At 57.2% G+C, this 55515-nt stretch carries 57 protein-coding genes, 1 tRNA gene and 5 pseudogenes (1 of these 63 only partly in view); 31 read left to right on the top strand and 32 right to left on the bottom strand.

The window, feature by feature from the left end:
• A pseudogene (locus AC1D1M_RS04350) lies at window positions 1-739 on the top strand (RHS repeat-associated core domain-containing protein); its annotated part reaches 2420 nt to the left of the window's first position; the annotation flags it as partial.
• Window positions 740-820: 81 nt separating this feature from the next.
• On the opposite strand, the gene AC1D1M_RS04345 reads toward AC1D1M_RS04350, so the two are convergent.
• From AC1D1M_RS04345 to AC1D1M_RS04320, 6 genes are all read right to left on the bottom strand, one after another.
• Window positions 821-1003, bottom strand: coding sequence for a hypothetical protein (locus tag AC1D1M_RS04345; RefSeq protein ID WP_477774703.1), 183 nt, complete (start codon window positions 1001-1003; stop codon window positions 821-823).
• A gap of 16 nt (window positions 1004-1019) precedes the next feature.
• On the bottom strand, window positions 1020-1487 hold the full coding sequence (locus tag AC1D1M_RS04340; protein WP_477774702.1) for a hypothetical protein: 468 nt from the start codon (window positions 1485-1487) through the stop codon (window positions 1020-1022).
• A 113-nt stretch (window positions 1488-1600) separates the two neighbouring features.
• Window positions 1601-1969, bottom strand: a complete 369-nt coding sequence (locus tag AC1D1M_RS04335) for a hypothetical protein (protein WP_007988063.1) — start codon at window positions 1967-1969, stop codon at window positions 1601-1603.
• 311 nt (window positions 1970-2280) lie between these two features.
• On the bottom strand, window positions 2281-2469 hold the full coding sequence (locus AC1D1M_RS04330; RefSeq protein WP_032829518.1) for a hypothetical protein: 189 nt from the start codon (window positions 2467-2469) through the stop codon (window positions 2281-2283).
• Between the two features lie 146 nt (window positions 2470-2615).
• Window positions 2616-2936: a YbjQ family protein gene (locus tag AC1D1M_RS04325; protein WP_477774701.1), complete on the bottom strand. Its 321-nt coding sequence runs from the start codon at window positions 2934-2936 to the stop codon at window positions 2616-2618.
• Window positions 2933-4210, bottom strand: coding sequence for a serine hydrolase domain-containing protein (locus AC1D1M_RS04320; RefSeq protein ID WP_477774700.1), 1278 nt, complete (start codon window positions 4208-4210; stop codon window positions 2933-2935). The genes AC1D1M_RS04325 and AC1D1M_RS04320 overlap by 4 nt, the downstream gene beginning before the upstream one ends.
• A 349-nt stretch (window positions 4211-4559) precedes the next feature.
• On the opposite strand from AC1D1M_RS04320, the gene AC1D1M_RS04315 reads away from it, so the two are divergent.
• The 3 genes and pseudogenes from AC1D1M_RS04315 to phaR all read left to right on the top strand — a co-directional run bounded on the left by AC1D1M_RS04315 (window position 4560) and on the right by phaR (window position 6282).
• Complete coding sequence (locus AC1D1M_RS04315) at window positions 4560-5141, top strand: hypothetical protein (protein ID WP_477774699.1); 582 nt, start codon at window positions 4560-4562, stop codon at window positions 5139-5141.
• Window positions 5142-5526: 385 nt separating this feature from the next.
• Window positions 5527-5701, top strand: a pseudogene (locus AC1D1M_RS04310) (helix-turn-helix domain-containing protein); the annotation flags it as partial.
• A gap of 59 nt (window positions 5702-5760) precedes the next feature.
• Window positions 5761-6282, top strand: coding sequence for a polyhydroxyalkanoate synthesis repressor PhaR (phaR, locus tag AC1D1M_RS04305; RefSeq protein ID WP_477774698.1), 522 nt, complete (start codon window positions 5761-5763; stop codon window positions 6280-6282).
• Window positions 6283-6317: 35 nt separating this feature from the next.
• Here phaR and phaP read toward each other — a convergent pair whose 3' ends face one another.
• Window positions 6318-6881, bottom strand: a complete 564-nt coding sequence (gene phaP, locus AC1D1M_RS04300) for a TIGR01841 family phasin (RefSeq protein ID WP_477774697.1) — start codon at window positions 6879-6881, stop codon at window positions 6318-6320.
• A gap of 250 nt (window positions 6882-7131) precedes the next feature.
• Here phaP and AC1D1M_RS04295 point away from each other — a divergent pair, with 250 nt between their 5' ends.
• Window positions 7132-9555, top strand: coding sequence for a DUF3141 domain-containing protein (locus AC1D1M_RS04295; RefSeq protein WP_477774696.1), 2424 nt, complete (start codon window positions 7132-7134; stop codon window positions 9553-9555).
• Between the two features lie 14 nt (window positions 9556-9569).
• Here the strand turns inward: AC1D1M_RS04295 and AC1D1M_RS04290 are convergent, their stop codons facing one another.
• Window positions 9570-10685 (bottom strand): AraC family transcriptional regulator, encoded by a 1116-nt coding sequence (locus AC1D1M_RS04290; RefSeq protein WP_477774695.1) that lies wholly within the window; start codon window positions 10683-10685, stop codon window positions 9570-9572.
• Window positions 10686-10956: 271 nt separating this feature from the next.
• On the opposite strand from AC1D1M_RS04290, the gene phbB reads away from it, so the two are divergent.
• The 10 genes and pseudogenes from phbB (at window position 10957) to AC1D1M_RS04240 (ending at window position 19694) form a co-directional block, all read left to right on the top strand.
• The gene (gene phbB, locus AC1D1M_RS04285) at window positions 10957-11703 is read left to right on the top strand and encodes an acetoacetyl-CoA reductase (RefSeq protein WP_007988010.1); all 747 of its coding nucleotides are present in this window, start codon (window positions 10957-10959) and stop codon (window positions 11701-11703) included.
• Window positions 11704-11767: 64 nt separating this feature from the next.
• On the top strand, window positions 11768-12946 hold the full coding sequence (locus AC1D1M_RS04280; protein ID WP_477774694.1) for an acetyl-CoA C-acetyltransferase: 1179 nt from the start codon (window positions 11768-11770) through the stop codon (window positions 12944-12946).
• Window positions 12947-13107: 161 nt separating this feature from the next.
• On the top strand, window positions 13108-14811 hold the full coding sequence (gene phaC, locus AC1D1M_RS04275; protein WP_477774693.1) for a class I poly(R)-hydroxyalkanoic acid synthase: 1704 nt from the start codon (window positions 13108-13110) through the stop codon (window positions 14809-14811).
• A gap of 107 nt (window positions 14812-14918) precedes the next feature.
• Window positions 14919-15038, top strand: a pseudogene (locus tag AC1D1M_RS04270) (AAA family ATPase); the annotation flags it as partial.
• A 147-nt stretch (window positions 15039-15185) separates the two neighbouring features.
• The gene (locus AC1D1M_RS04265) at window positions 15186-15452 is read left to right on the top strand and encodes a hypothetical protein (RefSeq protein WP_223459047.1); all 267 of its coding nucleotides are present in this window, start codon (window positions 15186-15188) and stop codon (window positions 15450-15452) included.
• Between the two features lie 68 nt (window positions 15453-15520).
• Window positions 15521-15760 carry a hypothetical protein gene (locus AC1D1M_RS04260; protein ID WP_477774692.1) on the top strand — a complete coding sequence of 80 codons (240 nt, stop codon included), beginning with the start codon at window positions 15521-15523 and terminating at the stop codon, window positions 15758-15760.
• A gap of 137 nt (window positions 15761-15897) precedes the next feature.
• On the top strand, window positions 15898-17376 hold the full coding sequence (locus AC1D1M_RS04255; RefSeq protein WP_477774691.1) for a tyrosine-type recombinase/integrase: 1479 nt from the start codon (window positions 15898-15900) through the stop codon (window positions 17374-17376).
• A gap of 487 nt (window positions 17377-17863) precedes the next feature.
• Window positions 17864-18187 carry a hypothetical protein gene (locus tag AC1D1M_RS04250; protein ID WP_477774690.1) on the top strand — a complete coding sequence of 108 codons (324 nt, stop codon included), beginning with the start codon at window positions 17864-17866 and terminating at the stop codon, window positions 18185-18187.
• Between the two features lie 198 nt (window positions 18188-18385).
• On the top strand, window positions 18386-18619 hold the full coding sequence (locus AC1D1M_RS04245) for a hypothetical protein (protein WP_477774689.1): 234 nt from the start codon (window positions 18386-18388) through the stop codon (window positions 18617-18619).
• A 208-nt stretch (window positions 18620-18827) separates the two neighbouring features.
• Window positions 18828-19694, top strand: coding sequence for a helix-turn-helix domain-containing protein (locus AC1D1M_RS04240; protein WP_477774688.1), 867 nt, complete (start codon window positions 18828-18830; stop codon window positions 19692-19694).
• A 705-nt stretch (window positions 19695-20399) separates the two neighbouring features.
• Here AC1D1M_RS04240 and AC1D1M_RS04235 read toward each other — a convergent pair.
• Window positions 20400-20708 carry a hypothetical protein gene (locus AC1D1M_RS04235; protein WP_477774687.1) on the bottom strand — a complete coding sequence of 103 codons (309 nt, stop codon included), beginning with the start codon at window positions 20706-20708 and terminating at the stop codon, window positions 20400-20402.
• A 124-nt stretch (window positions 20709-20832) separates the two neighbouring features.
• On the opposite strand from AC1D1M_RS04235, the gene AC1D1M_RS04230 reads away from it, so the two are divergent.
• The 3 genes from AC1D1M_RS04230 (at window position 20833) to AC1D1M_RS04220 (ending at window position 22146) form a co-directional block, all read left to right on the top strand.
• Window positions 20833-21099, top strand: a complete 267-nt coding sequence (locus tag AC1D1M_RS04230; protein ID WP_477774686.1) for a helix-turn-helix domain-containing protein — start codon at window positions 20833-20835, stop codon at window positions 21097-21099.
• Window positions 21100-21170: 71 nt separating this feature from the next.
• The gene (locus AC1D1M_RS04225; RefSeq protein ID WP_477774685.1) at window positions 21171-21386 is read left to right on the top strand and encodes a hypothetical protein; all 216 of its coding nucleotides are present in this window, start codon (window positions 21171-21173) and stop codon (window positions 21384-21386) included.
• 133 nt (window positions 21387-21519) lie between these two features.
• Window positions 21520-22146 (top strand): recombinase family protein, encoded by a 627-nt coding sequence (locus AC1D1M_RS04220; RefSeq protein ID WP_477774684.1) that lies wholly within the window; start codon window positions 21520-21522, stop codon window positions 22144-22146.
• 214 nt (window positions 22147-22360) lie between these two features.
• Here AC1D1M_RS04220 and AC1D1M_RS04215 read toward each other — a convergent pair whose 3' ends face one another.
• The 3 genes from AC1D1M_RS04215 to AC1D1M_RS04205 form a co-directional block, all read right to left on the bottom strand.
• A complete protein-coding gene (locus tag AC1D1M_RS04215) occupies window positions 22361-24127 on the bottom strand; it encodes a DNA-processing protein DprA (RefSeq protein WP_477774683.1) in 1767 nt (588 codons plus the stop codon).
• Window positions 24124-25380 (bottom strand): HAD hydrolase-like protein, encoded by a 1257-nt coding sequence (locus AC1D1M_RS04210; protein ID WP_477774682.1) that lies wholly within the window; start codon window positions 25378-25380, stop codon window positions 24124-24126. Before AC1D1M_RS04210 ends, AC1D1M_RS04215 begins: the two co-directional genes overlap by 4 nt.
• Window positions 25381-25692: 312 nt before the next feature.
• Window positions 25693-25782 (bottom strand) — tRNA-Ser (locus AC1D1M_RS04205).
• Between the two features lie 308 nt (window positions 25783-26090).
• Between AC1D1M_RS04205 and AC1D1M_RS04200 the strand changes: the two genes are divergently transcribed.
• The 3 genes from AC1D1M_RS04200 to AC1D1M_RS04190 all read left to right on the top strand — a co-directional run bounded on the left by AC1D1M_RS04200 (window position 26091) and on the right by AC1D1M_RS04190 (window position 28849).
• A complete protein-coding gene (locus tag AC1D1M_RS04200) occupies window positions 26091-26780 on the top strand; it encodes a crotonase/enoyl-CoA hydratase family protein (protein WP_477774681.1) in 690 nt (229 codons plus the stop codon).
• Window positions 26781-26993: 213 nt separating this feature from the next.
• Window positions 26994-27716 (top strand): lysophospholipid acyltransferase family protein, encoded by a 723-nt coding sequence (locus AC1D1M_RS04195; protein WP_477774680.1) that lies wholly within the window; start codon window positions 26994-26996, stop codon window positions 27714-27716.
• Window positions 27717-27877: 161 nt separating this feature from the next.
• Complete coding sequence (locus tag AC1D1M_RS04190; protein WP_477774679.1) at window positions 27878-28849, top strand: magnesium and cobalt transport protein CorA; 972 nt, start codon at window positions 27878-27880, stop codon at window positions 28847-28849.
• A gap of 100 nt (window positions 28850-28949) precedes the next feature.
• Here the strand turns inward: AC1D1M_RS04190 and AC1D1M_RS04185 are convergent, their stop codons facing one another.
• The 3 genes from AC1D1M_RS04185 to AC1D1M_RS04175 form a co-directional block, all read right to left on the bottom strand.
• The gene (locus tag AC1D1M_RS04185) at window positions 28950-29678 is read right to left on the bottom strand and encodes an amidotransferase (RefSeq protein ID WP_477774678.1); all 729 of its coding nucleotides are present in this window, start codon (window positions 29676-29678) and stop codon (window positions 28950-28952) included.
• 95 nt (window positions 29679-29773) lie between these two features.
• Window positions 29774-31918 (bottom strand): 3-hydroxyacyl-CoA dehydrogenase NAD-binding domain-containing protein, encoded by a 2145-nt coding sequence (locus tag AC1D1M_RS04180; protein ID WP_477774677.1) that lies wholly within the window; start codon window positions 31916-31918, stop codon window positions 29774-29776.
• Between the two features lie 24 nt (window positions 31919-31942).
• Entirely contained in the window at window positions 31943-33148 is a 1206-nt protein-coding gene (locus AC1D1M_RS04175; protein WP_477774676.1) for an acetyl-CoA C-acetyltransferase, read from the bottom strand.
• A 603-nt stretch (window positions 33149-33751) separates the two neighbouring features.
• Here AC1D1M_RS04175 and AC1D1M_RS04170 point away from each other — a divergent pair.
• A pseudogene (locus tag AC1D1M_RS04170) lies at window positions 33752-34519 on the top strand (c-type cytochrome); the annotation flags it as partial.
• A 71-nt stretch (window positions 34520-34590) separates the two neighbouring features.
• On the opposite strand, the gene AC1D1M_RS04165 reads toward AC1D1M_RS04170, so the two are convergent.
• From AC1D1M_RS04165 to AC1D1M_RS04120, 10 genes are all read right to left on the bottom strand, one after another.
• The gene (locus AC1D1M_RS04165; protein ID WP_477774675.1) at window positions 34591-35400 is read right to left on the bottom strand and encodes a transglutaminase family protein; all 810 of its coding nucleotides are present in this window, start codon (window positions 35398-35400) and stop codon (window positions 34591-34593) included.
• Window positions 35397-36347, bottom strand: a complete 951-nt coding sequence (locus AC1D1M_RS04160; protein ID WP_477774674.1) for an alpha-E domain-containing protein — start codon at window positions 36345-36347, stop codon at window positions 35397-35399. The genes AC1D1M_RS04165 and AC1D1M_RS04160 overlap by 4 nt, the downstream gene beginning before the upstream one ends.
• 12 nt (window positions 36348-36359) lie before the next feature.
• Entirely contained in the window at window positions 36360-37769 is a 1410-nt protein-coding gene (locus AC1D1M_RS04155) for a circularly permuted type 2 ATP-grasp protein (protein WP_477754167.1), read from the bottom strand.
• Window positions 37770-38137: 368 nt separating this feature from the next.
• Window positions 38138-38482 (bottom strand): ribonuclease E inhibitor RraB, encoded by a 345-nt coding sequence (locus AC1D1M_RS04150; RefSeq protein ID WP_477774673.1) that lies wholly within the window; start codon window positions 38480-38482, stop codon window positions 38138-38140.
• Between the two features lie 210 nt (window positions 38483-38692).
• Entirely contained in the window at window positions 38693-38926 is a 234-nt protein-coding gene (locus tag AC1D1M_RS04145) for a hypothetical protein (RefSeq protein ID WP_477774672.1), read from the bottom strand.
• Window positions 38927-39077: 151 nt separating this feature from the next.
• A complete protein-coding gene (gene speE / locus AC1D1M_RS04140; RefSeq protein ID WP_477774671.1) occupies window positions 39078-39953 on the bottom strand; it encodes a polyamine aminopropyltransferase in 876 nt (291 codons plus the stop codon).
• 236 nt (window positions 39954-40189) lie between these two features.
• Window positions 40190-40381: a PLD nuclease N-terminal domain-containing protein gene (locus tag AC1D1M_RS04135; RefSeq protein ID WP_007993066.1), complete on the bottom strand. Its 192-nt coding sequence runs from the start codon at window positions 40379-40381 to the stop codon at window positions 40190-40192.
• An 82-nt stretch (window positions 40382-40463) separates the two neighbouring features.
• Window positions 40464-40994, bottom strand: a complete 531-nt coding sequence (locus AC1D1M_RS04130; protein WP_477774670.1) for a hypothetical protein — start codon at window positions 40992-40994, stop codon at window positions 40464-40466.
• 81 nt (window positions 40995-41075) lie between these two features.
• Entirely contained in the window at window positions 41076-41594 is a 519-nt protein-coding gene (locus AC1D1M_RS04125) for an ankyrin repeat domain-containing protein (protein WP_477774669.1), read from the bottom strand.
• Between the two features lie 97 nt (window positions 41595-41691).
• The gene (locus AC1D1M_RS04120) at window positions 41692-43530 is read right to left on the bottom strand and encodes a long-chain-acyl-CoA synthetase (RefSeq protein ID WP_477774668.1); all 1839 of its coding nucleotides are present in this window, start codon (window positions 43528-43530) and stop codon (window positions 41692-41694) included.
• A gap of 36 nt (window positions 43531-43566) precedes the next feature.
• Here AC1D1M_RS04120 and AC1D1M_RS04115 point away from each other — a divergent pair, with 36 nt between their 5' ends.
• Together AC1D1M_RS04115 and AC1D1M_RS04110 are read left to right on the top strand one after the other, a co-directional pair.
• Window positions 43567-43821, top strand: a complete 255-nt coding sequence (locus tag AC1D1M_RS04115) for a hypothetical protein (protein WP_477774667.1) — start codon at window positions 43567-43569, stop codon at window positions 43819-43821.
• Window positions 43822-43885: 64 nt separating this feature from the next.
• Window positions 43886-44164 carry a DUF3509 domain-containing protein gene (locus tag AC1D1M_RS04110; protein WP_477774666.1) on the top strand — a complete coding sequence of 93 codons (279 nt, stop codon included), beginning with the start codon at window positions 43886-43888 and terminating at the stop codon, window positions 44162-44164.
• Window positions 44165-44302: 138 nt separating this feature from the next.
• Here AC1D1M_RS04110 and mtnC read toward each other — a convergent pair whose 3' ends face one another.
• From mtnC to aroC, 5 genes are read right to left on the bottom strand one after another with little or no spacing between them, the layout of a single operon-like run.
• On the bottom strand, window positions 44303-44986 hold the full coding sequence (mtnC, locus tag AC1D1M_RS04105; protein WP_477774665.1) for an acireductone synthase: 684 nt from the start codon (window positions 44984-44986) through the stop codon (window positions 44303-44305).
• Between the two features lie 4 nt (window positions 44987-44990).
• Window positions 44991-45536 carry a 1,2-dihydroxy-3-keto-5-methylthiopentene dioxygenase gene (locus tag AC1D1M_RS04100; protein ID WP_477774664.1) on the bottom strand — a complete coding sequence of 182 codons (546 nt, stop codon included), beginning with the start codon at window positions 45534-45536 and terminating at the stop codon, window positions 44991-44993.
• Between the two features lie 20 nt (window positions 45537-45556).
• The gene (locus AC1D1M_RS04095; protein ID WP_477774663.1) at window positions 45557-46177 is read right to left on the bottom strand and encodes a methylthioribulose 1-phosphate dehydratase; all 621 of its coding nucleotides are present in this window, start codon (window positions 46175-46177) and stop codon (window positions 45557-45559) included.
• Entirely contained in the window at window positions 46174-47325 is a 1152-nt protein-coding gene (locus tag AC1D1M_RS04090) for an MFS transporter (protein ID WP_477774662.1), read from the bottom strand. Before AC1D1M_RS04090 ends, AC1D1M_RS04095 begins: the two co-directional genes overlap by 4 nt.
• A 28-nt stretch (window positions 47326-47353) precedes the next feature.
• Window positions 47354-48445, bottom strand: coding sequence for a chorismate synthase (aroC, locus tag AC1D1M_RS04085; protein WP_085716874.1), 1092 nt, complete (start codon window positions 48443-48445; stop codon window positions 47354-47356).
• Between the two features lie 83 nt (window positions 48446-48528).
• Here aroC and AC1D1M_RS04080 point away from each other — a divergent pair, with 83 nt between their 5' ends.
• Complete coding sequence (locus AC1D1M_RS04080) at window positions 48529-49527, top strand: alpha/beta hydrolase (protein ID WP_477774661.1); 999 nt, start codon at window positions 48529-48531, stop codon at window positions 49525-49527.
• A gap of 99 nt (window positions 49528-49626) precedes the next feature.
• Window positions 49627-50385: pseudogene (locus tag AC1D1M_RS04075) on the top strand (hypothetical protein); the annotation flags it as partial.
• Window positions 50386-50443: 58 nt separating this feature from the next.
• Here AC1D1M_RS04075 and prmB read toward each other — a convergent pair.
• Window positions 50444-51352, bottom strand: a complete 909-nt coding sequence (gene prmB, locus AC1D1M_RS04070) for a 50S ribosomal protein L3 N(5)-glutamine methyltransferase (protein ID WP_477774660.1) — start codon at window positions 51350-51352, stop codon at window positions 50444-50446.
• Between the two features lie 238 nt (window positions 51353-51590).
• Between prmB and AC1D1M_RS04065 the strand changes: the two genes are divergently transcribed.
• The 5 genes from AC1D1M_RS04065 (at window position 51591) to AC1D1M_RS04045 (ending at window position 54368) form a co-directional block, all read left to right on the top strand.
• Window positions 51591-52181: a cysteine hydrolase family protein gene (locus tag AC1D1M_RS04065; RefSeq protein ID WP_477774659.1), complete on the top strand. Its 591-nt coding sequence runs from the start codon at window positions 51591-51593 to the stop codon at window positions 52179-52181.
• A 131-nt stretch (window positions 52182-52312) separates the two neighbouring features.
• Window positions 52313-52633: a hypothetical protein gene (locus AC1D1M_RS04060; RefSeq protein WP_477774658.1), complete on the top strand. Its 321-nt coding sequence runs from the start codon at window positions 52313-52315 to the stop codon at window positions 52631-52633.
• A 78-nt stretch (window positions 52634-52711) separates the two neighbouring features.
• Entirely contained in the window at window positions 52712-53269 is a 558-nt protein-coding gene (locus AC1D1M_RS04055) for a Smr/MutS family protein (protein WP_477774657.1), read from the top strand.
• A gap of 77 nt (window positions 53270-53346) precedes the next feature.
• Window positions 53347-53892 (top strand): GTP cyclohydrolase I FolE, encoded by a 546-nt coding sequence (gene folE / locus AC1D1M_RS04050; protein ID WP_007988130.1) that lies wholly within the window; start codon window positions 53347-53349, stop codon window positions 53890-53892.
• Between the two features lie 104 nt (window positions 53893-53996).
• Window positions 53997-54368 (top strand): glutathione S-transferase N-terminal domain-containing protein, encoded by a 372-nt coding sequence (locus tag AC1D1M_RS04045; RefSeq protein WP_150724597.1) that lies wholly within the window; start codon window positions 53997-53999, stop codon window positions 54366-54368.
• Between the two features lie 66 nt (window positions 54369-54434).
• Here the strand turns inward: AC1D1M_RS04045 and AC1D1M_RS04040 are convergent.
• A partial coding sequence (locus AC1D1M_RS04040) for an aminotransferase-like domain-containing protein (protein ID WP_477774656.1) occupies window positions 54435-55515 on the bottom strand: 1081 nt, incomplete at its 5' end.

The following is a 55515-nucleotide window of genomic DNA, read 5'->3' as shown; positions in this document are numbered from 1 at the left end:
CCGCGAACGTCGCGGTACGCCGACCCAGGTCACTGAATACACCTACGACAGCCAGCACCGCCTGATCGGCGTCAGCACTCAGGACGGTAAAAGTGTCAGCTACCGCTACGACGCCTTCGGCCGGCGCATCGGCAAAACCGTCGACGGCCAGACCACGCAATTCTTCTGGCAAGGCAACCAGCTCATCGCCGAAAGCGGCCCCCGGCACTACCGCAGCTACGTCTACGAACCCGGCAGCTTCCGCCCGCTGGCGCTGCTCGACGGCAAAGGCCGGGCAAACGCCTGCCCGCTCTACTACCAACTCGACCACCTCGGCACCCCGCAGGAACTGACCAGCTACGGCGGCGCCATCGTCTGGTCGGCCAAATACACCGCCCACGGCAAACTCCGTGAACTGAGCCACGGCGACGGCGAACGACTCGAACAGCCGCTAAGGTTTCAGGGGCAATACTTCGACGCAGAGACTGGCCTGCACTACAACCGGTATCGCTACTATCATCCGGACATCGGTCGTTATCTGACGCCGAATCCGGTCAAGTTGGCCGGTGGGTTGAACCCGTATCGGTATTCCAGGAACCCGACGGAGTGGGTGGATCCGTTGGGGTTGAGCGGGAGCTGTCCACTGGCGAATAAGGCAGGGGGCTCGGCGCCAGATGGGGTAGGTGAGGCAAAGGTTGATGAGGGTGAGCCCAATGTGCCCTCTCCAAAACCTCCAAACCAATATTTACATCGCGCAGACTCAGGCCACGAAATATCGGGGACTGGGCGTTGGACGCGTTCGGTCAGCTAGACAACCGGTCAATTCGGCAACACGGCTCGATCAATCTTCGTCCTCTTCCTCATCGTCAAAATCAATATTCCCCACATCGCCCGCATCATCAGCGTCGTTAAGCGGCACCGTCGCATCATCCATCAGCGATCCCGGATCTTCATTGCCGGGATCGTTGATAGAGGGCAGTCCGCTCGGGCCCTTTTCTTCCTTGCCTTCGCTTTTCGCAGTCATGGGATGCCTCGCTCAACTAGTGATGCTTTTTGTGGTGCTTGTTCGAGTGTTTATAACCGTTACCGGAATGGGAATGACCGCTGTCACTCCCCAGATCATTGCCGACCGCACCGCCGGCTGCTCCGCCAAGACCGGCACCGATGGCCGATCCGGTCGAACCGCCGAGACTGTTGCCGACCACCGATCCACCCGCCGCGCCCAAACCACCGCCTACCGCCGCCTCGGTGCGACTGTGCTTGGGCGCGGCAATGGCACTACCGGCCGCTCCGCCGACACCCGCGCCAATCGCTGCCCCCGTGCTGCCACCCACCTGGCCACCAACCACATTGCCCAACACCCCACCAAGACCACCGCCCACGGCGGCATCTCCATTACCTCCAGCCAGCGCGATCTGTGAGACCAGCAATCCAAAAACAATCGCAGGCACCATCAATAGTCGAGCATTCAGGCTTCCGTTTTTTTTGCCGTTGGTTTTCGGGTTCATGGCACGCCTCGCATTCTTCCAGAGTATGGAAGATTTGAGCTGCTGCAGCGTGAAACGTTCATAAATGAAAAAGCCCGGCATCAAGCCGGGCTTTTTTCAAATCTGAATCAGGATCAGTGACGCTTGTGACCATTGGCCAGGTTGCTGCCTACGCCGCCGCCCAATGCGCCGCCCAGGCCTGCACCGATGGTGGCACCGGACTTGCCACCGAGGCTGTTACCGATCACCGAACCACCGGCCGCGCCGACACCGCCACCGATAGCAGCGCTGGTGCGATGACCTTTTTTGGCGGCAACTGCGCTGCCCGCCGCGCCAGCCACGCCCGCACCAATCGCTGCGCCAGTGCTGCCGCCCATTTTCTGGCCGACCACGTTACCCAACGCGCCGCCCAAGCCACCGCCCAGCGCGGCAGTGCCGTCACCAGCCATTGCACCTTGAGCAACCAGAAGCCCCAGAACCAGAGCAGGCAGTGTTAAACGCATGACAAAAACCTCAAAAAATAGGGGTAAACAAAAAGGGGGGCGAGATTGAATGCTTTTGCGCGGATAAAGTCCAGCACGCCGGTCCAACTTCGCGATTGGCGACGGTTGGACAGCATTTTTGAAAAAGGTTTTATGACGGACAAAAAAAAGCCCGCTGGGGAAACGGGCCAGGTGTTGCTTTCTAACGGATGAGTCGAGATTACGGAGGGTGCTGTGAAAAGTTTGTGAAAGATCAGCATCTTTAAAAAATTGTCATAAAACTTTTCAGACATGAAAAACCCCGCTCTATACGGGGTCTGCCTAACGTTCGGTTACTTCCTGACCGGTGCCGTCACCTTGGGTAAAAATTTGCCCTTCAATACCCGGCACGCCCTGGTCTTGATCTTGTCGACCTCAGTCTGGTCCTCGCCGAAACTGGCCACATACTGGGTCTGACCACACCGCACGGAGTTGTTGATCGGAAATTCTGCGCCATCGTCCTCGATATACGGATCAGCCATCTCTTCACACCTTTCAAAAAGCGCGATCGACATCGGCAAGCCCTTTGCCTGAAGTAATATCGATCGCCAAGGTTTTTGAGACTAGCCGGTCACTAATGGACCTGCCGTTCGGTTTTCTCCGTGACCGACGAATGGCGTTTCACCTTTCATCTCAACTTGACCGCAGTCCCGGTCACAAACACCACGACCATCCCGCCCTTCCCCGCCGGCATACTGATCTCATAATCAAGCCCGACCACCGCGTCCGCCTCAAGCGCCTGCGCCCGCTCCCTGATCTCATCGGTGGCCTGAATGCGCGCTTCTTTCAACGCTCGCTCCAGTGTCTGGGAGCGCCCGCCGAAAAAATCGCGCATCCCGGCAAACACATCACGGACGACGTTGATCCCTTGCACCGACTCGGCGCTGACGATGTCCAGATAGGCGGTAATTTGCCGGCCTTCGATGGAGTGGGTCGTGGTGATGATCATGGGTGCTCCTTCTTGTTCAGATATTCAGCCAACGCATCAAATGCCGGCAACGTCACGGGATCGTTAGCCGAGTTGCTAGCCACTGGATGGGATGCGTAGCGGACGATGACCATCTCGGCCTTCGGGTCGACATAAATACGTTGCCCATGAACCCCTCGTGCCATGAACGCCCCGCCCTCCTTGTCCGTCACCCACCACATCGACCGGTAACTCCAACCTTTGAGCAACGGATAATCAGCCTTGGCAAACGCGTTTCTATCACCGCCCCGCCGAATATCGTCGACCACCGCTTTGGGCACAATTTGCTGACCGTCGAACTGACCGTCATTGCGCAACATCTCGCCAAACCGAGCCAGGTCCCGCAACCCCGCATTCAAGCCACCACCGGCGAACGGCGTGCCGATGGAGTCAACGGTGAACCAGGCGTCCTGTTCGGCACCCAACCGGCTCCAGATTTTCTCCGATAGCAGTTGCGCAACATTGCGACCGGTGGCGCGGGCAATGACCCAGCCCAACACGTCGGTGTTGACGGTTTTGTAGGCAAACGCTTTACCGTGCTCGCCTTGCGGTTGCACCGTCTGCAAAAACTCGTAGTAGCTGCGAGGGCCCTCATAACCCTTGGGTTTGGGCAACGGATTGCCTGCCTGGGCATGCGCCCAGACCTCGGCGTTCGGGTTCGCGTAGTCTTCGCTGTACTTGAGGCCCGTGGTCATGTCGAGCACCTGCCGTACCGTGGCGCTACCAAATGCAGAGTCCGTCAGTTCCGGTACATATTCGGCAACCCGCTTGCCTGCATCGATGCGCCCCTGCGCCACCAACATGGCGCCCAGCGTGCCGACCACGGACTTGGTCACCGACATCGCGGCGTGCTGGCCGTCCGGCTTCAACACGCCGAAGTAACGTTCGTAGACAACTTTCCCGCGGTGCATTACCACAATGCCATCGGTGTAAGTGGCCGCCAGGGATTGCTCCCAGGTCATCGGTGCCTTGGCGCCGAGCGGGACGAAACTGATCCCGTCGATATCTTTGCGTAGCGCTATCTCCAGTGGAACCGGAGCACCCAGGCCGCGTGAAACATTGATCGTCGGCATCAGTTGCCGGAAGTTCGAGACACTCCAGCGCATTGCCGGAAACTGGAAATAGCTGCCGTCTTCGAAACGCACGATGCGATCAGCAGGGGGTGGGGAGCCGACCATCCAGCCCAGCCTGGCGGGGTCGCTGGCCTCAGCGTCGGGAAAGGTTGCAGGGGCGGAAGCGAGAGCCCCTGAGGACATGGCAACAATTGACGCAGCCGCGATAAGCTTGGCTGTACCACGAAAGCTGGCGCGGGGATGGAGCATAATGTCGATTCCATTCGAAGAGATTGGGCAGTCTAACAGCCGGATCGGCTCGGTGACTGCTTGCGCGGTAGGAGCCTCTCGTTTGCCCTGCCTCAAATTCAAGCGCCAAAAACACAAAACCCCTGGCATCTTTCGAAACCAAGGGTTTTGTTTACATCGAATATGGCGGTGAAGCTCTCAGGCGCCCTCCTACCTGTAACAATCCCTCCCGCGCCAATGCCAGAGTGCCAAGCTTCCACTGCTATGCTCATAACATCTGTTTCCTACACTAGAGACGAGCAGCATGGCAGCAGAAGGCAAGCATTCCCCGTTCACTTTCAAGGCTATGGCCTACTTGGCTGGAGGCTTCCTTGTCGCTTGGGCTGCCATAAAGCTGCTCGACACTTACTTCGACCTGACGTTGTGGGCAGATACCAAGGGCTGGCTGCTACGTGCGTGGACCTGGTTTCTGTTAGAAACGCCAATACCGAATTGGTCGCTGCTGATAATTATCGCGGCTTTAATCAGCACTCTGTCTGTAGCGATTTACTACTACCGCACCACTGACGGAGCTTACGGCGAACTACATGAGATAGAGCGAAAAGTTTACAAAAACAACAACCCTCAGTTTCCACAGTTGACAGATAACCAAACGCTGCTGATGGAAGCTTTAGCCTATCATGCAAACTTCAGAAAAATTGCAAATTTAGATTCAGTTTGCAAACTTGTCTCACTCAGAAAGTTGGAAGTTGAAGAAGGTCTAAAGCAACTCCAAGTTAAACGTCTTGTGAAGCAAAAAGTGACACGGGGCACGTTTGGCTCCACCACTTTTGAACTTACCTTGGCAGGTAAGGACTATGCGTTAGAGCGACTTGAGCTAACGTAGTAAAGACACACGGGACGGCGAAGAGATTAGATCGGAGTGACAAAAGGCGCGGCAACAGATCAGCGTTGAACTCGGGCATAACCGGATCGATGTGATGTCGGCCTACATTGGAGGTAGAGCGTGACCAGGCCCTTCGATATGGCGCTGTTCCTGAGCGGCGTACTGACCGGTTCGTAGGTCACGCAGCAACGCCACCTACACCAAGCCCGAATCATGCAAAAAGACTACTGGCGATTGGTTCTGAGCATAGTCACGCCGAGCGGCAACTCAAAGTGCGTAAAGTCACCGTCGATCGGGATGTCGCCTGTGCTGGGGGTGCCATTCCTACCACGACCGAAAGGACGAACGAAGGCGATGGTGTTTGGCCAGACATCAGCAATCAGCCCAGATCTCAGAACCTGTGGTGTTCAAATGGCGAAAGCGCTATCCGGTGGCGGGTCTTGAGGGATTGATCGACCCTGCCTCGAAGTGGCCAGCCTCGCAAGTTCAGCACTCAAAAGATGAAGAAAGTTCTTACGCTGACCACCCAGCACGTGCCGCGTGAGGCGACGCGTTGGAGTGGCAGTGGTCAGAGTAGGATAAGATGCCTGCAAATCAGGCTTGCTGTGAGTAGCCCCGCATGACAGATAACAGTCGGAACACCACCCGTCTGATCAAGAAGTACCCGAATCGCCGTCTGTATGACACGCACACCAGCAGTCATTTGACCCTTGCGGATATACGCCAATTGGTCGTCGACAAAATTCCGTTCGAGGTGGTCGACGCCAAGACTGGCGAGGATCTGACCCGAAGTATTTTGCTGCAGGTCATTCTGGAAGCCGAAAGTGGCGGTGAGCCGATATTCTCCAGCGAGATGCTCATGGGGATTATCCAGTTCTACGGTCCCTACCAGAGCGTCCTCGGCAGCTACCTGGATAAAAGCATCCAGACGGTCATCGACATCCAGTCCCAGACCGGCGCTCAGTCCTCTGAAGCCTGGAGCGAGTTCATGCACCAGCAAGCACCGGTCATGCAGGATTTGATGCGCCAGTATGTCGACCAGTCAAAAGCCCTCTACCTGAACACTCAGAACCTCTTCGGCCTGTTCGGCGGCATGCCAGGTGCCGGCGGCGGGCCGAAAAAAAATGGCGATGGGGAGTAAACCCATCGCCATCAGTGTAACCGCTCTAATGTGACTTACTTGTTACCACTTGTAGCCTTGGCACCAGGAGCGGTTTTGCTGGCTGCGGCGGTCGCTGCGTCAAAACCGCTCTGGGCAACGTCAGCAGCCTGTTTTACGGCGTTCTGTGCGCTTTCAAAAACGGTACCGGCATTCGCCAGCGACGACTTGAACGCGGCCACAACAGGCTCGGAGCCAGCCGGTGCATTCTTGCTGATCACTTCAACGAACTCTTGCACCTGCTGGGTGCCCGCCTCGACCTGACGCGAGGTCAGTTTGGCGATTTCCGAGTGAGTGCCGACAATCAACGCTTGCACTTGGCGATTGAACTCAGCCAGGCGTTCGGCTTGCACATTTGGCTGGGTGAAAGAAGCCTGGAGCTCAGCGAACCCCTGTGGATCACGAACTGCAAGCAGTTTGCGCAAGCCGTCGAACTGCTCCTCGGTGGAGGCCTGCAGAGTCTTGAACTGCAATTGGGTGAGCTGTTCAACGCTGGCGAAGACTTTGCCACTGATTTGCTGCAGGAGGTCGAGGTTGGCTTTCTGAGCGTCTTGCAATTTTTCCGAGTTGAAAAAAGACATGCTTGAATCTCCTGATTCTGAAAAGCCGACATGGGCCTGAGGACGCGATAGCGATCCTGCCGGTCATCGCGTTAGCCTTAATATTGCAGCGCACAAATCCGTTTAGCAATGATTTTTTGTGCGGCGCACAAAAATCTTTCTTCTCATGCCTCTATTCGCTATAGACTCCTAGCATCGAACAGCCAGCCAAGCCTTCTTTATAAAAGAGGCGCAGGCAGCTGCTTCTCACGCATAACGCCAGGAGATCACCATGGGCCAGGAAGATATTATTGCATCGCAATATGAAAAACCCTCCTCTCAACGCGGCCTGTTCGAACACCTGAGTCATCTGCAGCACCTCAACACCCTGAACGTCCTTGATGCTTTGCGCCAACGCCAGGAAAAAACCCTCGCGCCCCTGAAGCAGGGTCAACTCAGACAACCCACGCCCACTGACTGGCAGGAATACTTCACCGACCTCGGCCAACGCAGCCTGCTGTTCTGGGACACCCTGCGCCAGCGCGGCGACAATACGCTGGCCCATGAACGCGCCGGGTATCCTCTGCTGCTCAAGTTCGATCATGAAACCCTGGTCGCAGGCTCCGATCTCCCACGCCCGGTCAACTATTCACTGTTGCGAATCCTCCCCGGACCAGAGCAAAGAATCGACAGCAATGGCCAGCCGGTGATCATCATTGACCCACGCGGCGGCCACGGCTCCGGAATCGGCGGCTTCAAACAGGATTCGGTATTAGGTGAAAGCCTCAGAGCCGGCCACCCCACCTATTTCATCTCTTTCAGTCACTCGCCACAGCCTGGGCAAACCCTGGCCGATATCGTCGAAGCCCAGGCCCGGTTCATCGAAGTCGTCAGCGCCCTTCACCCGACCAACAGCGAGCCGATCATCATCGGTAACTGCCAGGCGGGCTGGGCGTTGATGGGACTGGCTGCAACACGGCCGGAACTGCCGGGATTGATCATTATCAATGGTGCCCCCTTGTCATACTGGGCCGGTGTCAATGGACGCAATCCGATGCGCTATACCGGAGGCCTGCTGGGTGGCGGCTGGATGGCTCGCCTGGGCAGCGACTTGGGCAATGGCCGCTTTGACGGTACTTGGCTGGTCAGCAATTTCGAAAACCTGGACCCGGCCAACACCTATTGGGCCAAGTACTACCAGTTGTTCAGCCAGGTCGACAGCGAGGCTACGCGCTTCCTCGACTTCGAACGCTGGTGGGGCAGCCCGACCCTGCTCAATGGCGAAGAGATTGAGATGATTGTCGATGACCTTTTCATCGGCAACCAATTGTCCGGCGGTCTCGGCCGCAAGAGCAGCAGCATTGACCTGAAACGGATCGAAGTACCGGTGGTGGTGTTCTGTTCCTACGGAGACAACATCACCCCTCCCCAGCAGGCATTGAACTGGATCGCCGATGTTTATCCCAGCGATCTCGCTTTGCATGACGCAGGACGTACCATCGTCTACCTGCGACACGCCAGCATCGGCCATTTGGGTATTTTTGTTTCCGGCAAAGTGGCGCGGCGCGAACACCGTGGGATGCTCGGCGCGGTCGAAACCATCAAGGCGCTGCCGGCGGGACTGTATGAAATGCTGATTGACGATCTGCCAACCTCCTCAGGCAGCGATGACATGCAATACCGAGTGCGTTTCGAATCAAGGCGAATCGCCGATATCCATGATGACGTCGAGCCGGCCCGTGATGACGATCGCGAATTCTCTCTGGTGGAGCGCGCCTCTGAAATCAACAGCGCGTTTTACGACGGGTTCATACGTCCGTGGCTGCGTCAGATCGTCAACGAGCCAATTGCCGAAGTGTTGCGCAGGGCGCACCCCTTCCATCAGCAGCAAGTGCTATGGAGCAGCCTGAATCCGGCGCTGTGGTGGTTAGCCGGGACCGCCTCCCAAGTGAGCAGTGATCGTCAACCTGCACGCAAAGACAACCCGTTGCTGGCCTGGCAAGCGTTGTTTTCCAACCAGATGCAAGACGCCCTGAATGCTTATCGCGATGTGCGTGACGCCACTCAGGAGCTGTGTTTTTACGGTATTTACGGCGCACTGAGTGCCCTCACCAGCAACAAGCCTGTGCGAAATCTCCAGGCACATGCCGACCAGCTGGACCAGGCCCTGATCGAACGCCTGCAGGATGCGCTGCCTCATGGCGGCCCCCTGGAAGCATTGGTGCGGATTCTGTTTTTGCTGGGCCGCGACAGCGACAAGGCGGGCAAGGAAAGCATCGAGAAGCTGATCCAGCAGGTGCACCTGCTGGTCCAGGACTACAGCAATGAGCCCACTGCCCTGCGCGAAGCCATCCGATTGCAGAACCTGCTGGTTTTCGCCCACCCGCAAGAAAGCTTGCGCAGCCTGCCTTTGTTGCTACCAGAGGCAAAGGAACGCCAACAGGTCCTGACAGCCGTTGGGCAATTGATGCCTGAACTGCTGGCGACCGTTGGAGCTGAAGGCGAATTCTGGCGTGAACTGCACGCACTGCTCGAAGTCCCCCTGCCGGGCTTCAGCCTGACCCAACCACCCAGTGAAACAGTTGTCATCCCGCAGGAGCCCCCTTCGGAGCCATCTCCGTCGCCGCAGGTCACACCACTGCCCGCTCCCGCCATCGTAGTTAAAGCCCCGAAGCGCAAAGCGAGCAAAGGTACAAGAGGCCCCAAGCCTCAATGACACTTTACAAGGGATTAGCGGTGCGTCCGTTCGGCGAAGCCTGCGACCTTATGATCTCTGTAAAGACCGATGGGGTTCATGGATCGGACCCGCGCGACTTTTTCGATCACAGGCGACAACTCGTCGGTTCGATACTGACCGGGGGTCATACCGAACCAACGGATGCATGCCTTATGGAAGCTGCTGTGATCATGGAAGCCGAGCAGGCTAGTCACATGCTTCATGTTGAAATGAGAATGGCGCAAATAGAAGTCAGCCATCTGCCGGCGCACATCGTTCAGGACGTCCTTGAATTGCGTGCCATCCTTCTCAAGGCCTCGTTGAAGCGTTCGCTTGCTGATATTCAGTGCCGCCGCAATCGATTCCATATCACATTGCCCTTGGCCTTGCCCCTGGCTCAAGCGCTCGGTAATCAGCGCGCGAATCCTGCCAACGATAAAGTAGCCGGACAACAGGTCCAATTGAGCCTCGGCAAAACTGTCATGGAGTGTGGCCAACGCCTCGTTGGCCATGCACAACGGACTCAGAAGCTCCTGGCCATCGAACAAGATGCTGTCATATGCCGCCCCGAAACTCAGCGGACAGCCAAAAAGCCGCTGATGCTCCGACGTGTCTTCGGGCTCGGGATAAGTGAACTCCACACTCAACGGTTGCGGTGACTTGCCACCTGCCAGCCAATGGCAGAAACCCAGCAGCGAAGCCAAGGCTGCATCCGTGTATTGCCGGGGTTTGACCGAGCCATGTTGCTGATGATCGAGACTGGCCAATCGGTAATGCTGCTGCTCCTGGACAAGGAAAAGGCTGAATCCGGTACCAATCAACGGGCTGAAACGAACCAGACGCTCAAGCGCCCTTTTCAGATTCGAACTGGACATCATCGTGTAGCCCACGATCTGAAAACTACTGGGATGGAATTCCCCGTAGGCTTTCAAACCGATATTCAGATCATCCGAAGCCTGAGCAGCCAGGTCCCAAAGACGATAGATAACGCTTCGCTCGCAGAATGCTCCTGGTTTACTCACGAACTCGACATCCAGTCCCGCCTCCTGGCACAGACCGCCAAGGTCCAGTCCTTGGGCCAAAAACGTACTCGCCAGCATGCTGGCATAACCTGAACTCATTCTATACATGGCGTCCTCAATGACCAATGGAACCGAACGTCCTGTCCGGAGCCGATACTGACATGCGCTGAACATATTTCAACAGTGTTTCAGTAATATTAACTATCCATTGAGTTTTAAGAGTTGATCCAAGTATGGGTACTCCTCATTTTTTTGCCAGCAGGCCAAAACACCCGCGTGGCACCGATGGACAGGAGAACGTCACCTTCAAACACTTCCGCACGGCCCGTCGATATCGAACAATCTACTCTCCTGCAGCGCAAAAAAATGGAGTAGATGTATGGAATCGCGTAGTCGCATTGCTTTGGTAACGGGTGGTATGGGCGGTATCGGTACGGCAATCAGCCAACGTCTATACAAGGAAGGATTCAAGGTAATCGTCGGCTGCAGCTCTGATTCCAGCCGCAAGAACGACTGGCGTGCCAGCCAACTGGAAGCGGGTTATGAGTTCGAGTTCATCTATGGTGACGTCACCGATTGGGAGTCAACCCGCAAGGCTTTCGAGATGGCTCGTGAACAATTCGGCCCGATCGATGTGCTGGTCAACAACGCCGGCATCACCCGCGACGCGTCTTTTCGCAAGCTCACCCCGGAAGACTGGAACAGCGTGATCGGGACCAACCTGACGGGCTTGTTCAACACCACCAAGCAGGTCATTGAAGGCATGTTGTCCAAAGGCTGGGGGCGGATCATCAATATCTCCTCCATCAACGGTCAGCGTGGCCAGTTCGGCCAGACCAACTACTCCGCCGCCAAGGCTGGCATTCATGGTTTCACCATGGCACTGGCCCGGGAAGTCTCCGGCAAGGGCGTGACCGTCAATACCGTATCCCCAGGCTATATCCAGACCTCTATGACTGCGGCAATTCGCCCGGACATTCTCGAAGGCATGATCGCTGCAACTCCGGTCGGTCGCCTTGGCCAACCCGAAGAGATCGCCTCAATCGTGGCCTGGCTGGCCTCCGATGAATCCGCCTACAGCACCGGTGCCGATTTCTCGGTAAACGGCGGCATGAACATGCAATAACCCCGATCAGGGCAGGAATGCCCTGGTTTGCTCGACGAATTTTGTCTTTTCGATGAGGTCACGCATGAACGAAGTCGTAATCGTTGCCGCTACTCGTACCGCCATTGGCAGTTTCCAGGGTGCTTTGTCTGCAATTCCCGCGACCGAACTGGGTGCCGCAGTGATTCGCCGCTTGCTGGAGCAGACGGGTATCGATGCTGCTCAAATTGATGAAGTGATACTCGGCCAGGTACTCACTGCCGGCGCTGGGCAGAACCCGGCACGCCAGACTGCGATCAAGGCTGGCTTGCCACACACCACCCCTGCCCTGACCTTGAACAAGGTCTGCGGCTCCGGTCTCAAGGCGGTCCATCTCGCCGTCCAGGCAATCCGTTGCGGCGACGCGGAACTGGTAATCGCTGGCGGTCAGGAAAACATGAGTCTGGCCCCCTATGTTCTGCCCAAGGCACGCACCGGTCTGCGTATGGGGCATGCACAACTGCAAGACAGCATGATCCAGGATGGCCTGTGGGACGCCTTCAACGACTATCACATGGGTATCACCGCCGAGAATCTGGCGCAGAAGTACGAGATCTCTCGTGAAGCACAGGATGCCTTCTCTGCCACCTCGCAACAGAAGGCCGCCGCAGCCATTGAGGGCGGGCGTTTCCAGAGCGAAATCACCCCGATCCTGATTCCCCAGCGCAAGGGCGAACCGCTGGTCTTCGACACCGACGAACAGCCGCGTATCGACAGCACTGCGCAAGCGTTGGCGAAACTCAAACCGGCATTCCAGAAAGACGGCAGCGTGACCGCCGGCAACTCCTCGACCCTCAACGACGGTGCTGCCGTGCTGTTGCTGGCCAGCGCCGCTAAAGCACAAGCGCTGGGCCTCCCGGTTCTGGCACGGATCAAAGCCTATGCCAGCGCCGGTGTAGACCCGTCGATCATGGGCATCGGCCCAGTCCCGGCTACACGTCTGACCCTGCAAAAGGCCGGCTGGAGCGTCGAGGACCTGGACCTGATCGAAGCCAATGAAGCCTTCGCCGCCCAGTCGCTGGCGGTTGGTAAAGAGTTGGGTTGGGACTCCAGCAAAGTCAACGTCAACGGCGGCGCAATCGCCCTTGGCCATCCGATCGGCGCGTCAGGGGCTCGGATCCTGGTGTCGCTGGTGCACGAGCTGATCCGTCGCGACGGCAAGAAGGGACTGGCCACTTTGTGCATCGGTGGCGGACAAGGCGTCGGCGTGGCTATCGAGCGCTAACCAACGGCATCTGAGTAGCCCATGCGCGGACTTGGGACCCTTGTTCCGCGCATCAGATTGGCGTCAGACAACGCTGCCCGCATTCCTGCCGTCGCTACGCCGGATTCCGGCAACGCGCGGCTTTTTTTCTGCCCGGCTCATCTGTATGGGCAAGGATCTTTATGGACAACAACGCGCATACATTCAAAACCTATTGGTCAGGCCAGGTTCCGTTCATCGCTTCCTTTGCAGTGCAACAATTACGTCTATGGGTCAGCACTAATCCGTGGTTTTCCGGGCATGAGCACGGCGCCTGGTTCGAGTTACCTCGCGAAACCCTGGACGGCCTTCAAGCGGACTACCAGCTTCAATGGGGCCAACTGGGCCAAAAACTGCTGACCGGCCAACCCTTCAGCTTCGACGATCGACGTTTCGCCAGCGGCAACTGGAGCGAGCCACTGTTCGGCTCCCTCGCTGCGTTTTACCTGCTCAACGCAAGCTTTCTCCTGAAACTGCTCGACAAGCTGCTGATCAAAGAAAAAAAACCGCGCCAACGCCTGCGCTATCTGGTGGAGCAAGCCATTGCCGCCAGTGCGCCAAGCAATTTTCTGGTCAGCAACCCTGATGCGCTCCAGCGTGCGGTTGAGACTCAAGGTGCCAGCCTGATGACAGGTTTGGCGCATATGGCCAGCGACATGAACGAAGGCAAAATGCGCCAGTGCGATAGCGGTGCCTTCAAGGTTGGCGTCGACCTGGCCAACACCCCAGGCGAAGTGGTCTTTGAGAATCACCTCTTCCAGCTCATTCAGTACTACCCGCAAAGCGACACCCAGTACCGACACCCGGTATTCGTCGTACCGCCATCGATCAACAAGTACTACATCCTTGATCTGCGCCCGGACAACTCGATGGTCCGCCACCTGCTGGAACAGGGACATCCCGTTTTCCTGATGTCCTGGCGCAACTTTGATCAGGAACACGCTGGCACCACCTGGGATGACCTGATTGAGCACGGGGTGATCAACGCGCTGCAAGTGACCCGCGAGATCAGTGGCGAGCAGCGACTCAATTGCGTGGGCTTCTGCATCGGCGGCACCCTGCTGAGCACGGCGCTGGCAGTACTTGCTGCACGCGGCGACAGGGAGATCGCCAGCGTGAGCCTGTTCACCACGTTCCTTGACTACCTGGATACCGGTCCCATCGACATATTCGTCGACGAAGAACTGGTGGCCTATCGAGAGCGCACCATCGGCGGCATGAATGGCCCCATCGGTCTGTTTCGTGGTGAGGACATGGGCAATACCTTTTCCCTGCTGCGCCCGAACGAGCTGTGGTGGAACTACAACGTCGACAAATACCTCAAGGGGCAGAAGCCGATTCCGCTTGATCTGCTGTTCTGGAACAACGACAGCACTAACCTTCCGGGGCCGATGTACTGCTGGTATCTGCGCCACACCTATCTGCAGAACGATTTGAAATCAGGCGAGCTGGAGTGCTGTGGGGTCAAGCTTGATTTGCGTGCAATTGACGCTCCCGCTTACATCCTCGCCACCCATGACGATCACATCGTGCCCTGGAAAAGCGCCTACGCCAGCACCAACCTGCTCTCCGGGGCCAAGCGTTTTGTATTAGGAGCTTCAGGGCATATCGCCGGCGTCATCAATCCACCGGCCAAGCAGAAGCGCCATTACTGGACCAATAATCGGGTCACGAAAAACCCGGAGACCTGGTTCAAGAATGCTGAGCAGCAACCCGGTAGCTGGTGGAATGATTGGTTCAACTGGCTGGCGGGACACTCCGGCGAGCGCCAACCAGCAGTTCCGCACGCAGGGAATGAGAAATTCCCGCCTCTGGAGCCGGCGCCAGGCAGTTACGTAAAGCAATGAAAAACTGCTGTAGGTCAGAGCGCGACACTTTCTGGTACGTGACGCTCGACTTCCTGGATGACGGCAGCGTCGAGATATTGTGAGTTGTGCCGAAGTAGGATTGATCGGATACGGGCAACGAGTCGTACCGCCTGCAACCCAGCAGTTTGATTGCACAGACGAAGATCAAATCACGCAAACGTAAGCGCAAGGACGAGGTTGATACGGAGGAAGACGAGCTATTTTGACTGTTGTTGTGGAAATGCCTTGCTGCATGACTGCATGCAGCAGGTCTCCGCGGCTCAACGTGTAACCCGCCTCCCTACTAATAAACAGCCGACCGGTAAGCCCAACCGATGGCACATCATTTGTTTGGGTACAAGGAGAGACGACCCATGAGCACCCCGTTGCGCATCAACGAAGCACTTTTGATTGCCGGCCACGCATTCGAACCTTTTCAATGCGTCGCCTGGGCTCCGCAAGACGGTAATGGCGAACTGAGCCTGACCGTCATGGACCGGGCCAACACTCATATTTGTCGCAAACAGGTTCCAAGCAGTGCCTATTCCGACCCGGCGCAGCTGGAAAGCCTGCTGGAAGAGGTGCGCGCCGAGTTGAGCCAGGAGGGCTACAAGCTACAATCCTGGACAATGCCAGAGTAAGCATTCTCGCGGATCGCTACCGGTGATCCGCCTAATACTCCACTCTCAAGATCATCGAAGGCAGCCTCATGCACCTGGTGTTGGAATCAGCCAGTCGTGCAGAGGGCTATGCCTTGGGCTTACGCGATGCGGGGATCATCACTGAATACAGTGCGTCGAATGATGTACACCGCTTAGAAACTGTCGAAAAATCAGCCTTTGGTCGCAAAGCACTGAGCCGTCCAGGGTTTGGGCCAAAGTATGGGCTGAATTTTTTTCAGAACCGCAGAAACGAAAAAGCCCCGAATAATCAGGGCTCTAACGTTTAAATGTGGCGGTGAAGGAGAGATTTTAATTTAACACCATTTTCGACCAACAAGGCCCGTATTCCGGGGCTTTCAGCGTGCATAGTAGTACAATTGAGTAGTACAATCCGCTGTATCACTACCCTCTCCACGGCGCCCCAATGGCAGACAATCTGATTCAGAAGAAAGGCGAGTCCACGTGGTATGTGCGACTGGCCGTCCCTGCCGATGTACAGAAAGCCGTTGGCTCCAAGGTGCTGGTTCAGTCGCTGAAGACCGGACTTCGCAAGGAAGCAATGAACGCACGCCTTCCGATCCTCGCCAACTGGAAAGCTCAGTTTCAAGCAGCACGGGATAAACGCACCAACCGTGGAGATGCTTGGAAGGAACGCCTTGCAGGGGACGCTCACGACTTCAGCAAAATCATCCGCCAACTCAAGACCGATGTGGCCCTAGGTGAGTCGAAACCAACACAACTCGACATTGATCCAGCAGACCTTGAAGAGTTTCGGCAATTCGTTTTCAGCGATACCGAGAGCGGACAACGGCGCCGGGCAGAAGCTGATGTGGTGTTTGCCAAGCAGGGATTGGAAGGCGAGCTTGCTGTCCACGACTTGGCTCATAAACTGCTGCTCGAAACCTTTGGCGAACTGATTGCTTACGCCAACGACTTCTCGACGCCAGAAACTGAAGAGATGCAAGTCATCCTGACTAACCCTGCCGCCTACAAACCAAAATCACCAATTACCACAGCCCGCCTGAAGACCTATCGAGAATTCAGGGAGAGTCGTGGTGGCGCGGCAAAGCACGTCGATCAGCAAGTGGGCAAGATGGAGCGACTGTCAGAGTTCCTCAAGAAAGAGGGACTGCCACTCAACTTCGATACGGTGGATAACTGGCTCAAGTCGTTGGACCGGGCACCCAAGACCCTTAGCCAATACCTAATGGCTGGCACAGCGTTCTGGAAGTGGGCGATGAAGTACGACGCGGCTTGGCGTGAAGAATACAAGGACAAGGTAAACCCATTCGTAGGCCATGAACTGCCACAGGGCGGAGGCTCGGAGACAGCAGGCAAGGACAGAGAAATCTATACGCGGGCCGATACCCTCAAGTTGCATCAAGCCGCACTGGATAACGGGGATAAACCGCTTGCAGACCTTATCGCACTGGGTTGGTACACCGGGGCCAGGATCGAAGAGCTTTGCCGACTCAACAAAGACAACGTGGTCACTGTTGACGGCATCAAGTGCTTCGACTTTCCGAAGAGCAAGAGCAAGGCGAGCAAACGCGTAGTGCCGATTCACCCAAGCTTGTTGCTGACAATTGACCGACTGTGCGAGGACACCACCGACACTTTCCTCATCCCCACCAGCTCACACGACCACTACGGCAAACGATCACACGCGATATCCAAGGCGTTTGGCAGATTGCGTACAGCAGCAGGCTTCAGCAGGCTCCACGTCTTCCATAGCTTCCGTCATACCGTAGTTACTGAGCTGATCAGGGCAGACGTACCAGACGCCTTGGCAAAAGAACTGGTTGGGCATGAAACAGGTTCAGTGACCCACGACGTGTATTCAAAAGGTGCGAGTGCGGTACAGAAGCTGGCGGCAATCTCCAAACTTCCCACTCTTGCTTGAACCAAGCATCAACCACTTAAGTTTCGAGGCTGCGTTAACCGCGACAGAAAACTCATCGAAACCACAGAAAAACGCCAGCAAAACCTGCATCAGTTTCGTCTTGCTCCAATCACCAAGTTCCGTTCTGCCCAGTGTTTACGGGCTTACATGGGTGGCTGGACTAAGCAGGACGCTTTCTCTCCCGCTCGAAACTGGTTTTGTAAATAACGGATGACAAAAATACTAGTTGACTCAGCACCCATAAGTCCGTATATTGCGGGCTCTCTTGAGCAAGCAACTCAGGAACATCCGGTGGGGGATATCCCACACGTCTAGCCTCAGTCGGGCTGATGATCAAGACCGCGATAGTCTGACAGCAAGTACTCACTGCCCTCCGCAATAATATGGAGAACTGGCACTGAGATTTCGTGCTGCCTGCGATTTACCAAATAAATCAGGCACAACCCGAGAGGACGCCCTTTTAATGAACTGAACAAGGAGAAATAACATGCACGTATTTAATTTCGCTACACCTGAGGTAAACACCACCGCCGAGCTGATCGCTTATTTCCGCACCAGTGGCGATCACCATATCGCCGATAATCTCCTCATTCAAAGTGGCTCATTGGAGCTCTGCTCTGATCAAAGCTATCACCACTCAGATGAACGCCCCTCCGTCTCCGAGATGGAAAAAGAGTTGGCATTTGTTCGCCAGCATATGATCGCGTTAAAGACTCATCCCGAGAAGGTCACGCCAGAACGCTCAGATGCTGTTATTCGAGCTCTTTATGCTCTGGCATACGATGCCCTGGAACAACTGGCTGACCGCTAGCAATTCCCAGTAAAAGCCTATCGACTTTAGTTGTCGAGTCGTACAGGCACGCTTGAAGTAATAAAATCTTAGAACGCTGATCATCCTAGCGGAGTACTCCGCTGGGTGTGATTCGTCATACCCCGGCAATAACGCCAACGGCACAACCAATACTTAGAGGTGAACGCCAACCAAAAACAACACAAGGAGAAATATAAAATGTCGAACTACATCGTCATACATAAAGAATCGAATCTGATCATCACGGTGATCGCCTCAAGCATCAAGCTGAGAGAAACTGCAAAGTATCGAATGGTACGTGTGTCCGATGCCATTTTGGCTAAGTACGACAAACGGGTCAGGCTGAAGTCCCGAAACGGCACACTGATAGACGCCGGGGAATTAGCAAACGTGAGCCCTGCGTTCTTTGAGCTGTTACAGGTTCGCAGCTAACGCCACTGTTTACTGACGCAAATCCATGTAAAAGAGCCTACCCCTACCTACCCTATGGGCTGGGTGTTTTTACATGGGTTTCAGTCAGCATATACGGGGGTGTAATTACCGATATCAGGCAAAGCACACCCTCAGCAAAATCGAAATTAATAAATCGGCAATACCAGAGGTAACGCCTATGAAATGAACTTGAACAGGAGAAATATCCATGCGGCACGCATTCGCCTTGAAATTGATTACCGACCCAACTAACAACAGCAAGACCCCTGCCACTCCTGAACTGCTCTCCCCGGCAGAACTGGAAGCCCTGAACACACGATTTGCCGCTAACGCCAAGAAGTGGCTGATCGAAAATGCACCCGCTCCCAAGACTGTATCGCAACGGAATCTGAAAAATGCCAGCGGACGAAAGCCGAAGGCGATTGAAAATCCGTTCTACATGTACATCGGCTGTATGACTGACTGGGGGCGCTATCCAGTTTTTGCACTGGACATCATTGAAGGTATTGCCCGTCTGGACTGGCATGGACGCGCTATCGGCGTCGGAGGGAAGTCTACGCCATTGTCGGTGCGTCGCCTCGCAGTAATCTTGGAGAGTCTTCCCGTCGTCACCACAGATTCGGTGATGGATTTGCTGCCATTGGAAACAAGACATGCCAGCCGTTACGTTAAGGCGATGGAGTTGATCATTCCTCGGATGATGGAGTGCCGCCCCGAGACTCTCCGCAACGAGATGGAAGGCATCGAGCCGGAGCCCAAACCATGCGAATGGGAAGACCTGGACACGTTGTCTGCTCCCAGTGCTGAAGAGTTGGCAAAACTGCATTACGACCTTCGCACCCTGACCCAGTTCAAGAGTGCGGAAGAGTACGAGCGGGATCACGAAGATGAGCTGTCAGGTGCTCGCTTCACCAAACTGATTGCGTTCTCAGTTCGCAAGCAGCACCCAAAGAGGCATGAAGTGATGGGCATGCTGGCACAGGGATTGTCACAGTCGGAGATCGAACGGTTGACAGGCGTACAACGGAAGACCGTTCGGAAGTGGCAAGCTGAAACACTAGCACTGACAGCGTAGCAAGGGGTGGGTCATATTTCGGACGCATGTATCTATAGAGCACTGGAGCGATAGCGAACAGTGTAAGTTGAGACGGGACGTCTCGATGTATGACTCTGCTCGGCAGGGCCGAGAGCTGGAGCACGGGTGAAATGGTAGCTTTCTAAAATGGTAAAGGGGTCACTAATGAACGTCAGTGAAGACCCCAATGAAAGAAGGATATTATCGCAAGAGTATTATTATCATAATGTATTACCATCTGACCTTCGGTCAACGGTTAGCACAAGTCAAGGCGTAAGCCTGATGGTAATAATTCTTATAATTTGTTTTTGAAAAAATAATTAAATATTCTTAGAAAATTATATTTTTACTAACTCAAGATGGATCAACTTCAAAATGGATCAGTCCACAGTTCACGCTGTTCTGTGCTAAAATGTGACTGTAAGTCACAGCTTGGATAACATCCACAAGCCAGCTTGTGAGCAATACCTTCTTAAGTACGGGATTCACTAACGTTCATTAGTTCCCGTAATAAATTTCAGTGTAATCAGACTTCAGTGTGAATCACTTCAGTTGTAATCCTACTGAAAGCTACCGCTTTCCTGATGATGCTTCGTTGACCTTCAGTCCTGCTGCTTGAGTACTAGTCAGTGCGTAGGGGGAGCAATCCTAAAAGGCTTCTTAGGAAAGGTCCCCTCCCAATCATCGTGCATCGCACCGAATTATCTACCGCAGGTAGAAGTAAAGGAACACGACAACCAGAACGACAAAAATCACTCGACCTTGGATTACGTCAGAATTCGCCTTGTCCACCTTGATCTGCTTGTAGGTGTCGGCGTCGCTCAAACCCTGCTCCTTGTACTTCAATACATGGTTGATTTGCTTGTCGAGCGTCTTGTTGTGGCTGTTTTTGTTCGATGTGACGATCAGCCAAACGATCAACCATAGACCCCCTGTCAGAATGGTCATGATCAGATGCAAGACGTGGTTCGTGTTCTTCTTCTGGCTGGTCAATACAAACAGTTTTTCGTTCATGGTTCATCCTTGCGACATGGCTGGTGGTTTGGGTGGTGCCGCTTGGGGATTGAATTTATCCCAAATTCAGATATCTGAAAACCAGATATAGGTTGGAAGGCTTTCCACTCGTAGCCAGTCAGCCATGTCCAAGACGATCTATAGACCCGAACACACTGTGCTTTTGTCACTGCTGAAGGAGCACAGGAAAGCGGCTGGTCTGACTCAAGTCCAGTGCTCAAAGGCTCTGGAGCGTCCACAGTCCTTTATGAGTGACGTTGAAAGTGGGACACGTCGCTTGGACATCGTCCAGCTTCGCGATTTGTGCAAAGTCCTGGGAATTGGTTTGCAAGACTTGATCGCAGAGTTTGAGAAGTCATTGTCGTCAGATGAAGCCACGACAGTTCAATGATTTGTTGAAGTGAGTCACCCGGTCATCCATGTGCTGGACTACGATCCTTGCACCACTCAAGGACGACCGCCATGCCAGACAACACAGATGCCCACATAGCCACAGCAGACGTATTGACCCTCCTGCTCCACAACCAGCACGCCTTGGCTGCTGCAATCGAAGAAGTAGCCCTGTGGGCTAAAGCCAGCGGCTCAACGGAAGCCCATGGGAACGCCGTCACTGCATTGGAAACTCTCGATGCGAACGCATCCGCCATCACCGCTGGAATTCTCAAACTCCGGCAATAATCGCTATCAAAGAAGTAGACGTAACTGGTAGTCCGATAGCCGCTCGCCAAAAGCTATCAAATATCTATTGAAGATAGCCATATGATTCATTTATCATTTGCCTATCGAAACGAATGATAAAGGATAGTAAGCCATGAACGCCCACCTCTACCTCCGAGCATCGACCAAAGACCAAGACGCCAACCGTGCAAAAGTTGCCCTGGAGTTGTTCGCTGTCGAGAAGGGGTTGAGCATCGTTGACGTGTATGCCGAGAACATCAGCGGAACCAAGCTCAACCGTCCTGAACTGCTTGCTCTGCTCAATGCTGCCAATAGTGGGGACGTGCTATTGGTGGAGTCCGTAGACCGCCTGAGTCGTCTCTCGCAGGCTGATTGGGACACTCTCAAGACCACGATCAAGGCAAAGGGGTTGCGTCTGGTTGTAGCTGATCTGCCTACCAGTCACATGCTGGTTGAAGCGAAGGGCATCACCGGTCAAATCATGGATGTGATCAACAACATGTTGATTGACCTCATGGCAACCATGGCACGACTGGATCAAGAAAAGCGTGTGGAACGCATCAAACAGGGCTTGGAGAACAAGAAGGCTGCTGACCCTGATTGGAAGCCGTCTGGAAAAGGAAGGAACGCTGCCAAGTGGGCAGAGGTACAGGCGCTGATGCGGAAACATCCAACCATGTCCGCTGATGAAATTGCCAAGCTGGCTGACTGTGGCGTTGCCACCGTTTACCGGATCAAGCGAGAAACAGCGGCAGCCTGATGTTGTTTCTGGTCTAACTCTGCGGAGCTGCTGCCCCCAACTTATTTTAGAAAAGCTCCGGTTTTCATTTGCTCCGCTCGAACTTGGCTTAGCACCTCGGTCAAAAACGCCAGAATTATTTTCCAAGCTCGAAAGCCAAACGACTATCGAAGTGCATTGGAAATTTTGGCGGCGACAGGGATTTTTCCAGCATGGCTCCCCATGCTCAATACACTCAATCTCCCGACAAAGACGTAGGCTCCTCTATCAGTGAAATGCTGTACTCGCCGTAGGTCAGTGTTTGATGCAATTCGATTTCAGCAGTTGCAACCCATTCGCTCCAGATTTGGTCGATGTCGTCGGAACATTGCCGCATGAAGTCGATGGTTAGAAATCCTTCCCACTCGCCTCGAAGATCGAAATCGTCATAGTTAGTCCCCGGTTGGAAGTCCACCGTTTCATCTACCTCGATGGTGCCCGGCTTGCCGTGTGCAATGGTGTCACGGAAGTTCTTCAACTCCTTGATGGAGGAGTATGGTCGCACTGAAAAGTCAGGTTCCAGCCCCAGCGCCTTCAACACGATCTCAACTTTCTTGTCGAACCACCGCCGTTCCTTAAAATCCGCCACCTTCTGTTCGCCAATGAAGTTAAGGCGCGATTCAAAGGTGAACGCCAACATGACAAGACAGGCAGTGATGTCGAGAGCCATCCCGTGCCGGTTCCCCGCCGCCTCCATTTCTTCGATACGAGTCTTGAGGTGGTGAGCCGTGTTGGAGATGTCGTTGTGTATGTGAATGTTCTTCTTGGCGGTTTTTTGCACCCGGAGTTTTGTCATATCACGCCCTTGATGCCGTGACTGTGTCTGCAGGAGACTGTTCTGATGAGTTAGTGGCTCAGAACTAGACTCACCACCACTTTCCTGACCTGAGTCTTTACCATCACAATCGTTGGCAGGCTTCTCTTTGACTTTATCGGTTTCCGACATCTTCGCTTGTAGCATCTCACCCAGCAACGGAGGTTTGTCACCTACACTCAACGTTTCCTGCGACGATGTACCAGGTAGCAAATGAGAAAGCATACTTGGATAATCATCTTTCGTCCGTAGTAGCAATATATTGCTAAGCCTTTCTCGCTTGCACTTTAGCAAGTTTGCCTTATCAACCCACTCACCTTCGGCAATTAGCAAATTCGCCATCACCTTCGGCTCTTCATTGTTTCTGTCCACCGAAGTTGGCAACGGCACCGCAAGCCATCGATCGTAGTCAAGGGCAGCACGTGAAGCATGCAAGCTCCCCCCCTTTATATCGGACTGGATCAYCACGACACCCTGAGCCATACCGGCCTGAGTGCGATCCCGCTTGACGAACTGTTGCGGAAAAACTTTTTGGCCAAAAGGGTACTCTGAAATCAATGCCCCTCCACTTTCAAGAATATCCTCAGCAAGTTTTTTATGCTGACTTGGAGCAATCATCTGCAGGCCATGCGCCAATACAGCAACGGTGTGCCCCCCCGAGTCAAGCGCGGCTTTGTGTGCCAAACCATCACACCCAAGAGCCAATCCACTTACAATACTCCATTGATTCTCAACGAAATATTCCGTTACTCGACGCGCAATAACTTCACCATGCGGAGTAGGCTCTCTAGTACCAATTATGGCAACAGATCGCAGGGCACAAGTATGAAGTTTCCCACGAACATACAGAATGAATGGATCATCTTTCGTTGCCGCAAGTAATGCCGGATAACTAGCATCTAGAGGGCTGATAATTCTGGTCTCATGCTTTTCAGCAAAAGCCACCTGCACCTCCGCTTGTTCAGATGCCACAGACCAAGCATCCGGAGAAGAAAGTGCCTTTTTCAAAGAGCTGTTTATCCGAGCAAGAGCCTCAATTGATAAGTCTTCGAAACCTTGTACGCTCGCAACTTTTTTCAGTGTCGCCGGCCCAACACCCGGGAGCATTGATAGCGTCAAAAGCTTTTTTGTTGCGATAGAAACCTTCATCCGTTACCTACATTTTTTGTCAGCGCGAGCAATGTTACACCAGAAGCACCCGCTGCTCGCAGACACATTTCAGCATAGATCAGAGAGGCTCCAGAGGTAACCACGTCGTCAATTACTACAACGTGCTTCCCGGAAAAACCTGAGGCTGGGATCGCCCTAAGGTGGTCACGGACGTTTACAAAACGCTGCTCTCTATTGAGCCCGCCATTGCCGTGATGCGAAAGGGCCCCCGGCAGATATCCCAGAACGCTAGGAATGAATTCGATATTCCCGCCAGTGATTGCGAGCTCCGCGTGCGAGGCAGCAAGCTGAGCCAACATCGCCTCCAGACGTTGCACCCGACCCGGCTTAGCTGGAACGACAGTGATTACCAACGCCCCCTGGCCAAAAGCGATCATTAGATTGCGACCTACGACAACGCTTCGAATGAATTTACGCATCGCCCGTATCCAATAATCTGGCACTGTCAGCAAATCTTTCATTCGGTGAATGTCATTAGTCACAGCATGCCAAACCACCCTTCTTTGAGCATCCCGAGAAAAGTGCCGACCAAGGGAATGAATTTGAGTTGGTCTCCCACCCTGCACTAGCGGGTTGAAATAACCTGCTTTCTCGAATCGGAAGGCCACACCCCCAGTCGCCGCACCGTTGAGCACTTGTAACCGCTCTGCTACTGGCAAAAACTCTGGTGGACTTTCAAGCACGCCCTGCAAGTCGTCGGGGGACCGGATAATTGCATCAGGCATACGCTCCAACGCTTTCCAGTCTTCACTGCGGCGTGCATTAGGCCAAGTGGTTTGATCCAGCACACACCAGCACCCTGCGTCGTAAGCTGCCTGTACGTCGGACTTTCCATCACCGACCAACCAAACGTTTTGAGGTAATACCACCTCTGCCACCCGCATCGCAAGCAACACGCCCTCACCACTTGGTTTTGTGTGCGTTACGTCCTCGAAACCAACCAATGTCACCCACTCGACATTGGGGTATGCGAGAGTCAAAAGAGTCTCTGCATAGTGCCTAGGCGACCTAGTAAACACCCCGAGCTGGGCTCCCGCGTGTTGCTGCTGCAACGCCAGAAGCAGAGTCTCGGTATAAACGATTCGATTTGGCAACATACCGAATTGAGCTGTAAGTCTCTGAACGTATGCCGGAGACTGCCTGTTCAGAAACTCACGCCCTCGGAAACCCTCAAGGTCACCGGTGCGAAGAAGGGTATCGTCAAGATCAAACAGAATCAGTTCGACTGGCATCGCTCGTCCTTGATGGAATGCAAAATTGGCATACCGAAGCTATCAAAAAGCCACCGGTATCAGCAAGCTTCAGCGACGAGGCCCTATCCCTATATAGCTGTGAGCCAAGACCGCCAGTGCAGCAGCCACCGACTTAGAATCGGACTAACGGTAGCTATCGAGGGGATTTGCGAGTGAAGCGAAGAAAACGGGACAGCGAAGGGATTGGATCGGAGTGACTGAAGGTGGGATGTGACGAGTAGTACAATTGAGTAGTACAACTGAAAAAGAAAAACCCCCGTAACTCGTTGAATTACAGGGGTTTTCTGAATGTGGCGGTGAAGGAGAGATTCGAACTCTCGATACAGTTTCCTGTATACACACTTTCCAGGCGTGCTCCTTAAGCCACTCGGACACTTCACCGTATCTCTTCAAACAAGTTCTGTCTGTCGAGGCGCGCTAATGTAGTCGAAAGCTTTTCCGATGGCAAACATTTTTTTCAGAATTTTCATGCGGTTAACGCGATTCAGCGTTTCCGGTCGCTCGGGGCCATGGCAAACCGGCCAATCTCCGGCTTCGTACCCGCATCTATATAGAGGGGAATGCGCGGCAGGCACGGCGGGCTACGCTTGGCGGGCAGGCAAAGGGTGACTGGCGGGTCAGTCACGGCGCTTTACCTGGCCTGCGGTGGTGGGTAACGTCTGCCCAACTTTATTGAAAGGAATAGCGTCATGAGTGAGTTGATTTCCTACCATCTCGAAGACGGTATCGCGACCCTGACCTTGAGCAATGGTAAGGTCAATGCCATCTCCCCGGATGTGATTGCCGCGTTCAACGCTGCGCTGGATCAGGCGGTGACTGATCGTGCGGTGGTGATCATTACCGGCCAGCCGGGCATTCTCTCTGGCGGTTACGACCTGAAGGTGATGACGGCCGGTCCTAGAGAAGCCGTGGCACTGGTGACCTCCGGTTCGACCCTGGCCCGCCGCCTGCTGTCGCACCCCTTCCCGGTGATCGTGGCATGCCCGGGGCATGCGGTGGCCAAGGGCGCGTTTCTGCTGTTGTCGGCCGACTATCGCATCGGCGTAGAAGGCGCGTTCAGCATTGGCCTGAACGAAGTGCAGATCGGCATGACCATGCACCACGCGGGCATCGAGATTGCCCGTGACCGCCTGAACAAAGTGGCGCTGCAACGTTCCGTGGTCAACGGCGAGATGTTCACTCCACAAGGCGCCGTGGCTGCCGGTTTCCTCGATGTCGTGGTCTCGCCTGAAGAACTGCAGGGCGCGGCACTGGCGGCGGCTCGTCAATTGAAGAAGATCAACATGACCGCACACAAGAACACCAAATTGAAAGTGCGCAAAGCGCTGCTGGAGGCCCTGGACAACGCGATCATCCAGGACCAGGAACATTTGGGTTAACCCCGGATCTGCTGCAACGAAAGCCCGACCAACGTGTCGGGCTTTTTCATATGTGTCTGTGTTAAACGTCTGTAACCGCTCTAGACCGCATCTGACCGATTAGTCGGAAACATCAGCTCAAACATCGGCTATCTCCCACTTCCCTGGCCGCAATTGCCGAAAACAGTGCACATCCGTACACTGCGCCACCTTTTGTCCCGGCGGGGCCTGTAAATGCTGTTTTTGTTCCGTATGTCCTTGATGGGCCTGCACTTTATTGTGGCGGGTGTGCTGGGTGTGATTCTCGGCCTGTGCCGGCCATTCAATCCGGACAACAGCCGTCTGTGCGCACGCCTGTACGCTTGGCCGGCCATGTGTATTTTGCGTTTACGGGTGAAGGCCGAAGTCGGGCCGTTGATGGATAAACCTGACAGCTGCGTGATCATCGCCAATCACCAGTCCAACTACGACCTGTTTGTGTTTGGCAACGTGGTGCCCCGCCGTACCGTGTGCATCGGCAAAAAGAGCCTGAAATGGGTGCCGCTGTTCGGGCAGTTGTTCTGGCTGGCCGGCAATGTGCTGATCGACCGCGGCAATGCGCACAAGGCGCGCAACTCGATGTTGACCACCACCCACACCCTGCAAAACAAAGACACCTCGATCTGGGTTTTCCCGGAAGGCACGCGCAACCTGGGTGAGGACTTGCTGCCCTTCAAGAAAGGCGCCTTTCAGATGGCCATTGCCGCCGGGGTGCCGATCGTCCCGGTGTGTGTCAGCAGTTACGTCAAACACATGCGATTGAACCGCTGGCGCAGCGGGAAAATTCTGATTCGTTCGTTGCCGGCGATTCCCACCGCCGGATTGAGCCTGGATGACATGCCGATGCTGATCGCCCAGTGCCGCGAGCAAATGCGTGAATGCATCGAATCGATGGACCGGCAACTGCAAGCCGCCTGAATAAGAAAACCCGCCTGATGCGGGTTTTCTTTTGCCTGCAAGTCTTTACCGGCGAACCCGGCAGATTTAACTGACTCTCAAACACTGCGAGGCTAAGCTGATCAACACTGCCATTGCATTTGCTGCCAATTAAAAGCTGCCAAAAGAAGTGAACCACCACCATGGGTAGAGTTGTTGCTGCTGCGGTTTATAGCGCCGGTAAAAGAGTCACCAATATCACCCTCGACGAAGGCGCCGCCTGGGCTGCCAAGCCCGGGCACTTTGTCTGGATCGGCCTCGAAGAGCCGAACGCCGAGGAACTCTACAACCTGCAGCGCCAGTTCAACCTGCACGAACTGGCGATCGAAGACGCCCTGGAAAAGCACAGTCGGCCGAAGCTGGAAACCTTCGGCGATGCGCTGTTCATCGTGACGTATTCCCCCATCCGTCATGAAGGCAAACTCGAGTTCATCGAGACGCATATCTTTGCCGGTAATGGCTACATCATTACTGCGCGCAACGGTCACTCGGCTTCCTACGCCCATGTCCGACAACGCTGTGAGGCACGTCCGCTGTTGCTTGAGCACGGGGAAGATTTCGTACTCTATGCCATCCTCGATTTCGTCATTGAAAACTACCAGCCGATGGGCGAAGCCATTCACGCGGAAATCGATGAGCTGGAACGCAACGTGTTATGCGGCGTGTTGAATGACTACGACATCCAGAAGCTGCATGGCCTGCGTCGTGATGTTTTGCGCTTGCGTCGTTATGTGGCACCGATGATTGAGATCGGGGAGGAATTGCAGAGGCTGAGCTTTCCGTTCATCGACAAGAACATGCGGCCGTATTTTCGCGATGTGCAGATTCATGTGACACGGCAGATGGAAGACCTGACGACCCTGGCGGATATTGCCAGCCAGACGATTGAAGTCGGGGTGCTGCTGGAGGCCTCACGCCAGAGCGTGGTGCAACGCAAGTTTGCGGCCTGGGCGGCGATTCTGGCCTTCCCGACAGCAGTGGCGGGGATTTACGGGATGAATTTCCAGAACATGCCGGAGTTGAACTGGCATTACGGGTATTTCGGGGTGCTGGGGTTTATTACGGTGGGTTGTCTGGGGTTGTGGGCGAGTTTCAAGAAGTCGGGGTGGCTTTAAATCCTAGGCGAGTGCTTCGCACTCGATCGCGGCGGTGCGGCGATCCGACAAGCCACGCTCCCACAGGTCTGCGGTACACCTGAGGGAGCGGGCTCCAGCCTTAAACAGCTTCTGATTTCGGCTTGTGCGCGACAAACCGCATCATCCACTCGGCAACCGTGGTGCCATGGTGTTCCTGCTCCAGGCTCGCAATACCTTTGGAGTAGACCTGCTCGCCCAGCGCCTGCTGGCGAATCTCCAACAGGGCGCGGGAGTAGTCGTGGATGAATTCCGGATGCCCCTGGAAGCACAGCACCTGATCGTTGATGTGGTAAGCGGCATACGGACAGAAATCGCTGGATGCGATGACCGTGGCGTTCTCCGGCAGCGATGTGACCTGATCCTGGTGGCTGATCAGCAACGTCAGCTCTTCGCGCACCGGACTCATCCATGGCGCCTTGGCGGCCAATTTGTATTTGTGCGTGCCGACGCCCCAGCCTTGGGTTGCACGCTCGCTCTTGCCGCCAAGCAGCAGTGCCAGCAACTGATGACCGAAGCAGACGCCCAGCAATTTGTCGCCGCGCTCGTAGCGGGTCAGCAGATATTTCTTGAGGGTTTCGATCCACGGGTCGGTGCCGAAGGAGTCGGCCTTGCTGCCCGTCACCAGGTAGGCGTCGAACGTCAGGTCGTCGCTTGGGTATTCACCCTGCACCACGTTGTAGACGGTGAACTCGGCGGCAATCGGCTGCTGCGAAAACAGGTGTTTGAACATCTGCCCGTAGCCCTGATATTGGTCAACCAATTCCGGACGCAGGTGGTCGGTTTCCAGAATGCAGATGCGTAACGACATAAAAAATACCTGACACGTGATGGGAATAATGCACACCCCAGAGCCTGCCTTGAAACACCGTGACAAGGCAAGCCCCGAAATGCGTCATCGCGCCCTTAGAAGATCTCCCCTTTTGCCGCTTTTTCCAACAGCAGTGCAGGCGGCGCGAACCGCTCGCCATATTGCTTGGCCAGGTACTGGGCGCGGGCGACAAAATCCTGCACGCCGTATTGGTTGATGAACTGCAGCGCACCGCCGGTCCATGGGGCGAACCCGATACCGAATATCGAGCCAACGTTGGCATCCGCCGTCGAGGTCAGCACGCCCTCCTCCACACAGCGCACGGTTTCGATGGCTTGCACGAACAGCAAGCGATCACGCACGTCCTTCGGCGAAATCTGTCCGTCGGCTTTCTCGAAGCGGGTTTTCAACTCTGGCCACAGGTGTTTCTGGCCGCCCGCCGGATACTCGTAGAAACCGCCACCAGCCGCCTTGCCCGGACGCTTGAACTCAGTGAGCAGCAAGTCAATCACGGCGAACGCCGGATGCTCTATCAGCGGTTTGCCTTCTGCTTGCAGGTCTTTGACGGTTTGCAGACGGATATGGTTCATCAGGCTGAGGGACACTTCGTCAGAGATCGCCAGCGGTCCTACCGGCATGCCGGCCTTGCGCGCCTCAGTCTCGATCATCGACGCGTTGACGCCTTCGCCCAGCATGGCAATACCTTCGTTGGTGAAGGTGCCGAACACCCGCGACGTGAAGAAACCGCGACTGTCATTGACCACAATCGGGGTTTTCTTGATTTGCAGGACGTAATCGAAGCCGCGGGCCAGGGTTTCGTCGCTGGTATTGGCGCCCTTGATGATTTCCACCAGCGGCATTTTTTCCACGGGGCTGAAAAAATGCAGGCCGATGAACTTGCTCTGATCGGGCACGGCACACGCCAGGCCGCTGATCGGCAAGGTCGAGGTGTTGGAGGCGATCACCGCGTCCGCGCCGACGACTTTCTGCGCCGCCAACGAAACCTTGGCCTTCAATTCACGATCCTCGAACACGGCCTCGATGATCAGGTCGCAACCGGCCAGGTCGGCATCGCTTTCGCTGGTTTGTATGCGTGCCAGAACGGTGTCGCGTTGCTCGATGCTCATTTGTCCGCGAGCGACTTTCTTGTCCAGCAGCGCCGCCGAATGCGCCTTGCCCTTGTCGGCCGCGGCGAGACTGATGTCCTTGAGCACCACCTCGATACCCGCCGACGCGCTGACAAACGCGATACCGGCACCCATCATCCCGGCGCCGAGCACGCCGACTTTGCGGGTGACATACGGTTCAAAACCTTGAGGCCGCGAGCCTCCGGCATTGATTTCGTTGAGCTGGAACCAGAACGTGCCAATCAGGTTTTTCGAGACCTGGCCGGTGGTCAGTTCGGTGAAATAGCGGGTTTCGATCAGGTGCGCCGTGTCGAAATCCACCTGCGCACCCTCGACCGCCGCACAGAGGATTTTCTCCGGCGCGGGCATCGTGCCCTGGGTTTTGCTGCGCAGGATCGACGGCGCAATCGCCAGCATCTGCGCGACTTTCGGGTTTGACGGTGTGCCGCCCGGTATCTGGTAGCCCTTCACGTCCCAGCGCTGCACCGCCGCCGGATTGGCGAGCACCCACGCCCGCGCCTTGGCCAACAGGTCTTCGTGATCGCTCGCCAGCGCATCGATCAATCCTGCCTGCAACGCCTGTTGCGGTCGCAGCCTCTTGCCTTCAAGCAGATACGGCAGAGCTTTTTCCAGGCCGAGCATACGCACCATGCGCACCACGCCACCGCCGCCCGGCAGCAGGCCGAGGGTGACTTCCGGCAGGCCGAGTTGCACCGATGGATTGTCCAGCGCCACACGATGATGGCAGGCCAGGCAGATTTCCCAGCCGCCGCCGAGTGCCGCCCCGTTGATCGCCGCGACCACCGGTTTGCCGAGGGTTTCCAGGGTGCGCAACTGGCCCTTGAGGGTCAGCACCATGTCGTAGAAGGCTTTGGCTTCGGGCTTGCCGACCTTGATCAGCTCATTGAGGTCGCCGCCGGCAAAGAAGGTTTTCTTGGCCGAGGTGATGATCACTCCGGCGATGTTGTCTTTATCGGCCACCAGGCGCGCAACACAGTCAGCCATGGCCTCGCGGTACACCGCGTTCATGGTGTTGGCGCTCTGGCCCGGCATATCGATGGTCAGGACGACGATCTGGTCCTGGCCTTTTTCGTAACGAATGGCTTCGTTCATAACTAGGTTCCTTGAAGTCCGGGCTCAGAGGCGTTCGATGATGGTGGCAATGCCCATGCCGCCGCCGACACACAGGGTCGCGAGGCCATAACGCAGGCGTCGGGCTTCCAGTTCATCCAGCAGCGTGCCGAGAATGGCGCAGCCGGTGGCACCCAGCGGGTGGCCCATGGCGATGGAACCGCCGTTGACATTGATCTTGTCCGGATCGATGGCCATGTCCTTGATGAATTTCAACACCACTGAGGCGAACGCCTCGTTGACCTCGAACAGATCGATGTCTTCGACCCGCAGCCCGGCCTTGGCCAACGCCTTGCGGGTCGCCGGCGCGGGGCCGGTGAGCATGATGGTCGGATCGGTGCTGGTGACCGCCGTGGCGACAATCCGCGCCCGTGGCTGCAAGCCCAGCGCCCGGCCCTTGGCTTCGGAGCCGATGAGCATCAGCGCCGCGCCATCGACAATCCCGGAACTGTTGCCGGGGGTGTGCACATGGTTGATCCGCTCGACATGGCTGTAGACCCGCAGCGCGGTGGCATCGAAGCCCATCTGCCCCATCATCTCGAAACTTGGCTTGAGCTTGCCCAGGCCTTCCAGGGTCGATTCGGCGCGGATGAACTCATCGTGATCGAGCAGGATGATGCCGTTCTGGTCTTGCACCGGCACCAGCGACTTGTTGAAGGAGCCGTCGGCCCGCGCCCGCGCAGCCTTTTGCTGGGAATGCAACGCGTAGGCGTCGACGTCCTGACGGCTGAAGCCTTCGAGGGTGGCGATCAGGTCGGCGCCCACGCCCTGTGGCGTGAAGTGACTGTGCAGGTTGGTCGCCGGGTCCAGCGCCCAGGCCCCGCCATCGCTGCCCATTGGCACTCGGGACATCGACTCGACGCCGCCGACCACCACCAGGTCTTCGAAGCCGGAGCGCACCTTCATCGCACCGAGGTTGACCGCCTCCAGCCCGGAAGCGCAGAAGCGGTTGATCTGCACCCCCGCCACACTGACATCCCAATCGGCCACCTGAGCGGCGGTCTTGGCGATGTCAGAACCTTGATCGCCAATCGGTGTCACGCAACCGAGCACCACATCATCGACCTGGCTGGTGTCCAGCGCCGTGCGCTGTTGCAGCGCGGTGAGCAAACCGGCAACCAGATTCACCGGTTTGACACTGTGCAAGGCGCCATCGGCCTTGCCTTTGCCACGGGGCGTGCGTAACGCGTCGAAAATCAATGCTTGGGTCATGACGTCCTCGAACCGCAGTGCAGTTGGGTAAATACCGAGTGCCCACTCTTGGCCCGAGCCGCGTTTGATTCAATGACCGCAGCGCTCACAGACATTGACGCTCACGCTCAGACGGACGGTAGTCAGCTACCGGATTAACCGATTCAGGACACCAAGCTGTCTAGCCAACGGGCGCCAAAGAAGCTGGCAATAGGCCTCATGCCTTTTTTAAAGCGAATTGCAACGACACCATACGAAATGGATCTAAACCAAGCGCAGCGCGGGCTCTAAGGTGAACTTGTACGAAGTTGTCGTCGGGTTTTGCCGAGGCGCTCGTCACTACAGGAAGTGCAACGCGCTGCCAACATGGAGATATGCAGGCAGGCATCAGGAAATAACAAAAAAGGCGGTCAAGCCATGTTCAAACAATCGAAAGTACGTCAAGCCGGGCTCATTCTTTTCGCCACCACGCTGTTGTTGATATTGCCGAACCTGACCAAGGTGATCGGCTAGTCGCGTCTAAAAGATACGGCGTCACAGTTTTTGAATTGCCACTATCAAAATGTGACTGGCCCGCTACCCGGGCCAGCGTGGCTGTGCCAATCTTTGCGGCACTTCCACGACATGGACGGCGATCACTTGAAAATGCTCATTCTGCTCGGGGCCCTGCTGTTCGGCACGCCCTTGTATGCCGCACAGCTGAACCTGGAGCTGGGCGCGAACAGTCGCACCTGGCAGACCGAGGAATTGCTCAAGCATCCTCAGGTTCAAACCATCAACATCAGCAACGACGTTTCCTACAAACGGGACATGAGCTACCGCGCCGTGCCTCTGTCCGCACTGCTGACCGGCATCAAGCCTGAGGACCACCTGCAAGCCGTGGCCCTGGATGGCTTTGCCGCCGAAATGACCGCGGCGCCGTTACTCAATACCCAGGGTGCACAGGCGTGGCTGGCAATTGAAGACCCGGCCAAACCCTGGCCACCGCTATCGGAAGGCAAGCCGGGCGCCGGGCCGTTCTATCTGGTCTGGAGCAACCCACAGGCCGGCAACATCAGCCCCGAGCAATGGCCGTTCCAGGTAGCGAGCATCAAACGCCTGGCACCCGTGGCCGAGCGCTTTCCCGCCCTGCTGCCCGATCCGGCGTTGAAGGCGGATGATCCGGTGAACAAGGGTTTTGCGTTGTTCCAGAAGAACTGCCTGGCGTGCCATCGACTCAATGGCGCCGGGGACGCGCAGTTCGGGCCGGACCTGAATATTCCGTACAACCCGACCGAGTACTTCGGCGCGGACTTCCTCAAGCGCTACATTCGCGATCCACAGAGTTTGCGCCAGTGGCCGCAGGCGAAGATGCCCGGGTTCTCGACCGAGGTGTTGCCGGATGGGGATCTGCTGCTTCGCTTTTTTACTAAAGATCAAAAGATCGCAGCCTGCGGCAGCTCCTACAAGGGTGATCCATCAGATTATTGCTGCTGCACTGAAATCACCGGCGCTGGCGTCGGTGAAACCAGCACCTTGGCGTGCATCTGCTCACACCCGCCGCCCCGACGCATCCCGCGCACCGGGCAGGCATCCAGGTAGTCCAGACCCACTGCCAGCTTCAGGTGACGCTCCGGCCGGGCCAGTTCATTGGTCACGTCGAAGCTGTACCAGGCGTCATCCAGCCAGGCTTCGGCCCAGGCATGGCTGGCCAGGTGTTCGCTATTTTCGCTGTACAGATAGCCCGACACATAACGCGCAGGAATGCCCAGGCTGCGGGTGCAGGCAAGAAACGCATGGGTATGGTCCTGACACACGCCGGAGCGCCCGGCAAAGGCCTGGGCCGCGCTGGTGTCCACTTCCGTGGAGCCCGGCGTGTAGGTCATATGCTGGTTGAGGCCATGCATCAGATCGATCAGCGCCGTGCGATCGCGGCGTTGCTTGCACTCCTTCTCGGCGAACGCGCGCAGCGCAGCGTCGGCTTCAGTCAAACGGGTGAAACGCAGAAACGGCAGTGCCGACTGGCTCTCGTGTTCGGCCTCACGCAACTCGTCGATATCGACCTGGCCACGGGCGCCGATGATGATCGCTTCGTGCGGCTCATCCATGGTCAGCACATGCAGGATGTTGCCGAACGGATCGAGTTGCGCCCGCACCGGACGCGGCAGGTCGAGCTGCCAGCTGAGCACGTGCTGACGCTCGCTGTCGTGGGGAGTCAGGCGCAGATACTGGATGCTCGCCCGCACCTTGTCTTCGTAGTGATAGGTGGTCTCGTGGCTAATGGAAAGTCTCATGCCGCCTCCAGATAAGAACTGTGAATCGCGTTACCCAACTGGCGCACCAGCGGGATGAACTCGGTCAGCCAGGCGTGCAGGCCTTCGTCGAGAATTTCGGTGATGCCGGTGTAGCGCAGGCGTGCGTCCATTTCTGCCGCCAGGCGTTGGGCGGGACGACCGTTGGCCCCCGGCAATTGCGCGAGGATCTGGTCGATTTCTTCGGTGCAGGCACGCAGGGATCGCGGTACATCGGCCCGCAGCAACAGCAATTCGGCGACATGCCGGGCGCCGGGGGCGTCGCGGTAGATTTCCGTGTAGGCCTCGAACGACGACAACGCCCGCAACAATGCGCTCCATTGGTAATACGCGTGAGCGGTACCATCGCTGACTGCTTCGGCCTGATCGCCGGCCATTTCGTAGCGGGCATCGAGCAGGCGCAAGGTGTTGTCCGCCCGTTCGATAAAAGTCCCCAGACGAATGAAACGAAACGCATCGTTACGCATGATGGTGCCGTAGGACGCGCCCCGGAACAGGTGGGAACGTTCCTTGATCCACTCGCAGAAACGGCTCATGCCGTAGCGGCTCAATCCTTGCCCGGCGATGCCGCGAATTTCCAGCCAGGTGGCGTTGATGTTTTCCCACATGTCGGCGGTGATGCGTCCACGCACCGCATGGGCGCTTGCCCGTGCGGCACCGAGGCAGCTGTAGATGCTCGCCGGGTTGGCCGCATCCAGGGCGAAAAAATGCAGCAGCCGTTCGGCATGCAGTTCGCCATGGCGCTCCAGGTAATCGTCCAGGGTGCCGGTGATCAACAGCGGCATGGCCAGCTCGTGCAAACCGTCGCCACGACCGTCCTGCGGCATCAGCGACAGCGAATAGCTGATGTCGAGCATCCGTGCGAGGTTTTCCGCCCGCTCCAGGTAACGCGACATCCAATACAAATCCGAGGCAGTTCTACTTAACATGACAGGCTTCCTTTAATCCTCGACCACCCAGGTGTCCTTGGTTCCGCCGCCCTGGGAGGAATTGACCACCAGGGAACCTTCGCGCAGGGCGACGCGGGTCAAACCGCCGGGCACGACCCGGGTTTCACGGCCTGACAATACAAACGGACGCAGATCGATATGGCGCGGTGCGATACCGTTTTCGACAAAGGTCGGACAGGTCGACAGCGACAACGTCGGTTGCGCGATATACGCATGGGGCTTGGCGATGATGCGCGCGCGGAAGGCTTCGATTTCCGCTGCCGTAGCCGCCGGCCCCACCAGCATTCCGTAACCGCCGGAGCCTTGGGTTTCCTTGACCACCAGTTCTGGAAGATTGGCCAGCACGTGGGAAAGCTCAGAGGGATTACGGCATTGCCAGGTCGGCACGTTCTTCAGGATCGGTTCTTCGTCCAGATAGAAACGGATCATGTCGGTGACGAACGGATACACCGACTTGTCATCCGCCACCCCCGTGCCGATGGCATTGGCCAGCACCACGTTGCCGGAACGGTAGGACGACAGCAGCCCCGGCACGCCGAGCATCGATTCCGGGTTGAACGCCAGCGGATCGAGGAAGGCGTCGTCAAGGCGACGATAAATCACGTCGACCGCTTTCGGCCCGTCGGTGGTGCGCATGTAGACCTTGTCGTCACGTACGAACAGGTCCGCGCCCTCCACCAGTTCCACACCCATTTCCCGCGCCAGAAACGCATGTTCGAAGAACGCACTGTTGAAGCGCCCCGGTGTCAGCACCACCACGCTCGGGTTATCGATCGGGCTTGAGCTTTTCAGGGTGTCGAGCAGCAGGTTCGGGTAATGGTCGATAGGGGCGATGCGTTGCGCCGCGAACAGCTCGGGGAACAGGCGCATCATCATCTTGCGGTCTTCGAGCATGTAACTGACGCCGCTCGGTGTCCGCAAATTGTCTTCGAGCACGTAGTAGGTGCCGTCGCCGTCGCGCACCAGGTCGACGCCGGAGATGTGCGAATAGATATCGCGGTGCAAATCCAGGCCCTGCATCGCCAACTGGTACTGCTCGTTAGCCAGCACCTGCTCGGCCGGAATGATGCCGGCCTTGATGATTCGCTGCTCGTGGTAGAGATCGGCGAGGAACATGTTCAACGCCTTGACCCGCTGGATGCAGCCGCGCTCGACGACGCGCCACTCGCTGGCGGGGATGCTGCGGGGAATGGTGTCGAAGGGAATCAGGCGCTCTGTCCCCTGCTCATCACCGTAGAGCGTGAAGGTTATCCCGGCGCGATGAAACAGCAGATCGGCCTCGCGTCGCCGTTGTGCCAGAAGCTCGTCAGGCGTCTCGGCCAGCCAACGGGCAAACTCCCGATAATGCGGGCGGACCTGGCCGCCGGCATCGTACATCTCATCAAAATAGTTGCGGATCATGCCGTACTCCTTGTCACTCGGACGTCCAGACCTTCGCAAGGCCCGTGCCATCGGCATAAACGCTTAAATTTCAATCGGTTGGATAATCAAGACGCACGCACCGCACCAATCCTGTGCGACAAATGCCCCAACCTGATTGCCCCCGCTTCATTGCAAGGCGCTGTGATCGCCTATCACCAGCATAGCCAGAGTTGATTTCACTGCCCGGCAATGGCTACGGATAATCCAGACATTCGCTGAAAAGCTCCCCGGACTTCCCTTTTAGCCGCCTGCCCAGGCGGCTTTTTTTTGCTGGTTTTCAACGCCCACAAATGAAAACGGCCAACCCGAAGGTCAGCCGTCATTGCCGGTTGTCACTGTTCATAAGGTTATGCGAGTCGCCCTCGTACCTCCTGTTTCACACCCCAGCCTTCGATGATGCCGCCCAATGGCTCGACCACCGCTTCGAAACCCTGTTCGAAATCGCCGATGTCGTCGTAGGTGGCATACATGACTTTGCACAGTTCCAGCGCCCAGGCGCCGTCGTCGCGCACACTGATTTGCGCATTCAGGGATTCACCATGGTGGAAATGACCTGCCGCCCTGCGTGCCCGCTCCTCATCCGGGAAAATGGCGTAGAACTCGATGGGATGAAACCGCGAAAAGTCAAAACCGCCTTCTTTCATGCGGCGCAGCACGCTGCTGCTGATGTCTTCTTGATAGGCTGTGCTCATGAAACGTCCTCCTCAAAACGATGGATAGACTTTCCGTACTCCCTCACCCGCAACCGAACAGCGCGAGCGACGGCAACCAATGTGCCGGCGGGAAACAAGCATGGAGCTGACAAGACCAGACCTTAGCGATTCATTCGCTGATCTCGCTTGCAGAGTAGCCTCAAGATAGAGCCTCTGCCAAGGCCTGGATGTGAATGCGAGAGGTGTCGCTCAGACTGGAGTAATGCCGAGGATTTGAATGCTGTTCTGGGACTTGAGCTCTTTGACGCACGCATCAGTGGTCCGCCCCTCCAGATCGTTCAGATCCAGTTCGGCAGCGACAGGAAGAAGCCGGGCCTTGATGAGCTTGGCGGCCCGCTCGTAGTCCGGGCGCTCGGTGCACTCAAAGACTTCGTTGATGGTTTCGCCATGATCATCCACGAAAGTGACTTTCCACTTTTGCATTGGTGCCTCCTCGATAAAACCCATGGATGGGCTTACATCCATCTCGACCTTGTTAGCTGGCTAATTGTTCCTTAAAACCCGATGGTTCTGTCAGCACTAACCAATGTGGGAGCGAGCTCGCTCCCACAGGTTTCGTGCGCGGTCTGAAAGATCAGTCGTTGCTTGGCTTGTTCACCGCCTGCAACACGTATTGCGGCAAGGCGAAGGCGCCGATGTGGATTTCAGGATTGTAGTAGCGGGTGATGATGCCGCTGCCCGCGAAGCGCTGTTGCAGGGTTTCACGGGACAACTTGCGATAAGCGGTATTGGTGGCGCCCCAGGCGAAGGTCATCGAGCCGCCGATGTAGGTCGGCACGGCGGCCTGGTAGAAGTGCCAGTCCGGGAACAGGCTGCGCAGGCGACCGGCGGTGGTCTTCACTTCTTCGATCTGCATGAACGGCGTGCCGTTCTGCGTCACCAGGATGCCGCCTTCGTTCAGGCAGCGGTGGCAAGCCTGGTAGAAGTTTTCCGAGAACAGCACTTCACCCGGCCCGATCGGGTCGGTGGAGTCGGAAATGATCACGTCGAACTTTTCAGTGGTGGTGGCAACAAAACGCATGCCGTCATCGATCACCAGGTTCAGGCGTGGATCATCGAATGCACCCTTGGAGTGGTTCGGCAGGAATTCCTTGCACATGTCGACCACGGTGCCGTCGATCTCGACCATGGTGATGTGCTCGACACTGCGGTGCTTGGCCACTTCACGCAACATGCCGCCGTCACCGCCGCCGATGATCAGCACGCGCTTGGCGGTGCCATGGGCGAGGATCGGCACGTGGGTGAGCATTTCGTGATAGATGAATTCGTCGGCTTCGGTGGTCTGGATCACGCCGTCCAGCGCCATCACCCGGCCCATGCGCGGGTTCTCGAAGATCACCAGGTGCTGGTGCTCGGTGCGCACTTCGTGCAGCAGTTTTTCCATGCGAAAACGCTGGCCGTAGCCTTCGTAGAGGGTTTCCAGGTAGTCGCTGGTCGGGGTGTTGCTCATGGGAAGTGCTCCGATGAATGCGGGTGGCAACGGACGGTTACCCGCCCATGATGGCCAATCGAGCGTCTCGATTGACCGGGAAAGGCGCGCATTCTACGTCGCGGAACATGACAGGTCGAATGTAGGAGCGAGCTTGCTCGCGATGACGGCCGCATATTCACTATCAATGCGCCTGACAGATCGCAATCGCGGGCAAGCCCGCTCCCACAGGGTCGGTGTTGTTTGTAGGAATTCGTTCAGAATTTGACATTGCCCCGCGGCCCGGCGATGGCCCAGATGATCAGTCCCAGCACCGGCAACAGCGCGATCAACAGTACCCAGAGGATTTTCATCCCGGTCTCGGCACTACTTTTGAAAACGTTGATGATGGCCCAGATGTCCAGGGCAAAAATAATCAAGGCAACCAGGCTGTTGAACGTGGAACCCATGGTGACGCTCCTGAAGAGTGATTTGCCCTCTCAGGATAGACGGTCGTCGCGAGGGTTCCCTTTTATTGACAGTGTTTGGCTATCAGACGTGGATCGCCACTTTCAGGGCTTCCAGGGATGGCGCGGCTGCGATGCCGACTTCTGCGCACAATTCCAGCACGCGTGGCACGTCATTGCCGTAGACCAGCACCACCTGCAACTCGTCATCGAGCAACTGGCTGAAATTCATCAGCGTGTAGCCACCGCTTTCCTTGTTCATGCTGCTCATCTGCACCTGGATACGGTTGAGCGCGGTCAGGGCTTCGGTCTTGGCCAGTTGCTTGGACTTGAGGTTGAACTCAACGCCCGGGCCGAACGAGGCGACGATTTGGGCGAACAGGTCCATGTAGGTGTCAGCCTGGAACAGCACCGTTTCCGGCAGGCTGCCGACCACCACCCACTCACCCAGCGGGATCGGGAAGGTTTCGTCGTAGTTGATGTCCGGATTGGCCGTCAGAAAAGCATCCTGATCGGCGTAGGCCTGGGCCGCTTCGTCTGCGACCTTGAGGATTTCGTCTTCGCCCATGCACCCGGAGCTGATTTTGCTGATGAGTTCGACGAGTGCGGCTTTCATGGGGAGGATCCTGTAGCGAGGTGAATTTTGAGGGCGCGAAGGATACCGCAAGGATAGATTCGAATGGCCATTTTAAAGCAATCAGCCAATCAGCTTCTCAAGCTGAGCAACCGTATCGGTAGCGCCCATGGTTTTAGCCGCTTCCAGCGCGGTGATGCCATTGGCGTCTTTGGCTTTCGGGTCGGCGCCCTTGCTGACCAGGTAATCGACCACTTCGACGCGGTTGAACATCGCCGCCATCATCAGCGCCGTGCGGCCATCGAAGGACGAGCCTTCAACCTGCGCGCCACCGTCGACCAAGGCCTTGATCACCGCCAGGTCGCCCTTGAACGCGGCGCCGGCAATCGGGCTCTGGCCGTTGTCGTTGCGGATCTCCGGGTCGGCCTTGTGCTCCAGCAGGACTTTGACCGTGTCCACATGACCGTGATACGCGGCCAGCATCAGCAAGGTATCGCCCTTGTGGTTACGCAGGTTCGGCGGCAAACCCTTGGTCAGCAGCGCGGCCATCATCGCCGCATCGCCCTCCCGTGCCTTGTTGAATACCTGTTCGGTGAATTCTGCGGCTTCTTCGGGGGTCATCTGGCGGCTTTTGTCTGACATTGGGCACTCCCTTTTCTGTCATTCGTAAAAGCCGACAGTTTCCCGAGCGGCCCCGGCACTGTCACTTGTTTTTTCTCATGGGCCGCCATAGTCAGATTCAATAGCGGTACTTGCCGCCGTGAATGTCGGACAACAACTGCTCGGTGACCTGCACGTAGGTCTGGGTCCCCGGCAGCCAGGCATAGATCGGATCATCTCCAGTTTTACCCGGGTCGAAAGCTTCGTCCTTGAGTCGGGTCTTCTGATATTTGAACGTTCCGGTGGTTTCCATTTTCACTTTCACCCGCAGGAACAACGGCACCGCATAGGCCGGCATTTGCTCACGGGCGAAGGCCAGCAGTTCGCTGAAGTCCAGGGTTGCCAGGGATTCGGCAGGCGTGATCGCCGCCATCCCGGCCCGCCCATTGGTGTTGCGGATTTCCACGCCATAGGCCACGGCTTCGGAAATATGCGGGTGTTGCAGGAGGATGTTTTCGACCTCCGTGGTCGAGACGTTTTCGCCCTTCCAGCGGTAGGTATCGCCCAGTCGGTCGACAAACTGCGCATGCCCAAAGCCGATGTTGCGCAACAGGTCGCCGGTGTTGAAGTAGCGGTCACCCTTTTCGAACACATCCTGGAGCACGACCTTGGCGGTTTTCTGCGGATCGGTGTAGCCGTCCAACGGTGCCTTGTCGTCGATTTTCGCCAGTAACAACCCCTGCTCACCCTTGGCGACCTTGCGCATCAAGCCATTGGCCTGACGAATCGGCGCACCGTTGTCGTGGTCGTACGCGACCAATTCCCAGGACATCAGGGAAAAACCGATGGTGTTGTCGAAATTCAGAATGTTGGTGAAACCGATATTGCCGTCGCTGGCGGCGTACAGCTCGCAGATGTGATTCACCGCAAAGCGGGTCTTGAACTCGTTCCAGGCGCCGGGGCGCAGGCCGTTGCCGATCATTTTCTTCACGTCGTGCCGACTGTCGTCGACGCTCGGCGGTTGATCGACCAGGTAGCGGCACAGTTCGCCGACATAACCGATGGTGGTCGCGTGGTACTTGCGCACGTCGCTCCAGAACTGACTGGCGCTGAATTTGCGGCGGATGGCGAACCCGCTGGCACCACTGACGGCCGAACCCCAGCACACGCAAAGGCCCGTGGCGTGGTACAGCGGCAAGGTGCAATAGACGACATCGTCGGGGCGCATGTCCAGGGCGATCATGCCGAAACTCGCAGAGCTGCGCATCCAGCGTCCGTGCTTGAACACGCCGGCCTTGGGCAGCCCCGTGGTGCCCGAGGTGTAGATATAAAAACAGGGATCGTCGAAGAAAATCTGCCGGCTGCTCGCCGGGTTGTCGCTGGCGTCGTCGAGGCTGACGGTCATCAGGTTGATGAAACCTTCAGGCGCGATACCCGGTTGGCGTGAAGTGTCCTGATCGGCGACGAACCAGGTTCGGTCAGCCTTGATCGACACCCGATCACGAACCGCCAGGTACGCCGGAGCCAACTCTTCACCGACAATGATCGCCACCGGCGTCACCAGATTCACGCTGTGCACCAGGGTGTCGCGGGTTTGCGAGGTATTGAGCAGCGCACTGATTGCGCCGACCTTGGCCACCGCCAGAATCGTCACCAGCAGTTCGGGGCGGTTCTCGATGAAGACCGCCACCACATCACCCTTGCCGATGCCTTGGCCGATCAGGTGATGGGCGATGCGGTTGGCCCATTGGTTGACCTCGGAGTAACTGAGCGTTACGTCGCCTTGCAACAGCGCCGGCCCCTTCGGGTTGCGCAATGTGGCTTGCTCGAAACTCCAGCCCAAACCACACGTTTGGGTCGGGTCCTTGACGTTGGCGGCCTTCATGCCTTTCACCACCCGGGGGATGGCCTTGGCGATGGAAGGCAGCTTGCGGAGCATCATGCCCCAGGTAATCGTGTCGTTCGACGTGCGGCTCATGATGCTCCCGTTCGATCTTTTTATTGTCGGGCTGCGATGACTGAATCCGAAAATACGTCAACGGTTCTTGAGCTGTACACGCGGTTTTTGAAATGTTTTGTATCTGCGATCTTGATCCGCAACAACGGAGTGAAAATCGTGATCTCACCCACGCCAATTGGTTCCATCGAGTCGCCGACGGACCTGCAAAATGCAGGATGCACGATGGCCATTCATGCAGATTGCACGAAAGCAAAAATCACTGAAAACCGTAACATATTGATTTTACTTAATATTTATCAGCTGAAATGAATGGCACAAAGGCTGCAACAGTCTTTCCATGCTTTCCATTCAAGTCATCACGGAGCTGAACGACATGAGCCTTATCCAGGAAAAATTTTCGTCCTTGTTCTCCAACTTCGCAGTCACTACCCAGGACCGCCCTGATGGCGGGATTCTGCTGACCTTGAGCAGCGCCGACGGCAGAGAATTCAAGCGCTCGATCTCTTACCAGCAATTGCACAATGGCGATCAACTGTCCTGGGTCATCAGCGCGATTCGCCGTGACCTCGCTGAACAGGCCAGCGAATTGCCGCAGATTTCCATGTTGCAGAGCCAGCAACGGTTTGCCTTGCCGACCTATCACTCGCTGTAAAAATAATGTGGAAAAAACTGTGGGAGCGAGCTTGCTCGCGAAGAGGGAGTATCAGTCAACATCAACGTTGAATGACACACCGCTTTCGCGAGCAAGCTCGCTCCCACAGTTCGTATGGCAGCTGCTAAACAATGGTGTTTAGAACGTTGAGGGTTCTATCCGCGCAAAGCTGTCCACGGTGACATGCCCTGCCAGTTCGCCGCCCTCGCGGGCCAGCCCGCAAGTAGCCATCCCCGCCGCACGCGCCGCGTCGAGCTCTTCGACGATGTCCGACAAAAACAGAATCTGTGTCGCCTCGACCTCAATTGCCTGCGTAATGTTGGCGTAGGACTGCGCCTCGCGCTTGGGCCCTGAAGTGGTGTCGAAGTAACCATTGAACAACGGTGTCAAATCCCCCGCCTCCGAGCAGCCGAAGATCAACCTCTGGGCCTGGATCGAACCGGACGAATAAACAAACAGTTGAAAGCCGTCCTGATGCCAGCGCTTGAGCGCTTCAACGGCGTCCGGGTACACRTGCCCCTTCAACTGCCCGGCCAGATACCCCTGCTCCCAGACCATGCCCTGCAACGCTTTCAACGGCGTGGCCTTGCGGTCCTCGGCAATCCAGCCCAGCAGGATCTCGACAACGCGCTCGACATCGGCGTCCGGCTCATTGCTGTCTCGGCGCACGGCGTCCAACTGTGCCGCCACGTCTACGCGCCCGGCGTGCTCACGAACGAAGTCCGGCAGATGCCTGGCCGCGTAAGGAAACAGCACGTCGAACACAAAACTCACCGCGCTGGTGGTGCCTTCGATGTCGGTGAGAATCGCTTTGATCGGCATCGACTCAGTCCTCCAGACGCGGGAATTGGCTGGCGATGTCTTCGCCGGTGAAATTGGCCACCCAGCCTTCCGGGTTGTTGAACAGACGGATCGCAATGAAATGCGGGTGCTCGCCCATGTCGAACCAGTGTTTGGTGCCCGCCGGCACCGAGATCAGGTCGTTTTTCTCGCACAGCACCGCGTACACGTAATCGTCGATGTGCAGGGTAAACAGGCCACGCCCGGCCACGAAAAATCGTACTTCGTCTTCGCCATGGCGGTGTTCGTTGAGGAACTTGGCGCGCAATTCGGCTTTTTGCGGGTGGTCGCTGTTGAGGCTGATCACGTCGACAGTGATGTAACCGCGTTCGGTCATCAGCTTGTCGATTTGGTCTTGATAGGCGGCGATCACTTCATCCTGGCTGGCACCCGGCTGGAGCTTGGTGGCGGCTTGCCAACGATCGAAACGCACGCCTTGCTCGGCCAGGGTCGAGGCGATGTCTTCGAAATGGGTCAGCACCTTGTTGGGGATTTCAGGGCTGGAGACGTGATAGACGGACAGGCTGCTCATCAGGGCAACTCCTTAACGGTTCATGCTTTAAAGAGCGAGCGCATCTTCAACTCGCACTCGAACAAAAATTCAAAGGCCTCGATCTGCCGCAGGGCGTCGCTCATGCGCGCGCCCCAGGTGTACAGGCCGTGCCCACGGATCAGGTAGCCGACGCAATCGGGATGGGCGTCCAGCCAAGGCTGCACCTTGGCGGCCAGGCGCGCAATGTCCTGGTCGTTGTCGAAAATCGGCACGCGCACCCGGGATTCGTGGGTCGTCACACCGCTGAAGGCTTTTTGCAGTTCGTAGTCTTCGAATTCGATGAAATCTTGCGGCGTCAGGCGCGACAGCACGGTGGCGTTCACCGAATGGGTATGCAGCACCGCACCGATCTCCGGGCGCCAGCTGTAGAGCTGGGTGTGCAGCAGGGTTTCAGCGGACGGTTTCTTACCCGGCTCCAGGCTGTTGCCTGACAGGTCAGTGACCAGCACATCGTCCATGCCCAGTTGCCCCTTGTGTTTGCCGGACACGGTCAGCAAGGCTTCGGTCGGCGACAGGCGGGTCGAGTAATTGCTGCTGGTGGCCGGCGACCAGCCGCGGCCATACAGAAAACGCCCGGCGTCGATGATTTCCTGGGCGAGTTGTTCACGGGTAAGGCTCATGGCCTGTCCTCTTGCATACGTGTGGCAATGATAACGGCAGCCGCGACGGCTGCGAGACTGGCAATACTAAATGTCCATGCCGCGCCGAGCGCATTCCAGCTGTAGCCGGAATACAACGCGCCCAACGCACCGCCGGTGCCGGCCAACGCGGCATACAGCGCCTGGCCCTGGCCTTGCTGGCGCGCACCGAAGCTACGTTGCACGAATGAAATGGCAGCGGCGTGAAAGCTGCCGAATGTCGCCGCGTGCAATACCTGGGCAAACAGCAATACCCAAAGGAATTCGGCCAACGACCCGAGCAGTAACCAGCGCAGCGCCGCCAGCAGAAAACTCGCCATCAGCACCCGGCGCAGTGAAAACCGCGCGAGGATCTTGCTCATGGCCAAAAACATCAAAACTTCAGCGACCACGCCGACCGCCCAGAGCATGCCGATCACGCCCCGGCTGTAACCCAGGTGCTCAAGGTGCAAGGTCAGGAACGTGTAATACGGCCCGTGGCTCATCTGCATCAGCGCCACGCAGCCGTAAAACGCCAACACACCGGGGTTGCGCAGTTGCTGGAGAAATCCCTCCCCGGTCAACCGTTCACCCTGAATCGGTTGCGCGTTAGGCACCCACAAACTGCTGACCACGATGCCGGCCAGGATCAGTACCAGCGCCGCCGGGTAGATGTCCAGGCTCAGCCATTCGAACAAACGGCCCAGCGCGACCACGGTGATGATGAAACCGATCGAACCCCACAGGCGAATCTGGCTGTAGCGCGAGGTCTGGCCCTGCAAGTGCGCCAGGGTGATGACTTCGAATTGCGGCAACACCGCGTGCCAGAAGAACGCATGCAAGGCCATGACCATCGCCAGCCAGGCGTAGGTCTTGCTGACGAAAATCAGCGAAAAGGTCAGCAGCGTGCACACCGCGCCAAAGCGCACGATGGCCAGTCGCCGACCGGTGTAGTCGCCCAGCCAGCCCCAGATATTCGGCGCCACGCAGCGCATCAGCATCGGGATCGCCACCAGTTCGCCGATGCGCGCGGCACTGAATCCGAGGTGATCGAAATACAGCGCCAGAAACGGCGCTGTCGAACCGAGCAAGGCGAAATAGAACAGATAGAAACTGGAGAGCCGCCAGTACGGGAGCGCCACTGCCGTCATTAGACGGCAGCGACTGAAAAGTCAGCCATTAAAGCTGACCCAGCACCGGGGTGCTCACGCGCACATCGGCGTTCTGCCCGCGGTGACGCAGCAGGTGATCCATCAGCACGATGGCCATCATCGCCTCGGCAATCGGCGTGGCGCGGATGCCGACGCACGGGTCGTGCCGGCCCTTGGTGATCACTTCCACCGGATTGCCATGAATGTCGATGGAACGGCCCGGCGTGGTGATGCTCGATGTCGGCTTCAGCGCCAGATGCGCAACGATGGGCTGACCGGAGGAAATACCGCCGAGAATGCCGCCGGCGTTGTTGCTGAGGAAACCTTGCGGGGTCATTTCATCGCGATGCTCGGTGCCTCGCTGGGCGACGCTGGCAAAACCGGCGCCGATTTCCACGCCCTTGACCGCGTTGATGCTCATCAGCGCATGGGCCAATTCGGCGTCGAGACGGTCGAAGATCGGCTCGCCCAGACCCGGCATCACGCCTTCGGCGACCACGGTGATCTTGGCGCCGACCGAATCCTGGTCGCGACGCAACTGGTCCATGTAGGCTTCCAGCTCCGGCACTTTGTCCGGGTCCGGGCTGAAGAAGGCATTCTGCTCGACCGATTCCCAGGTCTTGAACGGGATTTCAATCGGCCCCAGCTGGCTCATGTAGCCGCGAATGACGATGCCCTGGCTGGCCAGGTATTTTTTCGCAATCGCACCGGCCGCAACGCGCATCGCGGTTTCGCGGGCCGAGCTGCGACCGCCGCCGCGGTAGTCGCGCTCGCCGTACTTGTGGTGGTAGGTGTAGTCGGCGTGGGCCGGGCGGAACAGGTCCTTGATCGCCGAGTAGTCCTTGGACTTCTGGTCGGTGTTGCGAATCAGCAGGCCGATGGCGCAACCGGTGGTGCGGCCTTCGAACACGCCGGAGAGGATTTCGACTTCGTCGGCTTCCTGGCGCTGGGTGGTGTGGCGGCTGGTGCCGGGCTTGCGGCGGTCCAGGTCACGCTGCAGATCCTCAAGGGATATCTCCAGCCCCGGCGGGCAGCCATCGACAATGGCGACCAACGCCGGACCATGGCTTTCGCCCGCGGTGGTGACAGTGAACAGCTTGCCGTAGGTATTGCCGGACATGCAGGACGCTCCGTGAAATGAACCTGAATACGTAATGCGCGCCAGTATACGCAGGCTACCCAAGTAGTTCATCCTCGAACCTTATGGGTGCCTGTGAGTCCAACCGGCATCTTCTTGATGATGGCGCGATGATGCTGCGAGTTCTAGCCTTGAGCCTTACCCTGATTTCCGGCTTCGCCCAGGCGACTGTCCTGCAACGGCCGATGACGCTGGACACCGGCACCGGCGAGCTTTTCGGCTCGCTGTTACTGCCAAAATCCGACAATCCGGTACCGGTTGTCCTGATCATTTCCGGCTCCGGTCCTACGGATCGTGACGGAAACAACGCCGACGGCGGGCGCAATGACAGCCTCAAGCGCCTGGCCTGGGTGCTGGCCAAACACAACATCGCCAGTGTGCGCTACGACAAGCGCGGTGTGGCCGCGAGCCTGGCCGCCACGCCGGACGAGCGCAATCTGACGGTGGAAGCCTATGTGGCCGACGCCGAAGCCTGGGGCCAGAAACTCAAGAGCGATCCGCGTTTCGGCAAGCTGATTGTGCTGGGGCACAGCGAAGGCGCCTTGATCGCCAGCCTCGCTGCGCCGGGCATCGATGCCGACGCGGTGATTTCTGTCTCCGGCAGCGCCAGGCCGGTCGATCAGGTCATCCGCGAGCAACTGGGCAATCGCCTGCCGCCACCGCTGATGCTGCGCAGCAATGAACTGCTCGACAGCCTCAAGGCCGGGAAACCCGACGACAATGTGCCGCCACCCTTGCAGGCGATTTTCCGTCCGAGCGTGCAGCCGTACCTGATTTCCCTGTTCCGCCAGGACCCGGCCGCGGCGTTTGCCAAGCTGAAAATGCCGGCGCTGATCATCCAGGGCAGCAACGACATCCAGGTCGGCGTCAATGACGCAAGGCTGCTCAAGGCCGCCAAACCGGACGCCGAACTGGCGCTGATCGAGGGCATGAACCACGTCATGCGCATCGTTCCCAACGACGTCAAACGCCAACTGGCCTCCTATAAAGACCCACAATTGCCCCTGGCGGCGGAGCTGGGCACGCGGATCCTCGGGTTTATTGACGGACTTCGCACCAGTTAACCTCTCATTACCCTCCAGTCCTGAAAAAAACGGCCGATAAGCCTTTGTCGCCAGCACATTGGCTGGCGACAAGCTGAGCTTGGACAGGATCTCGCCGTTATGACTGACACCCAGACTTCACCCGACACCACCGCTGAAACTGACGCACCGCCAGCGGTCGAGCTGCCCTGGGCGGACGTCCACGTCGAGTACCACAAGATGCTCCGACTGGCGCCGCTGCAGACTGACCGCAACACGGGCGGGCGTCCGTTGCGCTTTGTCGAATTAGGCTATGCCGAGCGCAACGACAAGGCGCGCAGCCTGATGCGCATGAGTATCACCCTGCCCGGCCAGCGTGTGCGCAAGGAACAGAATCATCTGGACGTGTGGGTCGATCACGCCGAAAAACGCGTGCATTTCGGCCCGCAAAGCGGCTTGCAGGTTGAACCGCTGAACCGCGGCATTGGCCGCTATATGGCGGCCCAGGGCATCAACTGGGCGAAGAAGCGCTGGCCGACCTACACCATCGACGGCTTTGACCTGAACAACAAGGATGCGCTGAACGAAGACACCCGCCTGCGCCGCGATCATTTTTTGCGCGTGCACGGGTTCGACGTGGTGTACGCCGATGCCCAGCATTTGAAAGGTAGCGTCAAGCCGGTCAAGGTCGGCGACCTTTCTGGCGACTGGAACAGCGAAAAACTGCAGGTCGTGGAAATTCTCGAAGCGGCGCAGATGCTCCAGCAAGCCGAGCAGAACCTGGCCGAGCAGGAAGTCAAACTCAAGAAACACGAAGAAAAAGTCAGCAAGTACAAACGCGAAGACGCCGGACTGCGCTTCACCATCACTTGCCTGGTGGCGTTTGCGGTGTTTCAGGCGCTCCTACAGGAATACGCATTCCATGTAGGAGCTGCCGCAGGCTGCGATCTTTTGCTTTTTAAATGCGGGAAGCGAACAACGCCTGATGCTCCCGGCATTGCTGCGCGCTCAGCATGAACACACCATGACCGCCGCGTTCGAATTCGAGCCAGGCAAAGTCGACTTCCGGGTACAACGCCTCGACGTGCACCTGGCTGTTGCCCACTTCGACAATCAGCAAGCCCTTATCGGTCAGATGATCCGCCGCTTCGGCCAGCATGCGCCGCACCAGGTTCAAGCCGTCATCACCGCAGGCCAGGCCCAGTTCCGGTTCGTGCTGGTATTCGTCCGGCATGTCAGCGAAATCTTCCGCATCGACATAGGGCGGGTTCGACACGATCAAGTCGAAACGTTGTCCCGGCAAGCCCTCGAAACCGTCGCCCTGCACCGTGTACACACGCTCATCGACACCATGGCGCTCGATGTTCTGATTGGCCACTTCCAGCGCTTCGAACGACAGGTCCGCCAACACCACCTCGGCATGCTGGAACTCGTAGGCGCAGGCGATGCCGATGCAACCGGAACCGGTGCACAGGTCGAGAATCCGCGCCGGCTCGTTAGCCAGCCACGGAGTAAAACGGTTTTCGATCAGTTCGCCGATAGGAGAACGCGGGATCAGCACGCGCTCATCGACGATGAACGACATGCCACAGAACCAGGCCTCGCCCAGCAGATACGCGGTAGGCACCCGCTCTTCGATGCGGCGCTTGAGCAAAAGCTGCAGGTGAACCACTTCGTCTTCTTCCAGATTGCAGTCGAGGTAGCTGTCGGCGATTTCCCACGGCAGGTGCAGCGCGCCCAACACCAATTGCCGGGCTTCGTCCCAGGCGTTGTCAGTGCCATGGCCGAAAAACAGATCCTCCCCATGGAAGCGGCTGACGGCCCAACGGATATGGTCACGCAGGGTGCGAAGGCGGGAAGTGATCACGACGGCAAACTCCAGAAAAATCGACGGGCGATTCTACCAGTCAAACGGCGTCACGACGACGCGGGAAACTACCGATTCAAATGTAGGAGTTATCCGTTTTTTCGCCAGGCTATTGAACAAAACGCGACTATTGACAAGGCTACAGGCCAGCAACGACGGCACCTACGATCGTAGCGATTCACAGAACCGCTCAGCCAGAGGACAATGGCGCAAAAGCCCCACTCCAAGGAGCCCCAGAATGTCCGTTCCAAAAACGATGTTTCAACTCAGCGGCCGCGGTTACCCGGCAGCCAAACTGAGCCACGCGACCCTTATCATCATCGATGCCCAGAAAGAATACTTGAGCGGGCCACTGGCCCTCAGCGGCATGGATGAGGCCGTCGCAAACATCAAGCAATTGCTCGCCGCTGCCCGTGCAGCCGGCCGGCCGATCGTGCATGTCCGCCACCTCGGAACGCTCGGTGGAATGTTCAACCCGCAAGGCGTCGGTGGTGAGTTCATTCCGGGCCTGGAGCCACAGAGCGACGAAACCGTCATCGGTAAATTGCTGCCAAGCGCGTTCCACGGTACCGAACTGGCCAAACGCCTGGAAGACCTTGGCGCCCTCGACCTGATCGTCTGCGGTTTCATGAGTCACTCCAGCGTCAGCACCACCGTGCGCGCAGCAAAGAACCTGGGTTTCCGCTGCACGCTCATTGAAGACGCCTGCGCAACACGCGACCTGCCCTACAAGGGCGGAGTCCTGAGCGCCGAGCACGTTCATCAGACCGAAATGGCCATCATGGGTGACAACTTCGCCACCCTCGCCCTGACCTGTGAACTGATCTGATCGACACTCAATGAGCGGCCTGGAATGCCGCTCATCCGCAAAAACCTCTCATTTGCCGTAATTGTCTTAGCCTCAGGAACATCCCGGTCAACTCCCGGTCGAAGGGCCGATACCCATAGAGGAAGGTCGGAATGAAGTTATCCGATGGTTTTGACGCTCGCCGCTTGCGGCCCAAAGGCCAAAGCAACTGGCGTTTTCGTATCGGTGTGACGTTCGCGGCACTGCTGGCGATGTGCGGCGTGTTGCTCGTCATGGCCGGTGTCGCCAGCCTGCTCGGCCACGCACCCGCCCTGGGTGAATTGAACACCAGCCGCACCGGTGCTGCGGTGATCCTGGTCATCGGCCTGTTCGTGCTGTACCTCGGTGTCTGGCTATGGCGCCGTTGCCGTCGTCGCTCGCGGCAGTCGCGGGAACTGGCCATGTCGCCGCACCTGATGAAAAAACACGACTGAGCCAGGCGTCGCGCGCGTTTTTGTCGCGCCCGATTCGCTTCGAGTTGGGTAAACTGGCCGCCCTTCGCGGAGGCTGACATGCAAGACAACGATTTTTCCCTGTTCAAAAGCGCGATCCAAGGCGTCAAGCCGATCAAGCACGATCGCGCCGAAACCGGCAAACCCAAGGCTGACCGCGCGCAGATTGCCAAGCTGCGGCTGGCGGCCACCGTGCGCACCGAATCCACCACCGTTGACGGGCTGTCCGATCAGTTCGTCATCGACGTCGGCCCTGAAGACGAACTGATATGGGCCCGTGATGGCGTGCAGGAAAGCCAGATGCGCAAGCTCAAGATCGGACAGATCCCGTTCGAAGGCAGCCTCGACCTGCACGGCATGAGCGTGGAAAAGGCCCGGGAAACCCTCTGGGCGTTCCTGGCCGAAGCCACCAAATTCGAAATCCGCTGCGTGCGCGTCACCCATGGCAAGGCAGTACGCCTGGACGGCAAGCGGCCGATGATCAAAAGCCACGTCAACACCTGGCTGCGCCAGCATCCACAGGTGCTCGGCTTCACCTCGTGCCAGGCCAGACACGGCGGTGCCGGCGCGGTTTATGTGATGCTCAAACGCACCATGATGGAAGGTCGCGACGAGTAAAGCTGACGCGCCACGCTTGCAGCGTCGTGTCCGCCACCGTACCCTTGCCCTTTGCGTAAAATCCCACAGGTAGTTTCATGTCCCTGGAACAGAATTACACCGCGATCCTTGGCCAACTGGGCGAGGACGTCTCCCGCGAGGGCCTGCTCGACACGCCCAAGCGTGCCGCCAAAGCCATGCAGTACCTCTGCCGCGGCTATGAACAGACACTGGAAGAGGTCACCAACGGTGCCCTGTTCAGCTCCGACAACAGCGAAATGGTGCTGGTCAAGGACATCGAGTTGTACTCGTTGTGCGAACACCACCTGCTGCCGTTCATCGGCAAGGCTCACGTCGCCTACATCCCGAGCGGCAAGGTCCTGGGCCTGTCGAAAGTCGCGCGCATCGTCGACATGTACGCCCGTCGCCTGCAGATCCAGGAAAACCTCAGCCGCCAGATCGCCGACGCGGTCCAGCAGGTCACCGGCGCCCTGGGCGTTGCGGTGGTGATCGAGGCCAAGCACATGTGCATGATGATGCGCGGTGTGGAAAAGCAGAATTCGACGATGATCACCTCGGTGATGCTCGGCGAGTTCCGCGAGAACGCCGCCACCCGCAGCGAATTCCTCAGCCTCATCAAGTAATTCGCTGCACGAAGAAAACCGGCGTTCATCGCCGGTTTTTTTTCGCCTGCAAAAAATCAGGTAAGCTGCGCGCCCTTATTCATTCGCACCGTGAGGCTTTCAACGTGTTCGTAAAAGCGCTTCGTGTCGGCCTTGGCCAACTGATCATCTTCATTGACTTCATTACTCGTCCGAGCAAGAAAAAGCGCCCCGCCGCCGCTCAGGCCCAGGTCGAATCCGCCGCCAAGGGTCTGACCCTGTATCAATTCCACGCCTGCCCATTCTGCGTGAAAACCCGCCGCACCCTGCGCCGCCTGAATGTGCCGGTGGCCCTTCGCGATGCGAAGAACAACGAACAGGATCGCCAGACCTTGCTGGAGCAAGGCGGCAAGATCAAGGTGCCGTGCCTGCGCATCGAAGAGAATGGCCAGACCACCTGGATGTATGAGTCCAAGGTGATCATTGATTATCTGGATAAGCGGTTTGCGGCAGCCTGATTTGCTTGTGGTGTTGTGACTGACGCCATCGCGAGCAAGCTCGCTCCCACAGTGGATTTGTAGCGCTCACAAAACCTGTGGGAGCGAGCTTGCTCGCGATGAGGCCAGCCCAGACAACGCAAGCCCCGAACGCACCACCGCCGCCAATCGCTTGAGCCCCTCATCCAGCCGCGCCGGATCAATGTGGCTGAAGTTCAACCGCAGATACCCCGGATTAATATCCGGCTCGGGGAAGAACGGTTCCCCCGGCATGAACGCCACGTCATTGGCCAACGCGGCGGTGAGCAAGGTTCGGGTGTCTTGCGGCTGCTTGAGTTTCAACCAGAAAAACAGCCCGCCCTGCGGCACGTTCCAGTCCGCCAGATCGGAGAAATGAGTGTCCAGCGCCGATTGGAACGCATCCCGACGCCCACGGTAAAAGTCACGCAATTCACTGCGGTGTTGCCGGTACTTTTCACTGCCGATCCATTGCAGCGCCTGCCACTGACCGACCCGATTGGTGTGCAAATCCGCCGACTGCTTGAGTTTCAACAAATGCGGAAACAGATCCGGGCTGGCGATCAAGTAGCCGACGCGCAAACCCGGCAACAGGGTTTTCGACACGGTCCCGGTATAGATCCAGCTGACCTTCTTCAAGCGGCTGACAATCGGCGTGGCGCTGCCACCGTCGAAGGTCAGCTCGCGGTAAGGCTCGTCTTCAATCAGCGTCACGCTGAATTCATCGAGCAACGCGGCCACCGCGTCGCGTTTGGCTTCGCTGTAACGCACCGCCGATGGATTCTGGAAGGTCGGGATCAGGTAGATGAACGCCGGGCGGTGTTGTTCCAGGCGAGCACGTAGCTCCGACAAGTTCGGCCCGTCAGCCTCCAGCGGCACGGTCAGGCAATCGGCGCCGAACAGCTGAAAGATCTGCAATGCAGCGAGGTAGGTCGGCGCTTCAAGCAGGATTTCGGTGCCCTTGTCGATGTACAGCTTGGCGGCCAGGTCGAGGGTCTGCTGCGAGCCGCTGACCACCAGTACCTGGCTTGCCTCGCACGGCACTCCCAACGCTCGCGCCTCGGCGGCCAAAGCTTCACGCAGCGCCGGCTCGCCTTCGCTCATGCCGTATTGGCCCATGGACAGCGGCATGTCGGCCCAATCGACCACC

It is taken from the genome of Pseudomonas sp. P1_F7 (assembly GCF_056405655.1).
Note: the sequence above shows the minus strand (reverse complement) of the source record. Positions and strands in the feature narration are given on the sequence as shown.

Excerpts from the sequence above, each read along its gene's own strand:
- AC1D1M_RS04235 (WP_477774687.1), bottom strand. The coding sequence starts at position 20,708 with ATGAACGAAAAACTGTTTGTATTGACCAGCCAGAAGAAGAACACGAAC.
- AC1D1M_RS04125 (WP_477774669.1), bottom strand. The coding sequence starts at position 41,594 with ATGTCAGACAAAAGCCGCCAGATGACCCCCGAAGAAGCCGCAGAATTC.
- phaC (WP_477774693.1), top strand. The coding sequence starts at position 13,108 with ATGGACAACAACGCGCATACATTCAAAACCTATTGGTCAGGCCAGGTT.
- AC1D1M_RS04295 (WP_477774696.1), top strand. The coding sequence starts at position 7,132 with ATGGGCCAGGAAGATATTATTGCATCGCAATATGAAAAACCCTCCTCT.
- AC1D1M_RS04290 (WP_477774695.1), bottom strand. The coding sequence starts at position 10,685 with ATGTATAGAATGAGTTCAGGTTATGCCAGCATGCTGGCGAGTACGTTT.
- AC1D1M_RS04230 (WP_477774686.1), top strand. The coding sequence starts at position 20,833 with ATGTCCAAGACGATCTATAGACCCGAACACACTGTGCTTTTGTCACTG.
- AC1D1M_RS04185 (WP_477774678.1), bottom strand. The coding sequence starts at position 29,678 with ATGTCGTTACGCATCTGCATTCTGGAAACCGACCACCTGCGTCCGGAA.
- AC1D1M_RS04210 (WP_477774682.1), bottom strand. The coding sequence starts at position 25,380 with ATGCCAGTCGAACTGATTCTGTTTGATCTTGACGATACCCTTCTTCGC.
- AC1D1M_RS04100 (WP_477774664.1), bottom strand. The coding sequence starts at position 45,536 with ATGAGCAGCCTGTCCGTCTATCACGTCTCCAGCCCTGAAATCCCCAAC.
- AC1D1M_RS04055 (WP_477774657.1), top strand. The coding sequence starts at position 52,712 with ATGCAAGACAACGATTTTTCCCTGTTCAAAAGCGCGATCCAAGGCGTC.
- AC1D1M_RS04325 (WP_477774701.1), bottom strand. The coding sequence starts at position 2,936 with ATGATCATCACCACGACCCACTCCATCGAAGGCCGGCAAATTACCGCC.
- AC1D1M_RS04155 (WP_477754167.1), bottom strand. The coding sequence starts at position 37,769 with ATGATCCGCAACTATTTTGATGAGATGTACGATGCCGGCGGCCAGGTC.
- AC1D1M_RS04175 (WP_477774676.1), bottom strand. The coding sequence starts at position 33,148 with ATGACCCAAGCATTGATTTTCGACGCGTTACGCACGCCCCGTGGCAAA.
- AC1D1M_RS04150 (WP_477774673.1), bottom strand. The coding sequence starts at position 38,482 with ATGAGCACAGCCTATCAAGAAGACATCAGCAGCAGCGTGCTGCGCCGC.
- phbB (WP_007988010.1), top strand. The coding sequence starts at position 10,957 with ATGGAATCGCGTAGTCGCATTGCTTTGGTAACGGGTGGTATGGGCGGT.
- AC1D1M_RS04245 (WP_477774689.1), top strand. The coding sequence starts at position 18,386 with ATGTCGAACTACATCGTCATACATAAAGAATCGAATCTGATCATCACG.
- phaP (WP_477774697.1), bottom strand. The coding sequence starts at position 6,881 with ATGTCTTTTTTCAACTCGGAAAAATTGCAAGACGCTCAGAAAGCCAAC.
- AC1D1M_RS04180 (WP_477774677.1), bottom strand. The coding sequence starts at position 31,918 with ATGAACGAAGCCATTCGTTACGAAAAAGGCCAGGACCAGATCGTCGTC.
- AC1D1M_RS04065 (WP_477774659.1), top strand. The coding sequence starts at position 51,591 with ATGTCCGTTCCAAAAACGATGTTTCAACTCAGCGGCCGCGGTTACCCG.
- AC1D1M_RS04160 (WP_477774674.1), bottom strand. The coding sequence starts at position 36,347 with ATGTTAAGTAGAACTGCCTCGGATTTGTATTGGATGTCGCGTTACCTG.
- AC1D1M_RS04115 (WP_477774667.1), top strand. The coding sequence starts at position 43,567 with ATGACTGAATCCGAAAATACGTCAACGGTTCTTGAGCTGTACACGCGG.
- aroC (WP_085716874.1), bottom strand. The coding sequence starts at position 48,445 with ATGTCCGGCAATACCTACGGCAAGCTGTTCACTGTCACCACCGCGGGC.
- phaR (WP_477774698.1), top strand. The coding sequence starts at position 5,761 with ATGACAGATAACAGTCGGAACACCACCCGTCTGATCAAGAAGTACCCG.
- AC1D1M_RS04330 (WP_032829518.1), bottom strand. The coding sequence starts at position 2,469 with ATGGCTGATCCGTATATCGAGGACGATGGCGCAGAATTTCCGATCAAC.
- AC1D1M_RS04200 (WP_477774681.1), top strand. The coding sequence starts at position 26,091 with ATGAGTGAGTTGATTTCCTACCATCTCGAAGACGGTATCGCGACCCTG.
- AC1D1M_RS04110 (WP_477774666.1), top strand. The coding sequence starts at position 43,886 with ATGAGCCTTATCCAGGAAAAATTTTCGTCCTTGTTCTCCAACTTCGCA.
- AC1D1M_RS04195 (WP_477774680.1), top strand. The coding sequence starts at position 26,994 with ATGCTGTTTTTGTTCCGTATGTCCTTGATGGGCCTGCACTTTATTGTG.
- AC1D1M_RS04080 (WP_477774661.1), top strand. The coding sequence starts at position 48,529 with ATGGGTGCCTGTGAGTCCAACCGGCATCTTCTTGATGATGGCGCGATG.
- AC1D1M_RS04340 (WP_477774702.1), bottom strand. The coding sequence starts at position 1,487 with ATGAACCCGAAAACCAACGGCAAAAAAAACGGAAGCCTGAATGCTCGA.
- AC1D1M_RS04190 (WP_477774679.1), top strand. The coding sequence starts at position 27,878 with ATGGGTAGAGTTGTTGCTGCTGCGGTTTATAGCGCCGGTAAAAGAGTC.
- folE (WP_007988130.1), top strand. The coding sequence starts at position 53,347 with ATGTCCCTGGAACAGAATTACACCGCGATCCTTGGCCAACTGGGCGAG.
- AC1D1M_RS04335 (WP_007988063.1), bottom strand. The coding sequence starts at position 1,969 with ATGCGTTTAACACTGCCTGCTCTGGTTCTGGGGCTTCTGGTTGCTCAA.
- AC1D1M_RS04095 (WP_477774663.1), bottom strand. The coding sequence starts at position 46,177 with ATGAGCCTTACCCGTGAACAACTCGCCCAGGAAATCATCGACGCCGGG.
- AC1D1M_RS04280 (WP_477774694.1), top strand. The coding sequence starts at position 11,768 with ATGAACGAAGTCGTAATCGTTGCCGCTACTCGTACCGCCATTGGCAGT.
- AC1D1M_RS04225 (WP_477774685.1), top strand. The coding sequence starts at position 21,171 with ATGCCAGACAACACAGATGCCCACATAGCCACAGCAGACGTATTGACC.
- AC1D1M_RS04265 (WP_223459047.1), top strand. The coding sequence starts at position 15,186 with ATGAGCACCCCGTTGCGCATCAACGAAGCACTTTTGATTGCCGGCCAC.
- AC1D1M_RS04315 (WP_477774699.1), top strand. The coding sequence starts at position 4,560 with ATGGCAGCAGAAGGCAAGCATTCCCCGTTCACTTTCAAGGCTATGGCC.
- AC1D1M_RS04220 (WP_477774684.1), top strand. The coding sequence starts at position 21,520 with ATGAACGCCCACCTCTACCTCCGAGCATCGACCAAAGACCAAGACGCC.
- AC1D1M_RS04120 (WP_477774668.1), bottom strand. The coding sequence starts at position 43,530 with ATGAGCCGCACGTCGAACGACACGATTACCTGGGGCATGATGCTCCGC.
- AC1D1M_RS04145 (WP_477774672.1), bottom strand. The coding sequence starts at position 38,926 with ATGCAAAAGTGGAAAGTCACTTTCGTGGATGATCATGGCGAAACCATC.
- AC1D1M_RS04165 (WP_477774675.1), bottom strand. The coding sequence starts at position 35,400 with ATGAGACTTTCCATTAGCCACGAGACCACCTATCACTACGAAGACAAG.
- AC1D1M_RS04240 (WP_477774688.1), top strand. The coding sequence starts at position 18,828 with ATGCGGCACGCATTCGCCTTGAAATTGATTACCGACCCAACTAACAAC.
- AC1D1M_RS04090 (WP_477774662.1), bottom strand. The coding sequence starts at position 47,325 with ATGACGGCAGTGGCGCTCCCGTACTGGCGGCTCTCCAGTTTCTATCTG.
- AC1D1M_RS04345 (WP_477774703.1), bottom strand. The coding sequence starts at position 1,003 with ATGACTGCGAAAAGCGAAGGCAAGGAAGAAAAGGGCCCGAGCGGACTG.
- AC1D1M_RS04320 (WP_477774700.1), bottom strand. The coding sequence starts at position 4,210 with ATGTCCTCAGGGGCTCTCGCTTCCGCCCCTGCAACCTTTCCCGACGCT.
- AC1D1M_RS04250 (WP_477774690.1), top strand. The coding sequence starts at position 17,864 with ATGCACGTATTTAATTTCGCTACACCTGAGGTAAACACCACCGCCGAG.
- AC1D1M_RS04130 (WP_477774670.1), bottom strand. The coding sequence starts at position 40,994 with ATGAAAGCCGCACTCGTCGAACTCATCAGCAAAATCAGCTCCGGGTGC.
- AC1D1M_RS04135 (WP_007993066.1), bottom strand. The coding sequence starts at position 40,381 with ATGGGTTCCACGTTCAACAGCCTGGTTGCCTTGATTATTTTTGCCCTG.
- AC1D1M_RS04260 (WP_477774692.1), top strand. The coding sequence starts at position 15,521 with ATGCACCTGGTGTTGGAATCAGCCAGTCGTGCAGAGGGCTATGCCTTG.
- AC1D1M_RS04060 (WP_477774658.1), top strand. The coding sequence starts at position 52,313 with ATGAAGTTATCCGATGGTTTTGACGCTCGCCGCTTGCGGCCCAAAGGC.
- AC1D1M_RS04255 (WP_477774691.1), top strand. The coding sequence starts at position 15,898 with ATGGCAGACAATCTGATTCAGAAGAAAGGCGAGTCCACGTGGTATGTG.
- speE (WP_477774671.1), bottom strand. The coding sequence starts at position 39,953 with ATGAGCAACACCCCGACCAGCGACTACCTGGAAACCCTCTACGAAGGC.